General features: G+C 52.4%; 60 protein-coding genes, 3 tRNA genes, 1 other RNA gene, 1 pseudogene, 1 riboswitch and 1 other annotated feature (1 of these 67 only partly in view). Of the genes and pseudogenes, 21 read left to right on the plus strand and 44 right to left on the minus strand.

The features are described 5' to 3' along the window. Nucleotides 1-199: 199 nt before the first annotated feature. From H9X84_RS09445 to mazG, 9 genes are all read right to left on the minus strand, one after another. Nucleotides 200-272, minus strand: a tRNA-Val gene (locus H9X84_RS09445). 33 nt (nt 273-305) lie between these two features. Continuing rightward, nucleotides 306-377: transfer RNA gene (locus tag H9X84_RS09450), tRNA-Glu, on the minus strand. Nucleotides 378-388: 11 nt separating this feature from the next. After that, a tRNA-Met gene (locus H9X84_RS09455) sits at nt 389-462 on the minus strand. Between the two features lie 119 nt (nt 463-581). Then, nucleotides 582-875, minus strand: coding sequence for an FtsB family cell division protein (locus H9X84_RS09460; protein ID WP_205134110.1), 294 nt, complete (start codon nt 873-875; stop codon nt 582-584). Between the two features lie 56 nt (nt 876-931). Next, the gene (gene yabQ, locus H9X84_RS09465; RefSeq protein ID WP_205134111.1) at nt 932-1,444 is read right to left on the minus strand and encodes a spore cortex biosynthesis protein YabQ; all 513 of its coding nucleotides are present in this window, start codon (nt 1,442-1,444) and stop codon (nt 932-934) included. Between the two features lies 1 nt (nt 1,445). After that, nucleotides 1,446-1,724, minus strand: a complete 279-nt coding sequence (gene yabP, locus H9X84_RS09470) for a sporulation protein YabP (RefSeq protein WP_205134112.1) — start codon at nt 1,722-1,724, stop codon at nt 1,446-1,448. A gap of 67 nt (nt 1,725-1,791) precedes the next feature. Continuing rightward, complete coding sequence (locus H9X84_RS09475) at nt 1,792-2,034, minus strand: RNA-binding S4 domain-containing protein (protein ID WP_205134113.1); 243 nt, start codon at nt 2,032-2,034, stop codon at nt 1,792-1,794. 80 nt (nt 2,035-2,114) lie between these two features. Beyond that, nucleotides 2,115-2,390, minus strand: a complete 276-nt coding sequence (locus tag H9X84_RS09480; RefSeq protein WP_205134114.1) for an HU family DNA-binding protein — start codon at nt 2,388-2,390, stop codon at nt 2,115-2,117. Between the two features lie 28 nt (nt 2,391-2,418). Further along, nucleotides 2,419-3,210, minus strand: coding sequence for a nucleoside triphosphate pyrophosphohydrolase (gene mazG / locus H9X84_RS09485; protein WP_205134115.1), 792 nt, complete (start codon nt 3,208-3,210; stop codon nt 2,419-2,421). A gap of 204 nt (nt 3,211-3,414) precedes the next feature. On the opposite strand from mazG, the gene H9X84_RS09490 reads away from it, so the two are divergent. Both H9X84_RS09490 and gltA read left to right on the plus strand, forming a co-directional pair. Then, nucleotides 3,415-4,269 (plus strand): sulfide/dihydroorotate dehydrogenase-like FAD/NAD-binding protein, encoded by an 855-nt coding sequence (locus tag H9X84_RS09490; protein WP_205134116.1) that lies wholly within the window; start codon nt 3,415-3,417, stop codon nt 4,267-4,269. 15 nt (nt 4,270-4,284) lie between these two features. Further along, nucleotides 4,285-5,676 (plus strand): NADPH-dependent glutamate synthase, encoded by a 1,392-nt coding sequence (gene gltA / locus H9X84_RS09495; RefSeq protein WP_205134117.1) that lies wholly within the window; start codon nt 4,285-4,287, stop codon nt 5,674-5,676. Nucleotides 5,677-5,874: 198 nt separating this feature from the next. Here gltA and H9X84_RS09500 read toward each other — a convergent pair whose 3' ends face one another. Then, on the minus strand, nt 5,875-6,279 hold the full coding sequence (locus tag H9X84_RS09500; RefSeq protein ID WP_205134118.1) for a hypothetical protein: 405 nt from the start codon (nt 6,277-6,279) through the stop codon (nt 5,875-5,877). A 160-nt stretch (nt 6,280-6,439) separates the two neighbouring features. On the opposite strand from H9X84_RS09500, the gene H9X84_RS09505 reads away from it, so the two are divergent. The 6 genes from H9X84_RS09505 to H9X84_RS09530 all read left to right on the plus strand — a co-directional run bounded on the left by H9X84_RS09505 (nt 6,440) and on the right by H9X84_RS09530 (nt 12,451). Then, nucleotides 6,440-7,048, plus strand: coding sequence for an MBL fold metallo-hydrolase (locus H9X84_RS09505; protein WP_205134119.1), 609 nt, complete (start codon nt 6,440-6,442; stop codon nt 7,046-7,048). 42 nt (nt 7,049-7,090) lie between these two features. After that, nucleotides 7,091-8,566: a glycerol kinase GlpK gene (gene glpK / locus H9X84_RS09510; protein WP_205134120.1), complete on the plus strand. Its 1,476-nt coding sequence runs from the start codon at nt 7,091-7,093 to the stop codon at nt 8,564-8,566. A gap of 163 nt (nt 8,567-8,729) precedes the next feature. Next, the gene (gene nrdD / locus H9X84_RS09515) at nt 8,730-10,847 is read left to right on the plus strand and encodes an anaerobic ribonucleoside-triphosphate reductase (protein WP_205134121.1); all 2,118 of its coding nucleotides are present in this window, start codon (nt 8,730-8,732) and stop codon (nt 10,845-10,847) included. A 3-nt stretch (nt 10,848-10,850) separates the two neighbouring features. Beyond that, complete coding sequence (gene nrdG / locus H9X84_RS09520; protein WP_205134122.1) at nt 10,851-11,345, plus strand: anaerobic ribonucleoside-triphosphate reductase activating protein; 495 nt, start codon at nt 10,851-10,853, stop codon at nt 11,343-11,345. A gap of 20 nt (nt 11,346-11,365) precedes the next feature. Continuing rightward, nucleotides 11,366-11,800 carry a dUTP diphosphatase gene (locus H9X84_RS09525; RefSeq protein ID WP_205134123.1) on the plus strand — a complete coding sequence of 145 codons (435 nt, stop codon included), beginning with the start codon at nt 11,366-11,368 and terminating at the stop codon, nt 11,798-11,800. Nucleotides 11,801-11,842: 42 nt separating this feature from the next. After that, nucleotides 11,843-12,451 (plus strand): hypothetical protein, encoded by a 609-nt coding sequence (locus H9X84_RS09530; RefSeq protein ID WP_205134124.1) that lies wholly within the window; start codon nt 11,843-11,845, stop codon nt 12,449-12,451. A 195-nt stretch (nt 12,452-12,646) separates the two neighbouring features. Here H9X84_RS09530 and H9X84_RS09535 read toward each other — a convergent pair whose 3' ends face one another. The 11 genes from H9X84_RS09535 to H9X84_RS09585 all read right to left on the minus strand — a co-directional run bounded on the left by H9X84_RS09535 (nt 12,647) and on the right by H9X84_RS09585 (nt 23,499). Next, the gene (locus H9X84_RS09535) at nt 12,647-13,498 is read right to left on the minus strand and encodes a MetQ/NlpA family ABC transporter substrate-binding protein (RefSeq protein ID WP_205134125.1); all 852 of its coding nucleotides are present in this window, start codon (nt 13,496-13,498) and stop codon (nt 12,647-12,649) included. Between the two features lie 66 nt (nt 13,499-13,564). Then, on the minus strand, nt 13,565-14,224 hold the full coding sequence (locus H9X84_RS09540) for a methionine ABC transporter permease (RefSeq protein ID WP_205134126.1): 660 nt from the start codon (nt 14,222-14,224) through the stop codon (nt 13,565-13,567). After that, complete coding sequence (locus H9X84_RS09545) at nt 14,217-15,236, minus strand: methionine ABC transporter ATP-binding protein (protein WP_205134127.1); 1,020 nt, start codon at nt 15,234-15,236, stop codon at nt 14,217-14,219. The genes H9X84_RS09540 and H9X84_RS09545 overlap by 8 nt, the downstream gene beginning before the upstream one ends. 60 nt (nt 15,237-15,296) lie before the next feature. Next, nucleotides 15,297-15,550, minus strand: a binding site (T-box leader). A gap of 217 nt (nt 15,551-15,767) precedes the next feature. Continuing rightward, nucleotides 15,768-16,790, minus strand: coding sequence for an LCP family protein (locus H9X84_RS09550; protein ID WP_205134128.1), 1,023 nt, complete (start codon nt 16,788-16,790; stop codon nt 15,768-15,770). Nucleotides 16,791-16,959: 169 nt separating this feature from the next. Next, complete coding sequence (gene thiD / locus H9X84_RS09555; protein WP_205134129.1) at nt 16,960-17,775, minus strand: bifunctional hydroxymethylpyrimidine kinase/phosphomethylpyrimidine kinase; 816 nt, start codon at nt 17,773-17,775, stop codon at nt 16,960-16,962. A 22-nt stretch (nt 17,776-17,797) separates the two neighbouring features. Next, nucleotides 17,798-18,286 (minus strand): energy coupling factor transporter S component ThiW, encoded by a 489-nt coding sequence (thiW, locus tag H9X84_RS09560; RefSeq protein WP_205134130.1) that lies wholly within the window; start codon nt 18,284-18,286, stop codon nt 17,798-17,800. A gap of 94 nt (nt 18,287-18,380) precedes the next feature. Then, a riboswitch (TPP riboswitch) is annotated at nt 18,381-18,490 on the minus strand. A 33-nt stretch (nt 18,491-18,523) separates the two neighbouring features. Continuing rightward, nucleotides 18,524-19,924, minus strand: coding sequence for a phosphatidylinositol-specific phospholipase C/glycerophosphodiester phosphodiesterase family protein (locus H9X84_RS09565; protein ID WP_205134131.1), 1,401 nt, complete (start codon nt 19,922-19,924; stop codon nt 18,524-18,526). Between the two features lie 127 nt (nt 19,925-20,051). After that, nucleotides 20,052-20,363, minus strand: a complete 312-nt coding sequence (locus H9X84_RS09570; RefSeq protein WP_205134132.1) for a DUF1292 domain-containing protein — start codon at nt 20,361-20,363, stop codon at nt 20,052-20,054. A 104-nt stretch (nt 20,364-20,467) separates the two neighbouring features. Continuing rightward, nucleotides 20,468-21,724, minus strand: coding sequence for a DEAD/DEAH box helicase (locus H9X84_RS09575; RefSeq protein WP_205134133.1), 1,257 nt, complete (start codon nt 21,722-21,724; stop codon nt 20,468-20,470). Between the two features lie 41 nt (nt 21,725-21,765). Next, nucleotides 21,766-22,485: an N-acetylmuramoyl-L-alanine amidase gene (locus H9X84_RS09580; protein WP_205134134.1), complete on the minus strand. Its 720-nt coding sequence runs from the start codon at nt 22,483-22,485 to the stop codon at nt 21,766-21,768. 96 nt (nt 22,486-22,581) lie between these two features. After that, entirely contained in the window at nt 22,582-23,499 is a 918-nt protein-coding gene (locus H9X84_RS09585; protein ID WP_205134135.1) for a DMT family transporter, read from the minus strand. 129 nt (nt 23,500-23,628) lie between these two features. Here H9X84_RS09585 and H9X84_RS09590 point away from each other — a divergent pair, with 129 nt between their 5' ends. The 5 genes from H9X84_RS09590 to H9X84_RS09610 all read left to right on the plus strand — a co-directional run bounded on the left by H9X84_RS09590 (nt 23,629) and on the right by H9X84_RS09610 (nt 28,540). Beyond that, nucleotides 23,629-24,495: a LysR family transcriptional regulator gene (locus H9X84_RS09590; RefSeq protein ID WP_205134136.1), complete on the plus strand. Its 867-nt coding sequence runs from the start codon at nt 23,629-23,631 to the stop codon at nt 24,493-24,495. Nucleotides 24,496-24,772: 277 nt separating this feature from the next. Beyond that, the gene (gene serC / locus H9X84_RS09595) at nt 24,773-25,855 is read left to right on the plus strand and encodes a 3-phosphoserine/phosphohydroxythreonine transaminase (RefSeq protein WP_205134137.1); all 1,083 of its coding nucleotides are present in this window, start codon (nt 24,773-24,775) and stop codon (nt 25,853-25,855) included. A gap of 15 nt (nt 25,856-25,870) precedes the next feature. Continuing rightward, complete coding sequence (locus H9X84_RS09600; RefSeq protein WP_205134138.1) at nt 25,871-27,040, plus strand: 3-phosphoglycerate dehydrogenase family protein; 1,170 nt, start codon at nt 25,871-25,873, stop codon at nt 27,038-27,040. A gap of 14 nt (nt 27,041-27,054) precedes the next feature. Then, nucleotides 27,055-28,296, plus strand: coding sequence for a DUF1015 domain-containing protein (locus H9X84_RS09605; RefSeq protein WP_205134139.1), 1,242 nt, complete (start codon nt 27,055-27,057; stop codon nt 28,294-28,296). A 73-nt stretch (nt 28,297-28,369) separates the two neighbouring features. Next, entirely contained in the window at nt 28,370-28,540 is a 171-nt protein-coding gene (locus tag H9X84_RS09610) for a hypothetical protein (RefSeq protein ID WP_205134140.1), read from the plus strand. A 70-nt stretch (nt 28,541-28,610) separates the two neighbouring features. Here H9X84_RS09610 and H9X84_RS09615 read toward each other — a convergent pair whose 3' ends face one another. Both H9X84_RS09615 and gltX read right to left on the minus strand, forming a co-directional pair. Then, a complete protein-coding gene (locus H9X84_RS09615; protein WP_205134141.1) occupies nt 28,611-29,363 on the minus strand; it encodes a C39 family peptidase in 753 nt (250 codons plus the stop codon). 165 nt (nt 29,364-29,528) lie between these two features. Further along, nucleotides 29,529-30,983 carry a glutamate--tRNA ligase gene (gltX, locus tag H9X84_RS09620; RefSeq protein WP_334298080.1) on the minus strand — a complete coding sequence of 485 codons (1,455 nt, stop codon included), beginning with the start codon at nt 30,981-30,983 and terminating at the stop codon, nt 29,529-29,531. A gap of 226 nt (nt 30,984-31,209) precedes the next feature. Here gltX and H9X84_RS09625 point away from each other — a divergent pair, with 226 nt between their 5' ends. Continuing rightward, the gene (locus H9X84_RS09625; RefSeq protein WP_205134143.1) at nt 31,210-32,355 is read left to right on the plus strand and encodes an AI-2E family transporter; all 1,146 of its coding nucleotides are present in this window, start codon (nt 31,210-31,212) and stop codon (nt 32,353-32,355) included. A 144-nt stretch (nt 32,356-32,499) separates the two neighbouring features. After that, nucleotides 32,500-32,886, plus strand: coding sequence for a nuclear transport factor 2 family protein (locus tag H9X84_RS09630; protein ID WP_205134144.1), 387 nt, complete (start codon nt 32,500-32,502; stop codon nt 32,884-32,886). A 48-nt stretch (nt 32,887-32,934) separates the two neighbouring features. On the opposite strand, the gene H9X84_RS09635 is transcribed toward H9X84_RS09630, so the two are convergent. From H9X84_RS09635 to H9X84_RS09695, 13 genes are all read right to left on the minus strand, one after another. Then, nucleotides 32,935-33,705: an N-acetylmuramoyl-L-alanine amidase family protein gene (locus tag H9X84_RS09635; RefSeq protein ID WP_205134145.1), complete on the minus strand. Its 771-nt coding sequence runs from the start codon at nt 33,703-33,705 to the stop codon at nt 32,935-32,937. A gap of 71 nt (nt 33,706-33,776) precedes the next feature. Further along, entirely contained in the window at nt 33,777-34,463 is a 687-nt protein-coding gene (locus H9X84_RS09640; protein ID WP_205134146.1) for an MBL fold metallo-hydrolase, read from the minus strand. 20 nt (nt 34,464-34,483) lie between these two features. Next, entirely contained in the window at nt 34,484-35,032 is a 549-nt protein-coding gene (locus tag H9X84_RS09645; RefSeq protein WP_205134147.1) for a beta-class carbonic anhydrase, read from the minus strand. A gap of 13 nt (nt 35,033-35,045) precedes the next feature. After that, entirely contained in the window at nt 35,046-35,240 is a 195-nt protein-coding gene (locus tag H9X84_RS09650; protein ID WP_205134148.1) for a hypothetical protein, read from the minus strand. Between the two features lie 140 nt (nt 35,241-35,380). Continuing rightward, an RNA gene (gene rnpB / locus H9X84_RS09655) (RNase P RNA component class A) lies at nt 35,381-35,717 on the minus strand. Nucleotides 35,718-35,750: 33 nt separating this feature from the next. Then, nucleotides 35,751-37,412: a nucleoside kinase gene (locus H9X84_RS09660; protein ID WP_243423718.1), complete on the minus strand. Its 1,662-nt coding sequence runs from the start codon at nt 37,410-37,412 to the stop codon at nt 35,751-35,753. A 19-nt stretch (nt 37,413-37,431) separates the two neighbouring features. After that, entirely contained in the window at nt 37,432-38,550 is a 1,119-nt protein-coding gene (locus H9X84_RS09665; RefSeq protein ID WP_205134149.1) for a Nif3-like dinuclear metal center hexameric protein, read from the minus strand. Further along, the gene (locus tag H9X84_RS09670; RefSeq protein ID WP_205134150.1) at nt 38,538-39,227 is read right to left on the minus strand and encodes a tRNA (adenine(22)-N(1))-methyltransferase; all 690 of its coding nucleotides are present in this window, start codon (nt 39,225-39,227) and stop codon (nt 38,538-38,540) included. The genes H9X84_RS09665 and H9X84_RS09670 overlap by 13 nt, the downstream gene beginning before the upstream one ends. Before the next feature lie 125 nt (nt 39,228-39,352). After that, nucleotides 39,353-40,426 (minus strand): RNA polymerase sigma factor RpoD, encoded by a 1,074-nt coding sequence (gene rpoD, locus H9X84_RS09675; protein WP_205134151.1) that lies wholly within the window; start codon nt 40,424-40,426, stop codon nt 39,353-39,355. Between the two features lie 39 nt (nt 40,427-40,465). Then, on the minus strand, nt 40,466-42,244 hold the full coding sequence (dnaG, locus tag H9X84_RS09680; protein WP_205134152.1) for a DNA primase: 1,779 nt from the start codon (nt 42,242-42,244) through the stop codon (nt 40,466-40,468). A 203-nt stretch (nt 42,245-42,447) separates the two neighbouring features. Beyond that, a complete protein-coding gene (locus tag H9X84_RS09685; protein ID WP_205134153.1) occupies nt 42,448-43,461 on the minus strand; it encodes a deoxyguanosinetriphosphate triphosphohydrolase in 1,014 nt (337 codons plus the stop codon). 142 nt (nt 43,462-43,603) lie between these two features. After that, nucleotides 43,604-44,029: a helix-turn-helix domain-containing protein gene (locus tag H9X84_RS09690; RefSeq protein ID WP_205134154.1), complete on the minus strand. Its 426-nt coding sequence runs from the start codon at nt 44,027-44,029 to the stop codon at nt 43,604-43,606. 93 nt (nt 44,030-44,122) lie between these two features. Next, on the minus strand, nt 44,123-44,911 hold the full coding sequence (locus tag H9X84_RS09695) for a metallophosphoesterase (protein WP_205134180.1): 789 nt from the start codon (nt 44,909-44,911) through the stop codon (nt 44,123-44,125). A gap of 137 nt (nt 44,912-45,048) precedes the next feature. On the opposite strand from H9X84_RS09695, the gene H9X84_RS13210 reads away from it, so the two are divergent. After that, nucleotides 45,049-45,183 (plus strand): hypothetical protein, encoded by a 135-nt coding sequence (locus tag H9X84_RS13210; RefSeq protein WP_275552250.1) that lies wholly within the window; start codon nt 45,049-45,051, stop codon nt 45,181-45,183. 56 nt (nt 45,184-45,239) lie between these two features. Here H9X84_RS13210 and H9X84_RS09700 read toward each other — a convergent pair whose 3' ends face one another. Both H9X84_RS09700 and H9X84_RS09705 read right to left on the minus strand, forming a co-directional pair. Further along, nucleotides 45,240-45,500 carry a hypothetical protein gene (locus tag H9X84_RS09700; RefSeq protein ID WP_205134155.1) on the minus strand — a complete coding sequence of 87 codons (261 nt, stop codon included), beginning with the start codon at nt 45,498-45,500 and terminating at the stop codon, nt 45,240-45,242. Then, the gene (locus H9X84_RS09705) at nt 45,415-45,933 is read right to left on the minus strand and encodes a hypothetical protein (RefSeq protein WP_205134156.1); all 519 of its coding nucleotides are present in this window, start codon (nt 45,931-45,933) and stop codon (nt 45,415-45,417) included. Before H9X84_RS09705 ends, H9X84_RS09700 begins: the two co-directional genes overlap by 86 nt. A 123-nt stretch (nt 45,934-46,056) precedes the next feature. Between H9X84_RS09705 and H9X84_RS13215 the strand changes: the two are divergent. Beyond that, nucleotides 46,057-46,239: pseudogene (locus H9X84_RS13215) on the plus strand (hypothetical protein); the annotation flags it as partial. A gap of 206 nt (nt 46,240-46,445) precedes the next feature. On the opposite strand, the gene H9X84_RS09715 reads toward H9X84_RS13215, so the two are convergent. From H9X84_RS09715 to H9X84_RS09725, 3 genes are read right to left on the minus strand one after another with little or no spacing between them, the layout of a single operon-like run. After that, nucleotides 46,446-47,738 carry a TRAP transporter large permease gene (locus H9X84_RS09715; protein ID WP_205134158.1) on the minus strand — a complete coding sequence of 431 codons (1,293 nt, stop codon included), beginning with the start codon at nt 47,736-47,738 and terminating at the stop codon, nt 46,446-46,448. After that, nucleotides 47,735-48,223, minus strand: coding sequence for a TRAP transporter small permease (locus tag H9X84_RS09720; RefSeq protein WP_205134159.1), 489 nt, complete (start codon nt 48,221-48,223; stop codon nt 47,735-47,737). The genes H9X84_RS09715 and H9X84_RS09720 overlap by 4 nt, the downstream gene beginning before the upstream one ends. A 16-nt stretch (nt 48,224-48,239) precedes the next feature. Beyond that, the gene (locus H9X84_RS09725) at nt 48,240-49,370 is read right to left on the minus strand and encodes a TRAP transporter substrate-binding protein (RefSeq protein ID WP_205134160.1); all 1,131 of its coding nucleotides are present in this window, start codon (nt 49,368-49,370) and stop codon (nt 48,240-48,242) included. Nucleotides 49,371-49,855: 485 nt separating this feature from the next. Here H9X84_RS09725 and H9X84_RS09730 point away from each other — a divergent pair, with 485 nt between their 5' ends. Next, a complete protein-coding gene (locus H9X84_RS09730; RefSeq protein WP_205134161.1) occupies nt 49,856-50,530 on the plus strand; it encodes a GntR family transcriptional regulator in 675 nt (224 codons plus the stop codon). 171 nt (nt 50,531-50,701) lie between these two features. On the opposite strand, the gene H9X84_RS09735 is transcribed toward H9X84_RS09730, so the two are convergent. After that, nucleotides 50,702-51,649 (minus strand): recombinase family protein, encoded by a 948-nt coding sequence (locus H9X84_RS09735; protein WP_205134162.1) that lies wholly within the window; start codon nt 51,647-51,649, stop codon nt 50,702-50,704. Between the two features lie 100 nt (nt 51,650-51,749). Then, complete coding sequence (locus H9X84_RS09740; RefSeq protein ID WP_205134163.1) at nt 51,750-52,016, minus strand: hypothetical protein; 267 nt, start codon at nt 52,014-52,016, stop codon at nt 51,750-51,752. A 76-nt stretch (nt 52,017-52,092) separates the two neighbouring features. On the opposite strand from H9X84_RS09740, the gene H9X84_RS09745 reads away from it, so the two are divergent. Beyond that, the gene (locus H9X84_RS09745; protein WP_205134164.1) at nt 52,093-52,782 is read left to right on the plus strand and encodes a S8 family serine peptidase; all 690 of its coding nucleotides are present in this window, start codon (nt 52,093-52,095) and stop codon (nt 52,780-52,782) included. Between the two features lie 21 nt (nt 52,783-52,803). After that, entirely contained in the window at nt 52,804-53,232 is a 429-nt protein-coding gene (locus H9X84_RS09750) for a hypothetical protein (protein ID WP_205134165.1), read from the plus strand. Nucleotides 53,233-53,331: 99 nt separating this feature from the next. On the opposite strand, the gene H9X84_RS09755 is transcribed toward H9X84_RS09750, so the two are convergent. Then, complete coding sequence (locus tag H9X84_RS09755; protein ID WP_205134166.1) at nt 53,332-54,048, minus strand: helix-turn-helix domain-containing protein; 717 nt, start codon at nt 54,046-54,048, stop codon at nt 53,332-53,334. Between the two features lie 667 nt (nt 54,049-54,715). Between H9X84_RS09755 and brnQ the strand changes: the two genes are divergently transcribed. After that, nucleotides 54,716-55,170, plus strand: partial view of a branched-chain amino acid transport system II carrier protein gene (gene brnQ, locus H9X84_RS09760; protein ID WP_205134167.1) — the 5' portion only. The gene runs 868 nt beyond the window's last position; only the first 455 of its 1,323 coding nucleotides appear in the window; its start codon is at nt 54,716-54,718; the stop codon falls past the right edge of the window.

Genomic DNA, 55,170 nt, shown 5'->3' on the forward strand with positions numbered 1-55,170 from the left:
TATAGTGGCTCATAGTTCCTCCTAGTTTAATGGATGTCTTTGCAAACACCATTTTACCAGAAACTGTGAGTCATTTTTACTTGTTGCACTTAGATTATAAATTCAAAAACAAAAAAATGGAAGTTACAGGGCTCGAACCTGTGTCCTGTAGCCGTTCGGCGAAACTCTTCCCGGTTGAGCCTTTTTTACAACAAAAAAATGGAAGTTACAGGGCTCGAACCTGTGACCCTCTGCTTGTAAGGCAGATGCTCTCCCAGCTGAGCTAAACTTCCATATTTTTTGCAAATTCAGTTTTTTGTGGTACATGACCCGTAAGGGAGTCGAACCCTTGATTCGACCGTGAGAGGGTCGCGTCTTGACCGCTTGACCAACGGGCCAAATAAGAAAGTAGCGGAGGAGGGATTTGAACCCCCGACACTGCGGGTATGAACCGCATGCTCTAGCCAACTGAGCTACTCCGCCTCAAGTCGACCATTTGATTATATCCCCATTCTCCGGAATTGTCAATACCTTTTTTTACAAATTACGCTGATTTTTAAAACGCAAAACGCCTTTTGGCCGCAATCCTTCCAAAAGGCGTTTTACTCGCCTCTGTTGATATAGAGGATCTCGTTGCTCTTGACCAGACCCAGCTTTTCTCTGGCGATCTGTTCAATATAGCTGTCGCTGTTGTAGTACTCTTTCTGTGCCTCAAAATCCAGCGCTCTTTCCTGTTCCTGAGCGATCTGCTGCTCCAGTTCTGCCGCTTCCCTCTGCAGCGCGCGGTACTCCTGCATCTGCCAGTACATCCCCACGCCGACGGCCCCTACAAAGACCACAAGAAAAGCACGGATAAACAGGCGGTCCATTCTTCTTGTCTTACCTTTTCTTTCCATGGGTAACAAGTGCCTTTCCGTTTTTTGTCCTTTTCGAAAAAAGGCAGTTTCCCCCGTCAGGGTTTTTTGCGCAAAATAGCCAGTTCCCTGCGGAGATTTCTTAGTTTTATTTTTACATATCCTTTACATAATTGCAAGCACTTTTTTCCTTTTCTGCCGCAAAATCCGCCGATTTTTCCAGCAGGACGGCCTATGACATAAAACAGGAGACGAAAGGGCGTCATGATAATGTCAAACAACAGCCGGATCACTCTTGCCGCCAGCCGCAGTACCCCTTCGCCCACCTTCAGTACCGGCGGGCTGAGCACCAGAAAATACAGCAGCAGGCCGCCGCCCAGCCCCAGAAAAATAAAAAAACGCAGCTCTCCGCTGTTTTCCTTTAATAATACCCAGAACACCGCCGGCGCCAGAAACAGCCAGTACAGGGCATCCTCCGTCTGGACCAGTACTCTGCCGTGGGGCATCATCCGCCGGAACAGGCGCAGTCCGTCGTAGATCCATCCCATGGCCCCGCCCAGAGCGATACTCAGTAAAAACAGCTGTGCCTGGCCCGATATGGATAATATCATTTCAGCGCAGCAATCTGCTGAGGAAAGAGCCTCTTCCCTCTGCCCCGCCTTCGGCATAGGTAACGGCGTCGATCTGGCCCTCCGCCGCGAACTCTCCCTCTTCCAGATTCAGCTTCCCAATGCGCAGACCTTCGCCGTGGATGGTCAGCCTGCCGCACTCTGTTTCCAGCACAATGCTTTCCTCATCAAAATGGGGCACATCCAGTACGCCGCCTACCCGCAGCCGTTCCCGCTCCTCCACCACAACGCTGTGGCGCAGTCCTCTTTTTTCCTCACCCAAACAAAAAAACCTCCCCTGTCTGCCGATGTACTCGATACAGTATATGGGAGGCTTTGCCTGTTTATGCTTATTCCACGGCCCGGTACATCCCCGCCGCGTCCTCTTTTTTGGTGGATTCCTGCAAAGACAGCACTTCCACCTTTGTTACGTTGCTGCCGAACTGGATCTCGATGATATCCCCGATCTTTACGTCGGCGCCGGCCTTGACAACCTTGCCGTTGAGGGATACCCTGCCCGCGTCGCAGGCCTCATTGGCTATGGTTCTGCGCTTGATGATACGGGAAACCTTTAAAAATTTGTCGATGCGCATATCATTTCCTCCTTCCTCACCGGAATCAAAAAACGCTTTCCCCGCGGACAGAGAAAGCGTTTTATCACATTTGAATCAGATTATTTGTTGATGGCGTCTTTCAAAGCCTTGCCTGCTTTGAATCTGGGTGCTTTGGAAGCGGGAATGGGCATTGCTTCGCCTGTCTGAGGGTTTCTGCCTTCGCGTGCTGCTCTTTCCGCAACATCGAATGTGCCGAAGCCTACCAGCTGTACTTTGCCGTTAGCTGCCAGTTCTGCTGTAACAACATCTTCAAATGCTTTCAGCGCCTTTTCAGCGTCTTTTTTGCTCATTTCCGCCTTTTCAGCGATTGCTGCAACTAAATCAGATTTGTTCATTGTGTTAGTCCTCCTCAATATAAATCAATTAAACTTTCTCGGACAATTCTTTTTTGGCCTTGTCCCAGAGCAAATCCATTTCCTCCAGAGTCATGTTGGAAAGCTGCTTTCCCTCCGAAAGGGCTGAATTCTCAATATACTCAAATCTATTTATAAACTTTTTAGTGGCTTTTGTCAAGGCAAACTCAGGATTTATTTGCAAAAACCTGGCTACGTTCACCAATGCGAACAAAATATCACCGAATTCTTCCTCTATATTGCCGTTTTCCTGTGTCAGAGCTGTTTCCAGCTCCCCGATCTCCTCTTTCACCTTTTCCAGAGCGCCGCCGCTTTCATAAAAATCAAAGCCCACGTCCGCCGCTTTTTTCTGGACCTTTCTGGCTCTGGTCAGAGCCGGCAGGGCTTCCGGCACACTTTTGAGGACAGCGGTCTGAGAATCCATATGCTTTTCCTTCTTTTTCAGTTTCTCCCAGTTGACCAGCACCTGCTCCGCCGTATCCACAGACAGCTCCCCAAACACATGGGGATGACGGTATACCATTTTCTCACAGATCCCCCGGATGACGTCCTCCATGGAAAAACCGCCCCGTTCCTCCTCAATGGCTGTGTGGAACACCACCTGCATCAGTACGTCGCCCAGCTCTTCCTTCAGATTTTCCATATCGTTTTTGTCGATGGCGTCCACGGCCTCGTATGCCTCCTCCAGCATATCCGCCCGCAGACTCTCGTGGGTCTGCACACGATCCCAGGGACAGCCGTTTTCCCCGCGCAGTCTGGCAATGACCGCCTGCAGATCCTCCAGCGTATATTTCTTTTCCATGTCCTCGCCTCCGCATTCTCCTGGGACAAAAAACGTCCCATGTTTTATTCAAATCCCATAAACATTTGTCCATGTACGAAAAGAAAAACAGCGTTTTAGCCATATCCCGCCGTTTAGATTTATGTTATGATAATTTTATCAAAAAAGCAATTCTAAAATAAAAAACCAATCGAAAAAACAAAGATAGAAAGGAAGTTGAGCACCATGTTCCGAATCGTCAATAAAAAAGAACTGAACAGCTCGGTCACACTGCTGGAAATCGAAGCCCCCTTTGTGGCAAAGAAGGCAAAAGCCGGACAGTTCATCATTTTCCGCGTGGATGATTACAGCGAGCGCGTCCCCCTGACGATTGCCGATTACGACAGAGAAAAGGGAACCGTAACTATCATCTTCCAGAAAGTTGGTCTTTCCACCAACCTGCTGGCCTCCAAAGAGGTGGGCGATACCATCCGTGACTTTGTAGGCCCTCTGGGCATCGCCACAGAATACGAAGGCTACAAAAAAGTTGCTGTTGTCGGCGGCGGCGTAGGCTGTGCCATCGCCTATCCTCAGGCAAAGGCCCTCCACGAGCTGGGCGTTGCCGTAGACGTTATTGCCGGCTTCAGAAATAAGGACATCGTGATCCTGGAAGAGGAAATGAAGGCCGTAGCCGACAATTACTATCTGATGACCGACGACGGCACCAAAGGCGAAAAAGGCTTCGTTACCGATAAGCTGAAAGCCCTCATCGAAGGCGGGAACCAGTATGACGCCGTAATCGCCATCGGCCCCATCCCTATGATGAAGTTCGTCAGCCTGACCACAAAGCCCTTCGGCATCAAAACCATCGTCAGCCTGAACCCCATTATGATCGACGGCACCGGCATGTGCGGCGGCTGCCGTGTCACCGTAGGCGGCAAGATCAAATTCGCCTGCGTAGACGGCCCCGATTTTGACGGCCACGAGGTAGACTTTGACGAACTGATGAACCGCAATTCCATTTATAAGGAACAGGAGGCAGAAATGGCAAAGACCCACATCTGCCGTATGGATAAGCTGGCAAAGGAATTGATTCACTAAGGAGGACTGGGTAACATGGCAAATATGAGTCTGGAAAAAATCAGGATGCCGGAACAGGCGCCTGATGTAAGAAATAAAAACTTTGAGGAAGTAGCCCTGGGCTACACAAAGGAAATGGCAATGGAAGAGGCTACACGCTGTCTGAACTGCAAACACAAACCCTGTGTCAGCGGCTGTCCCGTCAACGTGCGCATCCCCGAATTTATCGCGGAAATAGCCAAAGGCGATTTTATGGCGGCCTATAAGATCCTGACCTCCACCAACGCCCTGCCCGCTGTCTGCGGCCGTGTTTGTCCGCAGGAGAGTCAGTGCGAGTCCAAATGCGTCAGAGGCATCAAGGGTGAACCCGTTGCCATCGGCCGTCTGGAACGTTTCGTGGCGGACTGGTACATGGCCAACTGCGATGAGATGCCGGAAAAACCCGTGCAGAACGGCAAAAAAGTAGCTGTCATCGGTTCCGGTCCCTCTTCCCTGACCTGCGCCAGCGATCTGGCAAAGGCAGGCTATGCCGTAACGGTATTTGAAGCCTTCCACACTGCCGGCGGCGTACTGGTTTACGGTATTCCCGAATTCCGTCTGCCCAAGGCCATCGTACAGAAGGAAATCGACAAGCTTGCTGCCATGGGCGTAGAGGTCATGACAAATATGGTCATCGGCAAGGTATTGTCCATTGACGAAATCATTGAGGATATGGGCTTTGACGCTGTGTTCATCGGCACCGGCGCAGGCCTTCCTTCCTTCATGAATATCCCCGGCGAGGCTCTGGTAGGCGTATATTCCGCCAACGAGTACCTGACCCGTATCAACCTGATGAAGGCATATCTGCCCGATTACGACACCCCTCTGCGCAAGAGCAAAGCCGTAGCCGTAGTCGGCGGCGGCAACGTAGCCATGGACGCGGCAAGATGCGCTAAAAGAATGGGCGCGGAAAAGGTATATATCGTATACCGCCGTTCCGAAAAGGAAATGCCCGCCCGTCTGGAGGAAGTACATCACGCCAAAGAAGAAGGCATCGAATTCCATCTGCTGCGCAACCCTGTAAAAATTCTGGACGACGGCAAAGGTCAGGTATGCGGCATCGAATGTCTGAAAATGGAACTGGGCGAGCCTGACGCCAGCGGCAGAAGAAGCCCTGTGCCCATCGAAGGCTCCAACTATGTCATCGACGTAGACACCGTCGTTATGTCTATCGGTACCTCCCCCAACCCCCTGATCCGCAGCACCACCCAGGGACTGGAGGCCAACCGGAAGGGCTGTCTGGTAGTCAATGAAGAGACCAACCAGACCACCAGAGAAGGCGTTTACGCCGGCGGTGATGCCGTAACAGGCGCGGCTACCGTAATTCTGGCTATGGGCGCCGGCAAAAAAGCCGCTGCGGCCATCGACGAATACCTGAAAAATAAATAAAAAATAGCGTCTTTTTCAGGCGTCTTTATCACAACGTAAAAATCGCTGGAATCCTTTGCGGCACAAAGGGTTCCAGCGATTCTATTTTGGCGGGGAGTACTTTCTGATGAGGGCAGCCGCCGCAGTTGTCTTTCCAAAATCAGGGAACCGGCATATCCATGCTTTCTTAAAGGGAAACTGCTTTCAGGCCCTCTTTTTTCATGCCTGTTTCAATTCTTCCTTCCATTCCAGCCAGACGCAGATGGGGTTCCATACAAAAATCAAGGGGATAGCCGCCGACCGCAGCGCGGCAAAGTCCTGCCCACGCAGAACAAACAGCACGACCACCAAAAGGAGGATCACCACCGCCCCCAGAAGATACCGTCTGGGACGCCGCAGCTTGTAGCCATGGCGCAGAGGATTGTCCAGATGGGCCGCCACCGCCAGCACACCGCATAATATCATCCCGCCGATCATGACCCAGCCCGGCAGAGCCTCGCCCAGCAGTTCCTCCGCGATACTGCCGCTGAATATCACCCAAAGCATCATCAAAAGCCAGGCGGCTATTTCCCGCCGGATACGCAGGCATCCCGCCGCCAAAGCCTGTTTTCTGTTCTGATCCATTTTTTCCGCTCCTTCCTGTTGTCTGCTACCATCTTACACGCTCCCGCCCCGTCTGTCCATAGCCGTCCGGGAAAACTTTTCTTCCCCCAAGACTAGGCGGCAGCCCCCTTTTTCTGGTATACTGATAGCATATGAGTAAAAACATAAGGAGGAATGTACCATGAATATAAAAACACTGGAAATCGGCGCCATCGGCACCAACTGCTATGTGATTTCCGACGACAAGGGCACCTGTGCCATCATCGACTGCGACGGCAATCCCCAGCCCCTGTTCCGTTATATCGAGGAAAACCATCTGAAACCTACCCATATCCTGCTGACCCACGGCCATTACGACCATATCGGCGCCGTGGAGGCGGTACGGGAGAAATACGGCTGTCTGGTCTGCGCGCCCCAGAAGGAGGCGCCGCTGCTGGCGGATCCCATGGCCAACTGCTCCGTTTACATGGGCGGCCCGCTGACCATTACCGCCGATATCTGGGTAAAAGAAGGCGATACCATAAACGTAGGTGATCTGACCTTTTCCGTACTGGAAACACCGGGCCATACGGCAGGCAGTGTCTGCTTCCTCATAGGCGGCAGTATTTTCTCCGGGGATACCCTTTTCCAGGGCTCCTGCGGCCGCACCGACCTGCCCACCGGCAGCTGGAGCGAGATTCTGGCTTCTTTGAAGCGTCTGCGGAACCTGCCCGGGGATTATGACGTATATCCCGGCCACGGCCCCGCTACCACACTGGAAATCGAGCGCCGCTCCAACCCTTATATGTAATCAAAAGCCCTTCGGGGCTTTTTTGCCGAAAGGAGGATATTTATGCATTATATCATGTCTTTGGATCAGGGAACCACCAGCTCCCGCTGTATCCTCTTTGATAAAAACGGAGCCATCGTCAGCGTGGCCCAGAAGGAATACCGCCAGATTTATCCCCAGCCCGGCTGGGTAGAGCATGACCCCATGGAAATCTGGCAGACCCAGCTGGAAGTGGCCCAGAAAGCCCTCCAGCAAAAGGGACTGACGGCGGCGGATATTGACGCCATCGGCATCACCAACCAGCGGGAAACCACCATCCTCTGGGACAAGCGCACCGGAAAACCCATTTATAACGCCATCGTCTGGCAGTGCCGCCGGACGGCGGAGGACTGTGAACAGCTGGCGGAATACAGGGAACTGCTCCGAGAAAAGACCGGACTTCTTCTGGACGCCTATTTCTCCTCCACCAAGATCCGCTGGATTCTGGATCATGTGGAGGGGGCCAGAGCCATGGCGAAGGAAGGCAATCTGCTCTTTGGCACTGTGGATACCTGGCTCATCTGGAACCTTACCGGCGGGCAGGTCCATGCCACGGACTACTCCAACGCCTCCCGGACCATGCTCTTTAATATCCATACCCTGGAATGGGACAAGGAGATTCTGGAACTGCTGGACATCCCCGCTTCCATCCTGCCCAAGGTCATGCCCTCCAGCGGCGTTTTCGGCCATACCCTGCCCTTCCATTTCGGCGCGCCTATCCCTATTGCCGGCGCGGCGGGAGACCAGCAGGCGGCTTTGTTCGGACAGGCCTGCTTTACCCCCGGCTCCGCCAAAAACACCTACGGCACCGGCTGCTTTTTATTGATGAATACAGGAGAAACTCCCGTCACCTCCCAAAAAGGACTGCTGACCACCATCGCCTGGGGACTGGACGGCAAGGTCTCCTACGCTCTGGAAGGCTCCGTCTTTGTGGCGGGCGCCGCCATGCAGTGGCTGCGGGATGAGCTGGGCCTCATTTCCTCCACGCCGGAATCAGAGGAGCTGGCGCTCTCCGTTTCCGATACCTGCGGCGTCTATCTGGTGCCTGCCTTTGTGGGTCTGGGCGCGCCCTACTGGGACCCCTATGCCAGAGGTACCCTTACGGGCCTGACCCGCGGCGCCAACCGCTGCCATATCGTCCGGGCCGCACTGGAATCCATGGCCTACCAGACCTATGACGTGCTCCACGCTATGGAGGAGGATGCAGGCATCCCCCTGGCGGAACTGCGGGTGGACGGCGGCGCGGCGGCCAATAATTTCCTGCTGCAGTTCCAGGCGGACATTACCGGCGTACCGGTACTGCGGCCAAAAACTTTGGAAACCACTGCCTTAGGCGCCGCTTATCTGGCGGGACTGGCCGTAGGCTATTGGAAGGACCGCTCGGAAATCCGCCGCAACTGGGGCGTTTCCAAGGCCTATTCCCCCAAAATGTCCAAGGAAGAGGCCGGCGGCAAGCTGGATGGATGGAAAAAAGCCGTCCGCCAGACCCTGCAAAAATAACGCTGAAATTCTATTCATGAATCGCGAATCTTCTCTGCGGTTTTTACAAGATATTGTGTCATCCTTCGATTTTTATTGAAATATGAAACTAGATATGGTATTTTAGGAATGGTATTTCAATGAAATCGAAATCACTCCCCCAAGGAGCAAGGAGGAACCCCATATGTATGTTATCAAAAAAGATCAGACCCACGAACCGTGGAATATACAGAAAGTCGTTGTGGCGGTAAACAAATCCGCTTATCGCGCTCTGGTGAAATTCACTGATGAGGAACTGGCCTTCCTCTGCCAGTATGTAGAGGAAAAAGCCCAGTCCCTCCAGAAAGAAGGCATCCCCATCGCGGAGATGCACAATATCGTCGAAAGCGCCCTGGAACAGGTAAAGCCGGAGGTAGCCAAGAGCTATCGGGACTACCGCAACTATAAACAGGACTTTGTAAAAATGCTGGACGAGGTCTACAAAAAAAGCCAGTCCATCATGTACATCGGCGACAAGGAAAACAGCAATACCGACAGTGCCCTTGTCTCCACCAAGCGTTCCCTGGTATTCAACCAGCTGAACAAGGAGCTGTACCAGAAATTTTTCATGACCACGGAAGAGCTGCAGGCCTGCCGGGACGGCTATATCTATATCCATGATATGTCCGCCCGCCGGGATACCATGAACTGCTGCCTTTTCGACGTAAAAGAGGTATTGACCGGCGGCTTTGAAATGGGCAACCTGTGGTACAACGAGCCAAAAACACTGGAGGTGGCCTTTGACGTTATCGGCGACATCGTCCTTTCCGCCGCCAGCCAGCAGTACGGCGGCTTCACCGTGCCCTCCGTGGACATTCTGCTGGAGCCCTTCGCCGAACGCAGCTACGAAAAATTCTACCGCCGCTATATCGACATGGGTCTGACCCCCAAGGCGGCGGACAAAGAAGCCATGGCCGATATCCTCAACGATTTCGAGCAGGGCTTCCAGGGCTGGGAATATAAATTCAATACCGTTGCTTCCAGCCGCGGGGACTATCCCTTCATCACCATGACCTTCGGCACCGGCACCGGCAAATTCGCCAAACTGGCCTCCATTACCATGCTGAATGTGCGCCGGAAGGGCCAGGGCAAGAAAAACTGCAAAAAACCCGTTTTGTTCCCGAAACTGGTATTTTTATATGACGAAAACCTCCATGGAAAGGGCAAGGAACTGGAAGATGTCTTTGAGGCCGGTATCCTCTGCTCCTCCAAGACCATGTATCCCGACTGGCTGTCTCTGACCGGCGAGGGCTATGTGGCGGAGATGTATAAAAAATATGGCGCCATCATCAGCCCCATGGGCTGCCGGGCCTTCCTGTCCCCCTGGTTTGAGCGGGGCGGCATGGAGCCTGCCGACGAACAGGACAAGCCTGTTTATGTGGGCCGTTTCAATATCGGCGCGGTGAGCCTGCACCTGCCCATGATTTACGCCAAGGCAAAGCAGGAAAGCAAGCCTTTTTATGAAGTTTTGGACTACTATCTGGAGCTGATCCGTCAGCTGCATATCCGTACCTATGCCTACCTGGGCGAGATGCGGGCCTCCACTAACCCGCTGGCTTACTGCGAGGGCGGCTTCTACGGCGGCCATCTGGGCATCCATGACAAGATCAAGCCTCTGCTGAAATCCGCCACGGCCTCCTTCGGCATCACGGCCCTCAACGAACTGCAGGAGCTGCACAACGGCAAATCTCTGGTAGAGGACGGCCAGTTCGCCATCGACACCTTGCAGCATATCAACGATAAGATCGCGGAATTCAAAAAAGCCGACGGCAATCTTTACGCCATCTACGGCACACCCGCCGAAAGTCTCTGCGGTTTGCAGGTGACCCAGTTCCGCAAGAAATACGGCGTAGTGGAAAATGTATCTGACCGCCCGTATGTAAGCAATTCCTTCCACTGCCATGTCACAGAGGATATCACACCCATCCAGAAGCAGGATCTGGAAAAACGCTTCTGGGATCTGGCAAACGGCGGGAAGATTCAGTATGTAAAATACCCCATCGACTACAATCTGGACGCCATCCGCACACTGGTGCGCCGGGCCATGAAGATGGGCTTCTATGAAGGCGTCAACCTTTCTCTGGCCTACTGCGATGACTGCGGCCATCAGGAACTGGAAATGGACGTATGCCCCAAATGCGGCAGCAGGAACCTGACAAAGATCGACCGTATGAACGGCTATCTGTCCTACTCCCGTGTCAAAGGCGATACCCGCCTGAACGAGGCAAAAATGGCGGAAATCGCGGAAAGGAAGAGTATGTAAGCCATGCGGTATCATAATATTACGAAAGACGATATGTTAAATGGCGAGGGCCTGCGGGTGGTATTATGGGTAGCGGGCTGCGCCCACGGCTGCAAAAACTGCCAGAACCCCATCACCTGGGACCCGGAGGGCGGCCTGCCCTTCGATGAGGCCGCCAAGGAAGAGCTTTTCGCCGAATTACAAAAAGATTATATCAGCGGCGTTACTTTGAGCGGCGGCGACCCCTTATATCCGGGCAATCGGAAAGATATGACAGCGCTGGCAAAAGAAATCAGGGAAACCTTCCCCGACAAAAAAACATGGCTGTATACCGGCTATCTCTGGGAGGAAGTCAGCGCCCTGCCCATTATGAAATACATCGACGTTTTGATCGACGGGCGTTTTATTGAGGACCTGAAAGACCCCCAGCTCCACTGGAAGGGCAGCTTCAACCAGCGGATCGTAGACGTACAGAAATCCCTGGAAAAAGGCACCATGTATCTCTACCCCGCCGAATAATAAAGAAAGGAATCGAAACCATGGTTTCTATCAAAATCAAATATCTCAGCGACAAAATCGAAAAGCTCCGCTATATCGACGGAAAATCCGACTGGATCGACCTGCGGGCGGCCCAGCGCGTGGAATTGAAGGCGGGAGAGTTCCGCCTGATCCCTTTGGGCGTGGCCATGGAGCTGCCCCAGGGCTATGAGGCTCATATTGTGCCCCGCAGTTCCACCTACAAAAACTTCGGCGTCATCCAGACCAATCACTGCGGCATCGTGGACGAAAGCTACTGCGGCGACAACGACCAGTGGTTCTTCCCGGCTCTGGCTATGCGGGACACGGTCATCGACGTCAACGACCGTATCTGTCAGTTCCGTATCTTCGAGCACCAGCCCGCCATTTCCTTCACGGAGGCGGAAACCCTGGGCAACGATGATCGGGGCGGCATCGGCTCCACAGGGAAAAATTAACCACCAAAATATGTTTTAGTCACGGATTAGGAGAAAACGCATATGAACGATATCTATTCCGCTGAATTGCTAAGCTTAGGGAGCACACTGGCAGATCTGGCTGTCAAAGGCACAGCGACTGCCGTTTCCAGCAAAATACGGGCAATCAAAGAAGAAAAAAATGTTGAAAAAATTCGTAATACCTATGACGAAATCATCAACGAACTGCTGAATGAACGAGAAGAAGCCGTTCGTATTGCGCAGGTTTACAAATCAGAATTGGAAAAGGTGAACATCAGTGACGAGGATATCCAGCACCTGCATAGTACGGTATCGCGTATTATAGAAATCATCAAGAAATCGCAAATCGCTGCCGCGGAACAAATCAGCGAAGAAGCCGTACAGAATGTCAAAAATCAAGTGGAGTCCTATGAACAGATTAAGGAGCTCATCAGTGTTGACACACTGAAAACCATGCAGCTTATCGGATTTAATTACAAAGCCGCTATCGGTGAACCCTTAACGCTGATGCTGAAAAACTTTATTCTGTCAAAGGTAAAAGAACCCGACTCCTTAAAGGCCTTTGAACGGCTTATTACACCAGAAATGGTAGAAATTCTAAAAGATGACACCGCCTACGAAAACTTTAAACATATCACAAAAATAAAGTAAAAGCAGCGTTTGATAAAAAAACAATCCCAGTAAAAATGATTATGGCCGGAATCTCCTGCACCGCAAGGATTCCAGCCATATTCTTTCTTTTAAGGAATATACCAATACTGTTTTTACACAGAAAAAGCGCGGAACCTTTTTACAAAGGATTCCGCGCTTTTGTTCATAGGGGATCAATCCCCAATTATAGTTTTCTTATTCTGCTACTGTGAATACAGGAGCCACAGCGCCTTCAAATGTATTGTTGATGAAATCAGCAATATCCTGAGAGTTCAGAACTTCCATCAGCGCTACCAGTTCCGGTCTTGTTTCATCGCCGTTTCTTACAGCCACGATGTTTTCGTATGTTTCTGCTGCCAGAGAGTCAGCTTCTTCTTTTGCCAGAGCGTCAGCGATGCTCAGGCCGTTGCTCATTGCGTAGTTGCCGTTGATAACAGCGATATCCAGAGAACCCAGAGACAGAGGCAGCTGCGCAGCTTCCATTTCTACGATTTCCAGGTTATGAGGGTTTTCTTCAATATCCAGCTTTGTTGCGGAAACGCCTGTGCCTTCCTTCAGTGTAATCAGGCCGTTTGCTTCCAGTAGCAGCAGTGCTCTTGCTTCGTTGGTGCCGTCGTTGGGAACGCCTACTTTCGCGCCGTCGGGCAGAGCGGCCAGATCGGAAGATGTGCCTGCGAAGATTGCCATGGGTTCATAATGAACTGCGCCCAGAGCGATCAGGTCTGTGCCGTTGTCCGCGTTGAACTGATCCAGGTAAGGCTGATGCTGGAAGTAGTTTGCGTCCAGATCGCCAGTATCCAGTGCCAGGTTAGGCTGTACATAGTCGTTAAATTCCACAACTTCCAGTGTGATGCCCTGTTCTGCCAGCAGAGGCTGTGCAGCGTACAGGATTTCTGCGTGAGGGGAAGGAGAAGCGCCTACTTTAATGGTGGTGCCTTCCGCTGTTGTTTCTGTGCCGTTTGTGTCCTCATCTGTGGTTGTGCTGCCGCAGCCTACCGCGCCAAATGCCAGTGTTGCCGCCAGCAGAATACCGAAAAACTTTTTCATAATACAATTCCTCCTTAAAATTTTTAAATGATTTTCCTTTTCTTATTTATGTAATCTCTTTCGAGTTTACAGACGTTTGTCAGAGCCTCTGGAGATGCGCATGCCCACTTCCTGCAGAACCTGCACAATCACTACCAGCAGCACAACCATTACCAGCATCACATCACGCTGACTGCGGTAATAGCCATAGTTGATGGCAACAGCGCCCAAGCCGCCGCCGCCGCAGAAGCCTGCCATTGCGGAGTAGCCCAGGATCGTTGTCATGGCAATGGCGCTGCCTACCAGCAAAGAGGGCTTTGCCTCCGGCAGAAGTACCTTTGTCATGATTTCAAAGGGGGAAGCGCCCATGGACTGCGCCGCTTCCACAACACCTCTGTCCACTTCCTTCAGAGAGGATTCCACCAGTCTGGCGATAAAAGGCGCTGCCGCTACCACCAGTACCACAACTGTGGCCTTTGCCCCGATCACGGTGCCGACGATGGCCTGTGTAAAGGGCATCATGGCAACCAGCAGGATCAGGAAGGGAATGGAACGCAGAATATTGATGATAATGCCTAAAATCTGATTGAACAAAGGCGCCGGCGCGATGCCGTCCTTGTCTGTGGCTACCAGGATCAGCCCCAGCGGCAGCCCGATCACATAGGCAAATAATGAGGAAATCACTGTCATATAAATACTCTCCCAGAAGGCCACGCCCACCAGAGAGATCATATCTGAATTAAACATAGTCTACCTCCTCTACTTCTACGCCTCTGTCTGTGAGATACTTAATCATTTTCTCACGCAGTTCTTTTTCCTCCGGGAACTGCAAAATCATCTGGCCAAACACCTGCTGGTCGATGTTTCTGGTATTGCCGGAAAGGATATTTACCACACCGTTGCAGTCGATCATCATGCGGCCCAGAACAGGCTCATTGGAAATACCGCCCTCAAATACCACACGGTAGCAGTAAGGCAGTTCGCCCACATAGGCCTCTCTTTTGGCCCCTTCGTGGAACACCAGCTCCTGGCCGATCTTTGTTCTGGGGTTACGGAAAATATTTTCCACACTGCCCATTTCGGCGATCTTGCCTTCGCTGATGATGGCAACGCGGTTACAGATTTCCTGAATGACCTTCATCTCATGGGTAATGACCACAATGGTGATGCCCAGGCGTTTATTGATGTCTTTCAAAAGCTCCAGCACCCCTGCCGTAGTATTGGGGTCCAGTGCGCTGGTGGCCTCATCGCAGAGCAGGATCTTCGGGTCTGTCGCCAGCGCTCTGGCGATCGCCACTCTCTGCTTCTGGCCGCCGGACAACTGGGAAGGGTACGACTCTGTTCTGTCTCCCAGACCTACCAGCTCCAGCAGTTCTTTGGCTCTTTTTCTGGCATCGGCTTTTTTCACACCGGCAATCTCCATAGGGAAGCATACATTTTCCAGCGCCGTTCTCTGCATCAGCAGATGGAACTGCTGGAAGATCATGCCCATGGACCGGCGGGCCTGCCGCAGATCCTTTTCCGACAGACAGGTCAGTTCCTGACCGTCCAGATATACCTGGCCTTCTGTGGGCCGTTCCAACAGGTTGATACAGCGCACCAGCGTACTTTTTCCGGCGCCGCTCAAACCGATGATCCCAAAGATCTCTCCTTTTTCGATGTCCAGATCAATGCCGTGCAGCACTTCCAGACTTCCCTTCTTCTGGGGAAAGGATTTTTTGATCCCCGTCAGGCGAATCATGATCTCCTTTTCTTCCATGATGTTCTCTCCTTCTTTCTAACTTCCATAAAAAAAGCTCTCTCCCATTGGTATTGCTACCAAAGGGACGAGAGCATAGCTTCGTGTTACCACCCTAATTCATCATTACCTCACGATAATGACCTTATCCGGTACGGGCAAAACTGCCGATATCGTAGCGCTGTCACGGGCGCCCCCGTCGCAGCCTAAAGGATTCTCCTCTCGGTGCGCGGCTCCAAGACCATCTTCCGCCTTTGCTGTATTTCCTCCTTCTCAGCTACCGGAGGTTCTCTGTAAAATCTTTCAAGACGTACTCTTCTTTTCACTGCCTTTGTCTCTTTCGATTAGTCTAAATTATACCGTGTTATTTTTCTTTGTCAACCGCTTTTTTATTTTTTCCTTCCATGTACCACCAAAAAACCACTTAAAAGAGCCACTGTCCCTCTTTCCTTTCTGGTTCCTTCCACCACAGAGATGTGACACAAAGTGTCCCACATTATCCAATTTCCATAAAATAGCGGTTTATTTCCAAAAAAAGCTGTACGTTTTTCATCATTCTGTCTGTGTATCGCCGCTTTCTGCCGCCAGTTCTTCCTCTGTTTTGCCATAATCGGAGAAGGGCACGTCCTCATATATGAACTGATGGAGCATATCCGCCGCCTGTTCGATGTCGTAGATATAGTACCAGACCGCGCTGATGGTCTCCCCATGGCTTTCGATATAGTCGTTGGGGAAGGCGTCCATGGTCAGGGAAAGACCGGGATTCGCCCCTACACTGGCCAGAGAAAGAATCTCCTGATTGGTCAGGGAAGTCTCCACCATCGGCGACAGATCCTTAATCAAAGAAGGATACTCCAGAGGAGAAATGGTCTTTGCCTTTTCAAAAAGGCACTGGAGCACTGTCCGCTGTCTCTGGGTACGCACATCATCGCTGTCGATCTTACGTATTCTGGAATAGCTTACGGCCTGAGGCCCGTTCAGATGTACCAGCCCCGTTTCCGTTACCGGTTCGCCTTCCAGCAGATAGGCGTTGATCTGCTGGCGTTCCTTTTCGGTAATCTCAATGTCCACACCGCCCATACGGTCGATGACGTCGGCCATGGTATCAAAATTTACCGCCACAAAGTCGGTAATATCCAGATGGAAATTTTCATTCAGGGTACGGATGGCCAGTTCCGGTCCGCCGTAGGAATAGGCGTGGTTCAGCTTTGTTTTCCCATGGCCGTTGACGGAAACATAGGTATCTCTGGCAATAGAAACCAACTTGATCTGCCCTGTTTTCCCATTGACGGAGACCACCATAATGGAATCCGACAATCCTACATAGCTGTCATCTCTGGAGGAAACGCCGTATAAGGCGATATTGGTGATCTTTCCATTCCCCGCCAGATCCTCATTGACCGCCAGCTGGCTTTCGTCCACATCTGTGCGCTTGATGCCGCTGAGCATATCGGCGAAAATGGCGTAAGCCCCTGCCAGCAGTGCCAGCAGAATAGCCAGTGTAATCAGCAGTGTTTTAAAATATAACCCTTTCAGGGTGCGTTTTTTCTTTTTTCCTGTTTGTTTTCTTTTCAAGGTCAGCTTCCTTTCCATGACGAATCTTGTCGAATACATTCATTATACCCTGCCCTTTTTCCAAAAAACAATAACGAAAATCTTAATTCCGTCCACTCCAGAATTTTCCGCGTAAAAAAGCCCCGGTGGTTTCTGCCGAAAACACCGGAGCTTTCCTGATTTCGTCTGTTTAATCCTTGATCTCGTCCCAGATGCCCGCTTTGGTATAAAGCTCATAAAAATGATTGGTAGGGCCGACGCCCTTGCCGATATCCAAAGCGTGGGCAATGGCCGTGGTGATGTATTCCTTGGCGGTACGCACCGCTTCCTCTACGGTCTTGCCCTTTGCCAGATTAGCGGCAATGCAGGAAGAAAGAGTACAGCCTGTGCCGTGGGTATTCTTTGTCTGGATACGGTCGGACTGGAGGGTCACGATCTTCTCCCCGTCAAAAAGCAGGTCCGTGGCGTCATTTTCCAGATGACCGCCTTTGATGAGCACATTTTTGGCGCCCATTTCATAAATCATTCTGGCCGCCTGCTCCATGGAAGCCAGATCGTTGATTTTCATGCCGGTAATGACTTCCGCCTCCGGCAGGTTCGGCGTAATGACATAGGCCAGAGGAATCAGTCTGGAGATCAGCGCCTCCTTGGCCTCGGGCTGCATCAGGTCAAATCCGCTTTTGGAAATCATAACCGGGTCCAGCACAATATTCTTCGGCTGATACTGTTCCAGCTTGTCAGCGATGGCATGGATGGTGGCGATCTGGGATACCATGCCGATCTTTACGGCGCTGACTTCAATATCCGTAAAAATGGCGTCGATCTGCCCCTGAATGATTTCCGGGTCAATATCCTGACAGCCAAAAACGCCCTGTGTATTCTGTACCGTTACGGCTGTAATGACACTCATGCCGTAAGTACCCTGTGCGGAAAATGTTTTCAAGTCGGCCTGTATGCCTGCGCCGCCGCAGGTATCCGAACCGGCAATGGTCAAAACGTGTTTCATGCTTCCATCCTCCTGTTTCTATTTATACGCTTTTTTTCACCGCGCTGACAAAATGCGCGGATTTCAGCAAGATCATGGCAATGACGCTGCCGCCGAAGGAGCTGAGCAGGAAGGAAGGCACATACAGCAACACGCTGGCCTCCTGTCCTGTGGTCAGTACCGCCAAAGGCACCGCCAGCAGTCCGCCCAGTACGCCGGTACCCAGAACCTCCGCCGCCGCTGTGGCCCAGCGGTTTTTCGTCATGCGGAAAATGATCCCCGCCAGCAAGGCGCCTACCATACTGCCGGGAAAGGCCATGATGGAGCCGGTTCCCAGCACATTTCGCAGCAGCGAAATGCAGAAGGCGTTGACAACGCCGTAAAAAGGCCCCAGAAATACTGCCGCCAGCACATTCAGCGTATGCTGAATGGGAAAGCACTTGGAAGCGCCCACAGGAATATAGATCACATTCCCCACCAGCACGCCTACCGCGATAAACATTGCCGAGACCGCCATTTTTTTCGTTTTCATCCGCTTGTTCCCCTTTCTTCTTATCTGCCGGGACTGCCGCGGATTTTCATAGAAAAAGCGCAGCCGCGAATTCCCTTCGCCTTTGCTGCGCCTGTCCGTCTGAAATACGCTTCCCTCCGCCGGTATGATCCGGATCAGGTGAAATAAGGGTATCGGAACCCATTCCGATTCTCAGCCGCCGACGCGGCACCCCCAGCAAAAATACCAGTTTCTGTTTTTTCAAGAATAACACGATTTTTATTCACTGTCAACCTGTGCCGCCGCAGGCTCCGCGTCCTCCGCCGGTACTGTGGTTTCTTCCGCCGGAGCGGAGGCTGTCGTTTCTTCCGTTTCCGCCGCCGCGTTTGCGTCCTCCGCCGGTGCCTGTGCCTCTTCCACAGCGGCTCCCGTCTGGATCACAAAGCCGGTTTCTGTCTGGGTAATATGGCGGTCCGTCATCCGCAGAAGCTCCTGCAGCGGATAGAACAGGTCTCCGTCTACGGTATAGCCCTGCATAGTCACCGCGTCGCCGTTATAGGTCAGCAGATTGTCCGCCTTCTGGGTAATGAGATGGTCGCTGTCCGTCAGAAGCAGTTCGTTGCCCAACGTGGTAAACTTACCGCTGCTCTTCAAAGCCAGCGTATCGCTGTCCGGAGAATACACGGCGCTGAAGCCGCCCCCCGCCGATGACATCATGGCGGCAAAATCACGCAGACGCACATATTCCACACCCATAATATCTATGGTGTCCAGCGTAAACTCGCTGTTTTTCAGCTTCACCTGCTTCTGGACAATACTCCTGCTGTTGGACAGCCCCACCCAATCCAGCTCATAGGGCTTGATGCTGTCGGTGTAAATGCCGCTGACGCCCATAACCAGCAGATCCTCAAACTGTAAATACCGGTTCACCGTATGGGCATAGACCTGAATGCCCTTAGCCCGGAAGGTTTCCACAATCTGCGCCGTCACCTTGCTCTTTTCAATGGTCACCACACCGATATTATGGTCGGCGCAGAACTGGGCCGTTTCGGCGTAATCCACCGTTCCCGCCTGGTACAGGGTATAGATCCACTGTGGAAAATCATAAACGCTTTTTACCCAGGTCAGCATACTCTCGTTATAAATCTGGGGAATGATCCGATCCAGCACCTCCGGATGGCCGATATTTTCCGCGATCTTTTTCAGATCCGCAAATTGCTTTTTCACCGTGGCCTCATCCGTGTCCTTTGTATCCGTCACCAGATACACATCCTGATATTCCGCCATCAGATACAGCAGATCCGCCGCCATCATAGGCGTCTGCTCATAAATGATCGGGTTCTGCTGAAAGGCCTGGGAGCTCATTTCCAGAGAACCGCTGGGCCGAATCTCCAGTCGGTAATAGGAACCGTCCTTATCAAAGTCATGGCGCACCGCCAGCGCGTTGTCAGAAGTATAGATAAAATCCGCCTCCAGCACCCGGTAGCCGTTTTCCCAGGAGGCAATAAAGGCTTCCTTGGAATTGGTCTCGATCTTTCCGTCATATTCCCCCAGCGCGTGGGCGATCAGCGGGTTTTCCGCCGTCCATCCGGCCTCCGCCGCATAAGCGGCTCTGCCCGGCGCCAGCAGCACCCCCAGCATAGCTGCCATAGCCATGGCGCTCAGTCGTTTTGTTTTCATTGGCAATCTCTCCTAAAATTTGATATTTCCCCCGAAAAAGAAAGACGGGCACTGAAACCATGTCCCCGCCCCGTCTTCACAAACCGGCGAAGGAAAAGCGCCCTTCCTTCGCCCATACTTCCGTTTTTTATTCTTCCTCGTCTTCGTACATATCGTAGAATGCGTTGGAAACCTTATCAAACTCGTCATCGTCCTCGATCACGTTCAGTTCGATCTCGTCGCCTGCCTCCTTGTATTCGTACAGCAGGACTGTCTCATCCTCCAAAGGCAGCAGGGCAATATATTCCTTGCCTTCCAGACCTTCTACCTCAAAGATCCCCAAAATGCCGCATTCCATTTCCGTATCGTCATCCAGCGTCAGGAACATGGTTTCCAGATCCATGATTTCTTCCTCATGATCGTGGTCATGTCCACAGCCGCAGCCACAATGTTCACTCATCTTATTTCCTCCTTCCCCTTTGGGACGTTATTTTATTCTTTTTTATCATACCGTATTCCTTGCATTTGCACAATCTTTTTTTGCGGTGGAACAGGGTTTTTCCATTATTTTTTTCTTTTCGCGAAAGGAGGCTTTGGGGCAGCCGCTTTTTTCTTTCCTCCCGATGCGCCCGCAGGCTGTTTCCCGCCTTTTTTCTCCAGATCCTTCTTTGTCTTGGTGCTGTCGGCCAGCTTTCCGCCCACCATGTCCTTCTGACGGAACTTCAGCCCCCATGCCTTCTCATATTTATGAATCCATCGTCTCTCATAGGGCGTCACAATGGAAATGGCGGTGCCTTTGGCCTGCTGTCTGCCGCAGCGGCCCGCCCGGTGAAGGTAATGGGTCGGGTCCTCGGGAATATCCAGATTGATAACATGGGTCACGCCGGGGATATCCAGCCCTCTGGCCCCGATGTCGGAGGCCACCAGCACCCGAACACGTCCCGCACGGAAGTCCTCCAGCGCGTTTTTCCGGTCCGTTTTCCCCGCCAGGCCATAGATCCCGGCGGCGGCAATACCATGATAGCAGAGCTTGTCCACCGTCACCTCGATATTTTCCGGGTTGTTGAGAAATACCATGGCTTTTTCCGGCTTTTCTCCCGCCAGCACCTTGCGCAGCATGACAAATTTCTCTCTGGGCGCCGTCAGGATAAAGTAGTGGTCGATGTTTTCCGGCACAGCCCCCGTCTGGGCGCCGCCCTCCACAAACATCACGTTTTCTTTCATCAATCCTCTGGCCCGTTTCTCCGCTTCCTCACTGACGGAGGCGGAAAGAAGCACCAGCTGTCTGTCCCGGAGGGTGGTCTTGATGACCGCTTCCACAGAAGCCAGATTCCCGTCATCCATAAGCCGGTCCCCCTCGTCCAGCACGATGGTCTTTACCAGATGGGCCTGTATCTTTTTCTTTCGGATCAGATCCAGTATTCTTCCCGTGGAGCCTACGACGATCTGAGGTTTTTCCTTCAGCCGCTCCATCTGCCGCCGGATGCCCGCCGTACCGATAATAAGGGCACTGCGGATGTCCAGACCGCTGTTCTGGGCCAGCAGTTCCGCCTGCCGGTGTACCTGGGCCGCCAGCTCATGGGTCGGCGTCAGGACCATGATCTGGGTTCCTCTCACCTGAGGATCAATCTTCATAAACAACGGCAGCAAATAAGCCAGAGTCTTGCCGGAGCCTGTTTCCGACCGTCCGATCACATCCTGTCCTCCGGCGATGGCCGGGATCATTTTTTCCTGTATGGGCGTGGGCACTGTGATCCGCTGGGCCGCCAGTCCTTTTTGCAGGGCCTCGGAGACCCCCAGCGCCATAAAATCCTTTTCCATGGGTATTTCGTTCCTTTCCTCGCGAAATTTCGTTTTTCCCATTATATCCGCTTTTTGTCCCCCTGTAAACCTCCGCCCCCTTCCGTCTGGGAAAAATACTCCAGGATACCGCAGTAAATGGCCCAGGCCACCCGTTCCTGGTATTCCTCCTCGTTGAGCCGCCGTTCCTCCTCCTCATTGGAAAGAAAACCGCACTCCACCAGCACCGCCGGGATTTCCGTAGTCCGCAGCACATAATAATCCCCGTTGGCCTTGGCCTGTCTGGTATTTTCCTCATCGGCACGTTCCTTCAGACTGGCCTGAATATATTCCGCCAACAGTTTTCCCGCCTCGCTGTTTTTGTGGTAAAACACCTGGGCGCCTTTGGCGGAGGAGGAGGGAAAGGCGTTCTGGTGGATGCTGATGAGCAGATCCGCCCCGCTGTCATTAGCCACCGTCTTCCGCTCCGCCATATCCTCCCTTTTTTTCTCTCCCAGCGCGTTTTCATCCACCCGGGTAAAATACACCGTGGCCCCGCCCTGCTCCAGAAAATGGGCCAGTTTTTCCGTCACCGCCAGATTCAGCTCCGCTTCATTTCGTCCCGTCCGCCCGGTCTTGCCCGGGTCCCATCCGCCATGGCCCGCGTCCAATACGATAACCTTGGCCGCCGCCGGCAGCATCACATCCTCCGCCTCCTCCATGCCCAGGACGCAGCCCGCCGCCACCAGCAGACAAAGCGCCATCCTCTTCGTGCCCTTTCCAAAGGCTCCTGTTCCTTTCATGTCCCCATCCTCCTTTCCACCATTTTATGAAGGCAAGGAGCGATACTTGCGCAGAAAAAAAGTCTCTCCGCCCTCTGCGAAAAGACTTTTTCCGTATTATCGTATTTTTCTTGTTTCCGCCGCCGCCAACGCACGGCCAGAGGCAGGCATCGGCGCATGGAGCAGCACCAGTGCCAGAAAGATCAGCACTACCCCCAGAACGGACATCAGCGTCATAGGCTCGTGGAAATAGAAGACCCCCACCACCGTTGCCGTCAGGGGCTCCGCGAAGGCCAGCACAGAGGCCTTGCCCGACTCCATAGCCGAAAGCCCTCTGGTGTAGAGCAAAAACGGCGCCAGTGTGCTGACAAGACCCAGCAGCAGAACTGTCCCGATGACAGAAGGATATTCCGCCGCCACCGCCGCCACAGTACCATACCGGGCAAAGGGCAGCAGCCCTATGCCCGCCACCAGGAACGTATAAAACGTGACCGTCATGGAATCGTATTTTTTCAGGGCAAACTTCCCGAAAATGCTGTACAGTCCATAGCAGAAGCCGGACGCCACGCCCGTCAGGATACTCAAGGGACTGAGACTGCCGCCGTTGATCAGTCCCGTCGTACAGACGCAGCCAAACAGCGCCAGAAACAGCGCCGCGATCTTCATTCCCGTCAGCCGTTCCCCAAAGAGCAGCGCCGACAGCACCATTACGAAAAAAGGCCCCGTATACAGCAGTACCGCCGCCACGGAAAGATCCGCACGCTGCATGGTCATAAAATAGAAGATATTGAACAGGGCGATGCTGCAAAGGCCCGTTCCCAGAAACATCCACAGGTCTTTCCAGACAACGCGCAGTTTCTGCCGCTGCCGCAGGAACAGGAAGAAAAACAGTCCTGCCGCCGCCACGGTAGAGCGCAGTGCCGTAATCTGTATGGCATCGATCCCCGCCGCTGAAAGACTGCGGGAAAACACACCGATGATCCCCCACAGCACACCTGCCGCCAGCACCAAAGCCCCGGCCTTTTCCTTATCCATTGGCTCCACCCTTTCTTCTTACCGTTCGTTTGAATCTGCTTTTACTATACGACAAGTCTTGTATAAAGTAAACTTACATTTTATAATGTTATCTATGAAGATTTGTATAAGATAAAAGGAGGCCTCCCCATGGATCTGAAAAAAGCGGACGCTCTGCTGGCGGCCATCGAAAGCGGCAGCATCACCAAAGCCGCCCAGCAGCTAAACTATACCCCCTCGGGCATCAGCCATATTCTGGCGGCATTGGAGGAAGAACTGGGCTTTCCCCTGCTCTACCGCTCCAAACAGGGGGTCGTTCCCACGCCCAACGCCCTGGAGCTTCTGCCGGCTCTGCGGGAACTGCGGAGCGCCTATAACCGTTTTCAGCAGATTTCCAGCCGCATCAGCGGACTCCAGAAAGGCACCCTTGTCATCGGCACCTATTCCAGCATCGCCATCCGCTGGCTGCCTGCCATCATCCGGGAATTTGAAGCCGAATACCCGGGCATCCGTCTGATTTTAAAAGAAGGCATCCATCAGGAACTGGAACAGCTGCTGGAAACCAATCAGATCGACCTGTGTCTGTACAGCCAGCCCAGCCGTTCCGCCCGACCCTGGGTCCCCCTAAAGACAGATCCCATGATTGCCGTACTGCCGAAGGATCACCCCTGTGCCGGGGAAACCGCCTATCCTCTTTGGCGCTGCGAAAAGGAAGATTTTATCATGCCGGCCTACGGCGCGGATTACGATGTGCTGGAGCTGTTCCGGACCCACGACCTCCATCCCAGAGTCAAATACGAGACCATCGGCAACTTCTCCCTGCTGGCCATGATTGCCGAGGGCCTTGGCATGAGCATCATGAACCGGCTCATTACAGAAGGCATGACGGCGGATGTGGTAAAGCTGCCCCTGACGCCCCACGCCGAAATTGTTCTGGGCGCCTCCTTTCCTTCCTGGGAAAGCCTCTCTCCGGCGGCAAAAGCCTTTCTGGACTGTGCTTCTTCCCATCTGCGCTGAGGCGCGCCAAAGTATAGCGGAAGAAAACCGCCACCTGTCCACATCACAAATACATTTGTCTGTTCAATTTGACGGTTTCCGTCCCACCTCGGCGCATTTTTTTGCACGATCCTCCAAAATGTCATACTGTATCCAAATAAAACCAGGATTATGGTTGACGGAACTTATTCCCGTGATATAATTTCTTCATAGGGAGTACAAATGTCTTTCTATGACCCACTGTCTGGGACGGTGGGTCTGTTTATTCTCAAAAATAAATTTTAGGGAGGGCTTATTTATGAAAAGAGTTTACAATTTTTCCGCTGGACCGTCTATGCTGCCCCTGGAAGTTCTGGAACAGGCGCAGAAGGAATTCGTTTGTTACGGTTCCTCAGGCATGTCAGTCATGGAAATGAGCCATCGATCTAAAATTTTTGAATCTATTCTGGAAAAAGCAAAAGCGGATCTGAAGGATCTGATGCATATTCCCGACAATTATAAGATTCTGTTTCTGCAGGGCGGCGGCTCTACCCAGTTCGCCATGATCCCGCTGAACCTGATGAACAAAAACAACTGCGCCGACTATGTTATTACCGGCCAGTGGGCCAAAAAGGCGGCGGAGGAAGCATCCCGCTACGGCAAGGTCAATATTGTGGCCTCCTCGGCGGATACCACCTTTGACCGTATCCCGGAACTGGACCCCGCGAAATTCCAGAAGGACGCAGATTATTTCTATATTACTCTGAACAATACCATTTACGGCACCCGTTGGCGGGAACTGCCCGATACCGGCGATGTGCCTCTGGTGGGGGATATGTCCTCTTCCATTCTTTCCGAGGAAATCGACATCACCCGTTTTGGCCTGCTCTATGCCGGAGCCCAGAAAAATCTGGGGCCCGCCGGTGTAACCGTCGTCATCATCCGGGAGGACCTTCTGGGCAACGCCATGGAATTTACGCCCACGATGCTGAAATATGACATCCATGCCAAAAACAATTCCCTGTATAACACCCCGCCTACCTACGGCATCTATTTCATGGGCCGGGTATTTGAATGGGTGAAAGCCCAGGGCGGCGTAGCGGCTATGCAGAAGCGCAACGAGGAAAAAGCGGCGCTGCTTTACGATTTTCTGGACCAGTCTCAGCTGTTCCGGGGCACCGTGGTAAAGAAGGACCGTTCCCTCATGAACGCGCCTTTTGTCCTGCCCACAGAAGAGCTGAACGCCAAATTCATCAAAGAGGCGGAAGCCCAGGGCTTTGTAAACCTGAAGGGCCATCGTACCGTAGGCGGTATGCGTGCCAGCATCTACAACGCCATGCCCAGAGAAGGCGTGGAAAAGCTGGTGGCCTTTATGGAGCAGTTTGAAGCAGACAACAGATAAGGAGGAATCTCTTTTATGTATACCATTCGCACATTGAACAACATTTCCCAGACGGGGCTGGGCAAGCTGCCCCCTGCGGAATTTACCATAGACCCGGAGGCGGCCAACCCGGAAGGCATTATCCTGCGCAGCTTTGACATGCATCAGATGGAACTGCCGGAAAACCTGCTGGGTGTGGCCCGCGCCGGGGCCGGTACCAACAATATCCCCATTGACAAATGCTCGGAACGGGGCATCCCCGTATTCAATACCCCCGGGGCCAACGCCAACGCCGTAAAAGAACTGGTGCTGGCAGGCCTTCTGGTATCCTCCCGCCGTATTATCGACGGCGCGGCATGGGTGCAGAGCCTGAAGGACAATGAGGATGTGGAAAAGGCCGTAGAAGCCGGCAAAAAACAGTTTACCGGCCCGGAAATCGCCGGAAAAACACTGGGCGTCATCGGTCTGGGCGCCATTGGCGTACAGGTAGCCAATGCCGCTTTGGACCTGAACATGAATGTCATCGGCTATGACCCCTTCCTGACTCTGGAATCGGCATGGCATCTGTCCGCTTCCGTAGATAAGGCGGAAACGCTGGAGGAACTGGTATCCCAGTCCGACTACATCACCATCCACATTCCTTTGAACGACAAAACAAGACATACTTTCAATCAAGAGCTGTTTGCGGCCACCAAAAAAGGCGCAAGACTGCTGAACTTCGCCCGGGGCGGGCTGGTAGATCACGAAGCTCTGAAGGACGCCATTGAAAAAGGCATTATCGCCCGCTATATCACAGACTTCCCCACAGCGGAACTGCTGGGCATTGAAAATGTGATTGTGACTCCGCACCTGGGGGCCTCCACACCGGAATCCGAGGAAAACTGCGCCGAAATGGCGGCAGTGGAACTGCGGGAATACCTGCGCTACGGCAATATCCGCAATTCCGTCAACTTCCCCGGCTGTATCGTACCCTATTCCGGGAAACCACGGATCGCCATCTCCCACTCCAATATCGTCAACATGATCGGGCAGCTGGGCGCCGTATTTACAAAGCACCATATCAACATTGACAAAATGGTTAACAACTCCAAGGGTGAGCTGGCCTACAACATCATCGTCTGCGATAATCTGCCGGAGGATGAGAACCAGCTGATCCAGGATCTTTACGCCATCCCCAGCGTACGCCGTGTACGCCTGCTGAAATAAGAAAGGAGCATCCTATGGCAACCATCAGACCTTTCGCGGGCATCCGTCCCGCACCGGCATACGCCAAAGAAGTGGCGGCCCTGCCCTATGATGTCATGAACACCCAGGAGGCCAGAGAAATGGTAAAAGGAAAACCGTATTCCTTCCTCCATATCGACCGGGCGGAAATCGACCTGCCCCCGGACACAGACCCTTACAGCCCCGCTGTTTACCAAAAAGCAAAGGAAACACTGGAAACCTTTGAAAAACAAGGCATTTTTATACAGGATGAGACCCCCTGTCTCTATCTCTACCGTCTGACCATGGACGGCAGAAGCCAGACAGGGCTGGTGGTCTGCACCTCCATTGACGAGTACCAGAACAATATCATCAAAAAACACGAGTTTACCCGGGCGGACAAAGAAGCGGACCGCATCCGCCACGTGGATACCCTGAACGCCAACACCGGCCCTATTTTCCTGGCTTACCGGGAAAATCCCCAGGCGGCGGAGATCATGGCGGCGGAAGTGAAAAAATTCCCCCTCTATGACTTTATCGCCGAGGACGGCATCGGCCATACGGTCTGGCGCATTGATGACAACGATACCATTCAGGCGCTGGTAAAGAGCTTTCAGACTGTGGACAGTCTCTATATCGCCGACGGCCACCACCGGAACGCCTCCGCCGTCAAGGTGGGGCTGAAACGCCGGGAGGAAAAGCCCGACTATACGGGCGAGGAAGAATTCAATTTCTACCTTTCCGTCCTGTTCCCCGCCCAGGAACTGCATATTCTGGACTATAACCGTCTGGTAAAAGACCTGAACGGCCATACAAAAGAAGCCTTTCTGGCAAAACTGGAGGAAAAATTCCAGATCACGCCGGCGAAAACAGCGGTGCATCCGCCCAAGGCCCATACCTTCGGCCTTTATCTGGCAGGCCAGTGGTATCTGCTGGAGGCGAAAGCAGAGATCCTCTCCGATCATCCCGTGGAAGGGCTGGACGTTTCCATCCTCCAAAGAGAGGTACTGACGCCCCTTCTGGCCATTGGCGACCCCCGCACCGACAAGCGCATCGACTTTGTGGGCGGCATCCGTGGCTTAGGCGAGCTGGAAAAACGGGTGGACAGCGGCGAAATGGCCCTGGCCTTCTCCATGTTCCCCACCTCCATGGCGGAACTGATGGCAACGGCAGACGCCGGACTAACCATGCCCCCCAAATCCACATGGTTTGAGCCAAAGCTGCGCAGCGGCCTGTTCCTCCATGATCTGGGCAAATAAAATTTAAAAAATTCCAAAGCATAAAAGACCTTCTTTTTTCCCATACTAAAAAGAAAAAAGGAGGTCTTTTCTCATGAATAAATTCGCCACAGGCATGATTATCGGCGGCGCCGCCGCCATTATGGGCATCGGGTATCTGATGCAGGACCAGAAAACCTACCGCAAAGTCGTGAAAAAAGGGAAGAAAATGGCGGCAAAAGCGGAGGAAGTCATGGATGATATGATGGACGATCTGCTGGATTGACCATCATCGCCTTTCCAGAAAAGAAAACCGGAGGTTCCTTTTCCAAAGGACGCTCCGGTCTTTTTTTCGCTCATACCGCCTGTTTTTCTATTTTCCAGAAGGCGCCGCCGGTGGTGGGGCTGGCCTTGGATTCATTGACAATGGTATTCAGGGACCAGAGCTTCGCTGTGGTCTCCCGGCTCTTGGGGTCTGCCAGCACCACGTTCCTGCCGTCGGGCAGATCGCACAGCAGCAGAAAATGACCGCCGCCGGTAAAATGGCCCTCGCCCATGAGGGCAATGACAAGGTAATGCTCCTCCAAAGCCGCTTTTACCTCTTCCTTGCTGGTCAAAATACTGCTTTCCAGCCCATAGTGGGCCAGACCGTCCTGGATCAGCGTATGGTAACTGCCGGAGCCGGGGCTCCAGTAGCCGTTTTCATAGGCCCAATCCGCTACCTCCTTGGGCGTTGCCTGCGTCTCCGTCAGAGAAGAGACCGCCATGGCTACCACCGTAGGCCCACAGCCCGTATCCTGAATCAGATCGCCTTCTCCATAGGTCTCATTGGCCCACGGCTCCTCCGTCTGGTTGTAATACACCAGCCAGTCCGGCAGTTGGGCGGGCGTTCCCTCGTCCGCGTCGGCCGTGAGGAAATCAGGAACAACGGAGGCGGGGACATAAGAAGGAATGAGAAAAACCGCCACAAACAAAGCGCCATAGACCAGCGCCCTGCGCAGTCCCGCCAGTTTGCGGCGTCTGCCGAACAGCAGAATATAGATCTGCACGGTGGTCATGAAAAACAGCGCCGCGCAGACGATAATACGCAGAATTTGCAATTTGCTCATTGTCCTCGCCCCCATTTCCTGATTCTGGAAACAGTATACCACCGGAGTATGACAACTTCTTTTCGAAACCCTGTCAAAATCATTAAGAATTTCCGTTTCTTTTCTTTCATTTTCCCCCGCGGCGAAAAACCCATCCTCTTTGAGAGGATGGGTTTGCGATTTTGTTTATTTCTCCAGCATTTCAATGCCCACACGGATTCTGCGCAGGCTTTCTTCCCTGCCCAGAATATCCGCCAGTTCCATAGCGCCGCCGGGGGAAGTGGGTTCCCCGGAAAGGGCCGTACGAACGGGCCAGAGCAGCTGACCGTTTTTGATGCCCAGCTCCCCTACCAATGCCATCAAGGCATCATGGATGGACTGGGTGTTCCAGTCCGCCAGACCCTCCAGCACAGGCAGTGCCGCCTTCAGAGAAGACAGAGCGATCTCGTCGTTTGTTTTCATTTTCTTATGGGTATACAGCTCTGTGCCGTATTCCGGCAGTTCCTTGAAGAAGCCCACCAGCCCGGGAATATCGTTGAGCGTTTCCAGTCTTTTCTGGAGCAGCTCGGCAATCTTTCTCAGATCCAGTCCGGTGCCGCCCAAAGCCTCTGTCAGCTTCGGCTCCGCCAGAGCGTAGAACTTCTCAAAGTCCATATTCTTCATATATTCCCCATTCATCCATGTCAGCTTCTTGATGTCGAAAATGGAGGGGGATTTGCTGAGGCCGGAAATATCGAAACATTCCTCCAGTTCCTTCAGAGTAAAGATTTCTCTGGTATCTCCGGGGCTCCAGCCCAAAAGGGCAATATAGTTCACAATGGCGTCTACCAGATATCCTTCGTTGATAAGATCCTCAAAGGACTTGTCCCCATGACGTTTGGACAGCTTATGATGGGCGTCCCGCATGACAGCCGGCAGATGCACATACACCGGCGGCTCCCAGCCGAAGGCTTCATACAAAAGATTATATTTGGGCGTGGAGGACAGGTATTCGCTGCCTCTGACTACATGGGTAATGCACATCAGATGGTCGTCCACTACGTTGGCAAAATTGTAGGTAGGGAAGCCGTCGGCCTTCATCAGAATCTGGTCGTCCAGCTCTGCGTTGTCCACGGTGATCTCACCGTATACCACGTCCGTAAAGGTAGTTGTGCCGCTGTCGGGCATTTTCTGACGGATAACATAAGGCACACCGGCATCCAGTTTCGCCTGTACCTCTTCCGGGGACAGATGCAGGCAGTGTCTGTCATATTTGGCAAAAGCCGCGCCTTCCGCGTTGCTTTCCTTCAGGGATTCCAGACGTTCCTTGGTACAGAAGCAGTAGTATGCCTGCCCCTTTTCCACCAATTCCTTGGCATAGTCCATGTACATCCCCATTCTCTCACTCTGGACATAAGGGCCGTAGTCCCCGCCGATATCAGGGCCTTCGTCATGATGCAGTCCTGTCATGCGCAGGGTATTGTAGATCACGTCGGTGGCTCCTTCCACCAGTCGTTCCTGGTCCGTATCCTCAATTCTCAGAATAAACTTGCCGCCCTGGGATTTGGCGATGAGATATTCATAGAGCGCCGTTCTCAGATTCCCAATGTGCATATAGCCGGTGGGACTGGGCGCGAATCTGGTTCTGACTTCCATTTTCATCTTCCTTCCTTTGATTTTTCCAAAACAATACGCCGCCCCACTTTTCCGGGGCAGAGCGCGTCCGTTATTAGTTTAAACGCAAAGCCGCCCGCTGTAAAGGGATTCGGCGGAAAAAGGCGGAAATATTTGTGTCCCGCCGTCTTCTATGATATAATACCCGATAACACAAACCCTCCGGGGCCGTTTCCCGCGAAACCGCCCCTTACTTTGGAAAGGATGATCCTTTATGCAGCTGGATGACAATACATTCAAAAAACTACGATGGCTTATTGTATTTACCCTGGTCGTTTTTATTCTGCTTTGGCGGATGGAGATGGTCGCGCTGGCCTTCGGCCTTCTGCTCAATATCTCCGCCCCCTTCCTGCTGGGCGCCGCCATCGCCTTTATCCTGAGTGTGCCTATGGCCCGGATTGAGAAGATTCTTTCCGGCATGGGCGGCAGCTCCTCCGCGAAAAAAAAGCTTCTGCGTCCCCTCAGCCTGATCCTGACCCTGCTGTTCGTCATCACCATCCTGGCCCTATCCACACTGGTGGTTCTGCCGGAACTGGGACGCACCTTCTCCAGTCTGGTCCGGACCATACAGCTCAAATTTCCGGTGTTCCTCCAGCAGGTGGAAGAACTTTTTCAGAATAACCCGGAAATTTCCCAATGGCTGCACAGCGTAGATCTGGATTGGGAGACCCTTTCCCAAAAAGCCCTGGAATTTTTCCAAAACGGCGCCAATGTGGTGGTGGGCTCCGCCTTTTCCGCCGCCCGCGGCATTTTCAGCGGCGTCGCCAACTTTGTCATCGGCTTTGTGTTTGCCTGCTACATCCTGATTCAGAAGGAAAAGCTGGGCCTGCAGTGCCGTAAGCTGCTGTACGCCTATTTGAAAGCCCCTTTGGTAGAGCGGATTTTAGAAATCTGCTCTCTGACCCACCGCACCTTTGCCAGCTTCCTGACGGGGCAGTGTCTGGAGGCGGTAATTCTGGGCACCATGTTCTTTGTGACCATGACCATTTTCCGTTTCCCTTATGCCCTGCTGGTAGGCGTCCTCATCGCCCTGACGGCGCTGATCCCTATTTTCGGCGCCTTTATCGGCTGCTTTGTGGCTACCTTCCTGATTCTGGTCATCAACCCCTGGCAGGCGCTGGCCTTCCTGATTCTCTTCCTGATTCTCCAGCAGATCGAGGGGAATTTCATTTATCCTCATGTGGTAGGCGGCTCCGTAGGCCTTCCCTCCATCTGGGTACTGGTGGCCGTTACCATTGGCGGCAACCTGATGGGGATTGCCGGGATGCTGTTGTTTATTCCCATGGTCTCTGTGCTTTACACCCTGCTTCGTCGTGATGTTTACGCAAGACTCAAGGAAAAAGACCTGAATGTTTCGTAAAATTGTTGTACGCGCCTATGGGAATAGGCGCGTTTTTTATGCAATTACGCCAGAAAATTCCCTCCTTGCCATTGCTTTTCCCGTTCCGCCGTGGTAAGATTGTATTACAAAGAATAAAGACTCTGTTCATTGGAGGTGTGGCATATGAGACAACGGGAAGAGATCATTCGGACATGGTTCGACATGTGGCTGGGTCAGGAACTTCTGCCCCTGGACGCGGTATTTACAAAAGACGTACATTACTATGAATTTTTCGGCCCTGAATACGACGGCGTAGATCAGCTCCGCCGCTGGTTCGAGGAATGGAACGAAGTCAACCGGGTAAAGAGATGGGATATCCGCCGTTTCCTCCACACGCCGGATTCTACGCTGGTAGAATTTTATTTCCAGAGCGTGAACAAAAACGGGGAGGAACGGGAATTTGAAGGAGTTTATCTGGTAGAATGGGATGGCGAGGATCGAATTCAGAAGCTGCAGGAATTCTATTGTCAGCTGCCTCACTACAAACCCTTCCAGAAAGAAACGACATAACCACGCAAAAAAACAGGCGCAGGAAGCCAAAAGGCCTCCTGCGCTTTTTTATTCCGTCTGTGCAACAGGCTCCGCGCCCAGATATTCCAGGATAGCGGCATAATACGCCTGTGCCGCCTTCCGGCAGCCTTCTTCCGTACCAAAGAGAGAAACATCGCTCTCATTGGTGACAAAGCACTGCTCCACCAGCACAGCGGCGCAGTCCACATTTTTCAAAATACCAAAAGTGTCATATTCATACACCGTCTCGTCGCTGGACTCCACCAGCATTTTCTGGGAACTGCCGTCCTCCTGGGGGACATAATAGCCAAAACGGATGCCATCCTCTCCCCGCAGTCTTACGCCGGCCGTCTCCATATGCGATGCCAGCAGTCTGGCAAAGGAAAGGCTTTCCTCATGATTCTCCATGCCCGGCACCGCAGGATAGCACTCAAAGCCATAGCCGCTGCCGTCCTCGTCGGCGTTGGCATGGATGGACAATACCAGATCCGGGCTGGAACGGACAAATTTCCGGTTCCGTTCGGTGATGCTTTTGGTCTCTCCGTTTTCCCGGGAACGCACCACACGGAACCTGCCATCCTCTTTTAACAGCGCCTCCAAAGCGTCCGCCGTTTCCTCCGTCAGCCAGACCTCGGAAATGATTCCCTGGGCGCCGCCGTCCTCACCGCCGTGGCCCGCGTCCAGCGCCACCGTATAAGGATAGGCAAAATGCTGATAAACCAGAAAACCGCCATAGCCCAGACCAAAGAGGATCATCACCAGCAGCAGCTTCCGCAGCAAACCGCCGCGACGGCGCCGCCGCTTCCTTTTGGGCGGCATTATTTCCGATTGCCTGTACAGGGGTCTGCGCTGTTTCTCCGGCGGAGCGAATTCCCGCCAGTTTTTTCCCTTCATGGCAGATCAAAGGTCACGTTCTCTCCTGTAATTTCCATGACCTTCTCTCCGTAGGGCTTTTCCGCCAGTTTCCGGCAGATGGAGAAATGCCGCCAGAAATGCATGGGGAATAAGGCATCCGCGCCTATCTGTTCCATGAAATAATCCGCCGCCCAGCAGTATTTATCCTCCAGTCTGGGGTCCACCGGCACAAAAGCCGCATCGATCTTTTCCCCTTTCAGCCGGTCAATCTCGCCGCAGTAGCTTTGGCGGATGTCCTCATTAAAGGCATCGCTTTCTCCGTTCCAGTGCCACCAGTTCAAATCTCCGGCATGATAAATGGTCTTTCCCTCCGCTTTTACCATAAAAGCCATTCCTTCGTCGTTGGACAGCAGTGTTTTGATCTGCACACCCTCTACCGTCGTTTCCTCATGGGCCGTCATATGTACCGCCTTTGCGGCTACGCCGGCGGGAACAGCGATGTCCTCCGGCAGGAGATAGACCGCCCGCTGGGCAAATTTCCAGATACTCCGGTCATAATGGTCCCCATGGGCATGGGATACGAAAACAAGGAGCTTTTTTCCCTCGTAAGCCTCGGGGGCAAAGCCGTTATATTTTCCGTCCTGTGTATAGTAATCAAACAGCAGCACCGTGTTTTCCAGTTCCACGGAAAAACCGCTGTGATGGTAATAGGTCACTTTCATAGCCTCTCTCCTTTCTTCTCTCAGACTTCCCGCATGGCGCCGGTTTCCGGGTTCATGATAAAGCCGTAGACCTCCACCCCTTTATGGATCAGGGGATGATTGCGGATGGTCTCCACCGTATTCTGTACGGAACGGTTCAAATCGCCAAAGCCCGTCAGCCATTCCTCCAGATTTTTATGGTTGGCGTCCACATGGTCAATGACATCCTGGGAAATACCTTTTTCCATCATCTTCTCAATCATTTCCTTGCCATTTAAGGCCCGTCCGCCGCAGTCGTCATGTCCGATGACCAGAATGGTATCCACGCCCAGCTCATAAACTGCCACCAGCAGACTGAAAATGACACTGCCGTAAGGATGGGTAATCTGTCCCCCGGCGTTTTTGATGAGCTTCACATCCCCGTTTTTAATGCCCAGCGCCGCCGGCAGCAGCTCCGTCATACGGGTATCCATACAGGACAGTATGGCAATCTTCCGATCGGGATATTTCGTTGTAGTATATTTTTTATACATTTCATGGTCTACAAAGACCTTGTTATATTCCAGCATTTTTCTGATGCTCTCCTGCATAACGCAGCACCTCCTATTTCTTCTTTCGCCCTTCCAGCTTCAAGACCAGAAAAATCAGCAGCACCCACAGCACCATCAGCACCAGGGCCAGGGGCAGTATGGCCGACAGCAGCGTTTCCGACGGAATCCGTTCTGCCAAAAACCACAGCAGCGCCGCCGCGAAAATAATATAGACCAGCGTCACCAGTCCCATTTTTCCTCCCCGCATCCTCTCACCTCTCGCTTCTTTCCTTGTCTATGTTAATTTTCTCGTTTGATTATAGCCCCCTTTCCGCCAAAAAGCAAAGGGGCCTTACAAAAAAATCCGACATTTCCCGGGGAAATATCGGATTTTCTGTGTTTTTCAAAAAGGAGAGCAGACCTGTAAGCCGGGTTCTGTCGTGGACAGCCATCTATCTTGGTCTGTTGTCGCCAACAGCATCATGCGATTTTTTGCGAGGCGGAACGAGCCATTCCGTACTTCCTCTTTCATCTTGCTTCAGGCGGGGTTTACAGAGCCTCCCTCGTTACCGGGGGAGCGGTGGGCTCTTACCCCACCTTTCCACCCTTACCTGCCAAAGACAGGCGGTTTATTTCTGTTGCACTTTCCTTAGAGTCGCCTCTACCGGCCGTTAGCCGGCGCCCTGCTCTATGAAGCCCGGACTTTCCTCACTTCCGAAGGAAGCGCGACTGTCCAGTCTACTCACCTCTGGTATTATACTGAAATCCGTCTTTTTTGTCAAACCTTAAAGCAGCTGCCGCCGATAAATTCCTTAATCAGGGAATTATTGGGGATCTCCAATCCCGGCGCCGCCAGGAAATAGCCCAGGAATTTGATGAGCCGTTTGGCTGTAATGTATTCCGGCTGGTCCTCCCGGATGCGGAACAGCTGCGGCTCCGCGTACTGCTTCAATACACTCAGCTCATAAATGGTAGCAGAGTTAAAGACCACATCAGCGTTTTCCTGATAAGGAAAAATATTCTCCGCCTCGCCCTCTGTCACATCATCCCACTGGGCGATGGTGGTAGCGGCATCTCTGCCCCGGAACTGATGGTCCCGGACCATACGGCGGATCAAACGGCTGTCGGAGGTAGAAATCCGGTTGTGATCGTCCACATTCAGCTGGGTCATGGCGCTGATGAAAATTTTGAATTTCTGCTCCGCCGGAATCTCCGAAGTGAGCATATCGTTCAGCCCATGGATGCCCTCCAGCACCAGAATCTCGCCCGACGCCATCTGGATACGGTTGCCGTTGTACTCCCGTTTCCCTGTAATAAAGTTATAAGTAGGCAGTTCCACACACTCCCCTGCGATCATTTTTTTCAGATCGTCATTAAGCAGCGGCAAATCCAATGCCTGAATATGTTCATAATTCTTTTTGCCGTTTTCATCCACCGGCGTTTTGTCCCGCTCCACGAAATAATCGTCCAGAGAGATCTTATGGGGCTTGACGCCCAATACCTTCAGCTGGATACACAGCCGGTTGGCAAAAGACGTCTTGCCGGAAGAGGACGGCCCGGCGATAAGCACTACCCGCACCTGATCCATCCGTTTATGGATCATATCGGCGATCTCCGCCACCTTCTTTTCGTGAAGGGCTTCATTGATGCGGATCAGGTCGCCGAATTTGTCCTGAGAAATGGCCAGATTCAATTCCGCCACATTATTGACGCCCATGAGCTGGCACCATTTCATCTGCTCCAGAAATACGGCGCTGATTTTTTTGGGATCGGAAAATTCCCGCAGTACCTCCGGATTTTTGGGGTCCGGGAACCGGATCAAAAATCCGTTCTCATAGGCCATCAGATGAAAGACTTTGGTATAACCCGTAGACGGCGGCATGTAGCCGTAAAAATAATCAAAATACCCATCCAGTTCATACAGATTTACATTGGAAGCCCGGCGGTAGCGGAACAGTTCCGCCTTATCCAGCATCCCCTGTTTTCTGGCGATGGCTCTGGCCTCCTCCTTCCGCATGGTACGCTTGTAAATGGGCAGATCCAGAGCCACATATTCCCGCATTTTCCCTTCCAGCTTCCGCAGAAGTTCCTCCGTCAGTTTCATTTCCGGCCGCCGGATCTCGCAGTAGAGATTTTTCTGGAGGGAGTGCTCCACCACCACCAGAGAATCCTCGCCAAACAAATCCCGGACCGCCTTTACCATCAAAAACAGTACGCCGCGGCGGTAGACCCGCAGGCCCTCCTCATTATCTATGCCGTAAAAAGTGATTTCTTCCTCTCCGCAGATCCGTCTGGACAATTCCCGCAGCCGGTTCTCCTGTCTGGCCAGCATTACAGGCCCCTTTACGGTACCAGCGCATTTCTTGGCCAGATCCTCGTAGGTAGTACAGGGGGTATAGGTCATTTCTTTCCCCATGACAACGATCTTCTTCTCTTCCATGAACTTCCTCCTTTTTGGGTTACAGGCTCCAAAATGTCTGTCCGTTGACCTTGGAACACAGGACCTCCAACTCCCATCCTTTTTCCGCCGCCGCCTTCTCCAGCGCTTTTTGCAGCACCGGCACAATCAGTACCTCGCTGGCGTAATGAGTCACATCCGCCACGCAGATGCCTGCCTCTACCGCTTTCTGGGCCTCGTGGAACTTGATGTCCCCCGTCAGATAAGCGTCGGCGCCTTTGGCATGGGCCGGCAGTACAAACTCCGCGCCGCTGCCGGTACACAGAGCCACTCTTTTTATCATTTTATGGGCGTCTCCCGTCAAACGGATGCTGTCCAGCCCTAATTTTTCTTTCAGCAGTTTGGCGAAGGCCGCAAACTCCATGGCCTCCGGCAGTTCTCCCATACGGCCGATGCCTTCCCGCTGTCCCTTCTGCTCCACAGCATAGATGTCAAAGGCCACTTCCTCATAGGGGTGAGCCGCCAGCATGGCCTCCACCACCCTTGCCGTCTTGGAGGCAGGCACAATGGTCTCCAGACGGATTTCTTCCGCCCGTTCCAGCTTTCCTTCCTCTCCCAGATAGGGATGTGTCCCCTCCAGCGGCAGGAAAGTGCCTTCGCCTTTGGCCCCAAAAGTGCAGCAGGCATAATTTCCGATATGGCCCGCGCCCGCCTGACACATGGCCTCTCTGACAGCATCCCCATGAGAAAGGGGCACGTAAACCACAATCTTCTTCAATTCTTCCGCCCATGTTTCTTCCAGAATTTCCACCTGTTCCAGCCCGATCAGTTCCGCCAGCACATCGTTGGTGCCGCCTTTTGCCACGTCCAGATTGGTATGGGCGGAAAAAGCGGCGATCTTATGCTCCGCCAGCGTCAGTATTTTTTCCCCCACCGGCGTTTCCGGCGTGATGCTGTCAAATTTCTGGAACAGCAGCATGGGGTGATGGGTCACAATCAGTTCCGCCTGGGCTTCTATGGCCTCTGCGATAACCTCTTTTGTCACATCCAGCGCCACCAGTATTTTTTTCACTTCCCGCTCCGGTCTGCCTACGGCCAGTCCCGGCCGATCCCAGCCTTCCGCCAGCTTTCCGGGGGCAATCCCCTCCATAACCGCCATAATATCCTTTACTCGTACCATGCTTTCGCCTCCCTGATACACGCTAAGATTCCTTCTACCTCTGTCAGACGTTCCGCCGCCTTTTCCGTGTCCGTTCGGGCCAGCCCGGCGGCAATGGTGCCGTACTGTTTTTCCTCCTGACACAGTTTCTCCCAAAGGACGGCGTCCTTCCGGCGCAGCAAACCGGCGCCGTAGCGATATTCCGCCAGTGTCCCGTACTGTTCTTCTCCCGGCACGCAGCGGAAAATATCGTAATACTTTCCATCCTCCAGCACCAATTCCTCCCGGTCTATGGCATAGCCCATTCTATGCACCAGCCGCCGCACCGCTTCCATGTCGTGCTGGGGGGAAAGGACCCATTCCTTCAGGCTTTTGGCTGCTTCCTCGCCGTCCTCCAGAATGTGGCAGATGAGCATACCGCCCATACCGGCAATGACGGCACATTCCACCTCGCCGGGAGCTACCGGCGTAAGGCCGCTGCCCAGCCGGGTTTCGATGACCTCTCCCGCACCCATTTTCTGTATATTCTCTCTGGCCTTTTCCAGCGGCCCCGGGTTCAGGTCGCAGGCCAGCGCCTTTTTGATCCTTCCCTGCTCATATAAGTATAAGGGCACATAGCCATGGTCTGTGCCAATGTCCGCCATGGTCTCGCAGCGCACCAAAGACGCCACAGTCCGCAGCCGTTTCGATATGTCCATAGTTTCTTTTCCTTTCTTTCTAAAAAAACAGCAGAGAGAAACCGTCCGGCCGGAAGTTCCTCTCTGCTTTTCTTTCCTGATAAAGACGCGTCCGACGACAGGCACTCTCCCCCGTCAGCTGCCTTTTATTCCAGATAATCCTTCAGTTTTTTGCTGCGGCTGGGATGACGCAGTTTCCGCAGGGCCTTCGCCTCGATCTGACGAATACGCTCTCTTGTTACGTTAAACTCTTTTCCCACTTCCTCCAATGTTCTGGCACGACCGTCATCCAGACCAAAGCGCAGGCGCAGTACCTTCTCTTCTCTTTCTGTCAAGGTGTCCAAAACCTCGATGAGCTGTTCCTTCAGCAGTGTAAAGGCTGCCGCTTCTGCGGGGGCGGGGATATCATCATCGGGGATAAAGTCGCCCAGATGGCTGTCCTCCTCCTCACCGATGGGGGTTTCCAAAGATACGGGCTCCTGTGCGATTTTCATGATCTCGCGAACCTTTTCTTCCGGCATCTGCATTTCCACTGCCAGTTCTTCCGCGGTCGGTTCACGGCCCAGTTCCTGCAGCAGCTGTCTGGAAATGCGGATCAGCTTGTTGATGGTCTCTACCATATGCACCGGGATACGGATGGTTCTTGCCTGATCGGCGATGGCTCTGGTAATGGCCTGCCGGATCCACCAGGTAGCGTAGGTAGAGAATTTATAGCCCTTATGGTAGTCAAATTTCTCCACGGCCTTGATAAGCCCCAGATTGCCCTCCTGGATCAGATCCAGGAACAGCATCCCACGGCCAACGTATCTCTTGGCAATGCTGACAACCAGACGCAGGTTGGCTTCCGCCAGTTTCTTCTTGGCTTCCTCATCGCCGTCCTCCATCCGCTGGGCCAGTTCTACTTCCTCTTCCGCGGAAAGCAGGGGCACCTTACCGATCTCTTTCAGATACATCCGGACAGGATCGTCGATGTTGATGCCTTCCGGCAGTGTCAGATCCAGGTCCTTCTCCACTTCTTCCTCTGCGTCCAGATTGCCCAGAATGTCGATGCCCTGGGTTTCCAGATATTCGTAGATGCGGTCGATGCGGTCAGGGTCCAGGTCCAGATCTGCCAGATGATCCATCACTTCTTTATATTCCAGTACGCCCTTCTTCTTTTTCCCCATGTTGACTAATTCTTCCAACCGGGTCAATAATGTTGTTTCTTCGACGGATTTCAACGCAATCCTTCCTTTCTATGCTCTTATAGTCTAACCATATCAAATGGTAATATGCAGCGCATCCAGCTTTCTTTTGGCCTCTACCAGCCTTTGCAGGTCCTCGGCGGACGCGGCCTGTGCCGTCATACGGTCGATTTTTGTCCGTTTCATCCATTTTACGGCTTCTGTGACGGCTTTTTGCAGGTCGGCCCCCTCATCCATGGGGACCTGGGCGGCAAAGATCTCGGTAATGAGCTTTTGTTCCTCCGGCTTCTCAAAATGACTCACCAGCTCCGCCGGGAACACATTCCCCGACTTCTGCCACAAAAGGCCCATTTCCCGGAAAGCCTCCCGGTAAACCTCCGACGTAAAATCGTCGTCCTCCAACAATTCCTGTAACACTTCATATATGTGACCATGGCCGGCGCACAGATACAATAAATTCTTTTGGGCTTCCAACAGCCCCTTTTCCTCCTGTCTGCCTGCGCCATATTGTCTTTTTGCCTGAAGGCGTTTTTGTTCCGCCTCTTTCTGGAAAGCCGCGTCTTCCTTTCGCAGCAGCTTTCTGATCTCGTTTTTGATGGCGCCCTCCTCCACCCCGGTCATCCGGCTGATCTCGGCGGTATACACATCCCGCTCGATCTCATTATCCAGCTTTGTCAGGGCCTGGGCCGCCTCTGTGGCGAAACGCACACGGTGCTCCGCCAGTTCCAGATTGTATTTCCTGCGGATACAGGCAATCTGGAAGGAAATATAATGCACGGCGTTTACCAGCAGCTTGGCAAATTCCGCCGATCCATTCTGTTTGATAAACTCATCCGGGTCCTTGCCATCGGGCACCTGAGTCACACGGACCCGAAACCCGTTGGATACCAGCACGGGAATGGCGCGCAGGGCCGCGTTGGTCCCCGCCTCATCGCTGTCGTAAAGCAGAATGATGTCCTCCGCGTACTTTTTCAAAGTGGCAGCGTGCTCCTTATTGAAGGCTGTGCCCAAAGAGGCCACCACATTATGAAACCCCGCCTGATAGACGGAGAGCATATCCATATATCCTTCCACCAGGATCAGTTCCTTTTTCCGGGCCGCCTTGGCGAAGTTCAGCCCGTAGAGATTCCGGCTCTTACTAAAGAGCACCGTTTCCGGAGAGTTCAAATACTTGGGCTCTCCCTTTCCCAGAATCCGCCCACCAAAGCCTACCACACGGCCCTGGGGGTCAAATATGGGGAACATGAGCCTGCCGCGGAAACGGTCATGGAAACCGCTTCCCTCCTTATCCGGCAGTGCCAGACCCGCCTGCTCGATCTCTCCGGCGGAAAAACCCTGTTCCTTTAAATAGTCAAATAAGGCATGTCTGCTGTCCGGGGCATAGCCCAGACCAAATTTCCGGCACATGGCCGGCTGCAGCTTCCGCCGCTGCAGATACCGTCTGGCCTCCTCCCCCTGGGAGGACTGGAGGGTGTCGTAAAAAAACCGTCCCGCCAGCTTGTGCATCTGAAACAGCCGTTCCTTCAGCTTTTCCATGGCAAGGGCCTGTCCCGTCATATTCTGCTTGGGCAGCGGGATATTGGCCCGCTCCGCCAGCTTTTTCACCGCCTCGGGGAAATCACAGTTTTCCATCTCCATCAGAAAGCCGAACACATTCCCCGCCGCACCACAGCCAAAGCAGTAATAAAACTGTTTCTCGCTGTTGACGGAAAAAGAAGGCGTTTTCTCATGATGGAAGGGACACAGCCCGAAATAGGAGCTGCCCTTCTGCTTCAGGGGGACATATTGGGAAACGATTTCCACAATATCGTTCTGCATACGGATCTCCTCGATGAGCTCTCTGGGATACCGCATTTCTCCTCCCCCTTTCCCTTTGAAAACGCAGGTGTGATTTATTCCAAAACAGTTGAAAAGGAAGCTGTTACACTTCCTTTTTCCTTTCTTACTTCATAGTTTTCGACATTATCTCAAAAATTCCTTCCTTTTCTCCCCGTTTTGTATGATTGAACAAAAACCGCGCAGAAAAAGCAATCATTTCTCAAAAATATATCAATAAATCAGAGGACGCTCCATTCCTCGGGAATGAAGATCTTTTTGAACCGTGCCACAGCAAAACGGTCCGTCATACAGGCCACATAGTCACAAACGGTCTGCTGCTTCGTTTCTCCCTCCGCCATCAGCCGCAGGAATTCCTCGTCCATCTCATCGGGATGGTCCATGTAGTAGGCAAACAGATCCCCCACGATCTTATCCGCTTTTTTATGCTCCGCCAGAGCCACCGGACTGGCATACACCCGCTGGAACATAAAAGCCCGCAGTCCCATCAGTGTCTGGCGCATCTGGGGGCTCATACAGATATCGCCCTTTCCCATGCTGTTTTGAATGGTATCCCGGATCATGGCGTTGATGCGCTTGCTGGAAGTGCCGCCGATGACGGCCACATACTCCGCCGGAATGTCCTCCGGCCGCAGCATCCCCGCCCGGATGGCGTCGTCGATATCGTGATTGGTATAGGCGATCTTATCGGAAAGCTGCACCACCTTCCCCTCCAGTGTGGCAGGGGAACCGCTGGTACGGTGGTTCAGGATGCCGTCCCGCACCTCCCAGGTCAGATTCAGCCCGGCGCCGTCCTTTTCCAATCTGTCCACCATCCGCAGGCTCTGCTCGTTGTGGGCAAAACCGCCCATGTTTTTGCAAAGCTCGTCCAGCTTCCGCTCCCCGGCGTGGCCAAAGGGCGTATGGCCCAGATCATGGCCCAGAGCGATGGCTTCCGTCAAATCCTCATTGAGCCGCAGGGTACGGGAAATGGTTCTGGCAATCTGGGATACTTCCAGCGTATGGGTCAGGCGGGTACGATAGTGGTCTCCTTCCGGGGAAATAAAGACCTGCGTCTTGTGCTTCATCCTCCGAAAGGCCTTGCAGTGGATGATACGGTCCCGGTCCCGCTGGAAATCCGTACGAATATCACACTTTTCCTCCGCCTTTGCCCTTCCTCTGGTCTGGGCGCTTTTGGCCGCGAACTGGCTCAGTGTTTTTTCCTCCAGTTCTTCCTGAAACAAACGGTATTCCATCGTATCACCCTCCTTTTTTTCTCTTCTATATTGTAAGAATACGCCGTTTTGCGGGAAAAACCTCTTTTTTCCCAGCAAAAAAACAGGGAAATCCCCCGTCTGTCAAGGTTTTTCCCTGTTTGTCCGTCAAAAGTATTCCGCCTCAGGGCTGGAACTGCTTAAAGTACGTTTTCGCGAAGATATCCTTTAAGGCCAGCATGGCATCCTCGGCCGAGTAGCCGTATTTGTCCCGCACCTCCCGGATCATGGCCGCGAACTGCGCCTCATAAGGCCCGCAGTCCATTTCCTGCTGATAGGTCACCAGAATGGGATACAGCTTCGTCCAGTCCACCACGTAGCCGTTTTCTGTCGCTCTGATCTGGGGCTGTTTTTCTTCCTCCCCCAGCAGGCTGTTGTAATCTGTCCGCAAAACCTCCGCCAGCCGTATCAGCCCCGGCACCGTGGGCACCGTTGTCCCCGCCTCCCATTTGGAAACGGTCTGTCTTGCCACATCCAGCTGTTCCGCCAGCGCCTCCTGGGTCATACCCGCCGCTTTTCTGGCTTTTGCGATATTTACTCCCAATGCCATATTCTCGCCTCCCGCAGTGTTTTTCCTGATTTTATCACAGCGCCGCGGGAAAATACACCACTTCCGGCAGCAAAAAAGCACTTCTCAGGCGCCTTATTCCGGCACCTTTCCATCGCCGGTATACTGGGCCAGCTTTCTGCCCCGCACCTGCACAAATTCCATTTCCGGATACCGCAGCGCCGTCAGATAGCCGCCGTAAACACAGCCCTGGTCGATATCCACCGTATTGCGGACGATGTCCGGCCGTTCCGCCACCGTATGTCCATAGACCACCAGCGCTTTGCCGTTGTATTCCCCGGCCCAGTTGAGCCGCTGTGGCCTGCCGTTTTCGTCTGTTTCTCCCGTAGTCTCGCCGTAGAGACAGACCGCCCGGATCTTGTTGGAGAACCGGCCCATGGATTCCTCCCGCAGTCCCCCGTGGACCACCGCCAGCCGCTTTTTATCCAGCATCAGGTAATAGCACTGGCTTTCGTAGCACTGGAGGTATCTCTGGCGGAAGGCCCGGCGCTCGTCCTTGCTGAGCCGCTCATATTCCGCCACCGTATGCTCCAAACCATGGGAGATATGTACCTTATTTCCCAGAAGATAGCGGTAGAGCTTGTTGCAGTGGTTGCCGTGAATCCAGAAGGCACCGCCGTACTGAACCTGATCCATCCAGAAATTCAGGCAGGCCAGGTTTTCGTCTCCCTTGTCCGCCACATCTCCCACAGAGATCAAGCGGCGGCCCTTGGGATGGACCCATCGATTTCCTTCCCTGCGGTAGCCCAACGCCCGGATCAGCTCCATCAGCTCCCTGTAACAGCCGTGGACATCTCCCACAATATCAAATTTATTTTCCCGAAACTCCAAAATACGGAAGTTCCGCTGCCGTTTTTCCTGCATACCGTCCACCATCATCATTTCTCATCGGATTTTCTCTCTTTAGTATCATAACATAAAAACAGCCGCCGCGGAAAAAAATATGAAAAAAACCTTTCCCGGAAACATATACCTAATATCAGAAGGGAGGAATCGGATCTATGTATGCCAATAAACCCATCCCCCAGCCCTTCGGCAAAAAAAGGACGCCCGCGCCGCGGAACCAGCCCCGTCAAAGAGGGACTGCCTGCCATCCGCTGGCGCTATGGCTGCTGTGGGAGCTGCTTCGGGGATAACAAAAAAAGGCATCCGCCTGTTTTTACAGGAGGCATGCCTTTTTCTTCGTCCGTTCCTATCTGCCCAAAAACGCCATCATCTGCTGGAGCTGCTGCCGTTCTCCGGGGGACATGCTTTCCGTCAGCGCCAGAAAGAGGGCGTTTTGCTCCTCTTTGGACAAACTGCCGCCGGCCGCCAGCTTTTCCCCGTACTCTAAAAATACGTCCAGCCGTTCCATGCCGGCTTTCCCCCTACTTTTTTCCTGCGCTTCCCGCAGCAGGCGCAGACGTTCCTCCCCCAGCGCCTGAATCTCCGGTTTTTCCCATATAGATGCCATAGCCATTCTCCTTTTTCTGTAAGATCTGTCTGACTTCCATGACCTTTAAGATCAAATCCAGATTGCGGCTCTCCTCCCCGGAAAGACAAGGGCGGATGGCCGCCAGCAGTTTTCTGCGGCGCAATGCCGGACTTTCCTCCCGGCGGCTACGGGCCTCCAGCGCGCTGCCTTCCAGTACCCGCCGCATCTGCATCAGCCGCACCACCACATAAAGATCCTTCTGGTATTCCTGATCCAGAAAGGGGATGGCGGCAAAGAGCATCCTCTCCCCTTTTGTCTCATCAAAAACCGACGTGCCTTCCGCCGGCGGCTCTGCCTGTTCCGCAGGCGGCGAACCACCCATCAGCCTGCGCAGCCGTTCTACCCGGCGCAGCATTTGCAGGCCCTCGGCCCCCTGCAGCAGCTCCGTCCACTGTACGTCCTTTTCCTCCATGGACACAGACCTCCTCTGTCCTCTCTTTTCCTATGCTTATGAGCCAAGGCGCAAAAAAATGCCCCATCCAGTCCCAAAGCGGCAGGTTTTACATACTAATAAAGGAGAAAGGAGGTTTTTCCCATGGCATACACCCAGGCCCGCTCCTCCGTCCCCACCGGCAGAGGCGTGGGCATCGCCATACTGGACACCGGCATCTCTCCCGTGGCCGACTTTACCCAGCCGGAAAACAGAATCGTCTGCTTCCGTGATCTGGTCAACCACCGGACACGGCCCTACGACGACAACGGACACGGCACTCATGTCACGTATTTTCCCCATGACAAAGATCCCCAGCGCAAAACGCCGGGGACCTTCGGTCAATGAGTGATATACAATCATTTATCAGGAGTCTTATTTCATTTTCCGGCCGTCAATGGAACATAACCAGCGCGGCCAGAATGATGACGCTGGCGCCGATGAGACGGCTGCCCAGCTCCATACGCCACTGCATCGCTCTTCCCCCTTTTCTCTTAACCCATCAGATTGGGCAGGAACATGGAAATCGCGGGAACATAAGTAATCAGCAGCAAAGTCGCGATCATCAGTACCAGGAAGGGGACAATCCCCTTGATGACCACATCCAGCGTCGTTTCCCCGACACGGGAGGCGACGAAGAGGTTAACACCCAGAGGCGGTGTAATAAAGCCGATGGCCAGGTTGGTTACCATGATGATGCCGAAATGGATGGGATCTACCCCCAGAGCGGTTACCACAGGGAACAGGATGGGCGCCAGAATCATGATGGCGCATACTGTTTCCATGAAACAGCCTACCAGCAGAAGCAGCAGGTTGATGAGCAGCAGAATGATGATCTTGCTGTCTGTCATGGAAGTCAGCAGTGTGGCAACGGTGGTAGGGATACGGCCCAGAGTCAGGACCTTGGAGAAGCCTGTTGCGCAGCCGATTACCACCAGAATGGTCGCTGTGGTCTCGCAGGCTCTTTTTGTTACGTCCAGCAGATCCTTGAAATTCAGTTCCTTATATACGAACAGACCGATAATCAGACTGTATACTACGGAAACCGCCGCCGCTTCGGTGGGGGTAAAGATACCGCCGTAGATACCGCCCAGGATGATAACGGGAGACAGCAGCGCCCATTTGCCCTTCCATACCTCTTTCAGGGCACGCTTCGCGCTGAAAGGCTCTGTATCGCCTTTGTAGCCCGCTTTCTTTGCATAGAAATAGCTGTAGAAAATCAGAACCAGACCGATCAGAATACCGGGGATGAAGCCCGCCAAAAACAGGGAGCTTACGGAGCTGTTTACCGTTACGGAGTAAACAACCATTGGGATACTGGGCGGGATGATAACGCCGATAGAGCCTGCCGCCGCAATCAATGCCAGTACAAATTTCTTATCATAGCCCTTCTGCAGCATGGTAGGCACAACCATACCGCCGACAGCGGCAACTGTCGCCGGGCCGGAGCCGGAAATGGCCGCGAAGAACATACAAACAACTACGGTCACGATAGCAAGACCGCCGCTGATCCGGCCAAAAAATACATTGGCTACATCCAGCAGCCGTTTGGAAATACCGCCGCCGCTCATCAGTTCCCCGGCGAATACAAAGAAGGGGATCGCCATGATGGGAAAGGAATCAACGCCGGTGACCATATTTCTGGCTACAAAGCCCAGCGTCAGCTGGTCTGTGAATAAAATATACGCAAGGGATGCGATCCCCAGTGAAAACCCGATGGGTATTGTCAGTACAAGACTGATAATCAAAGTAATAAATACAACCGCAGCAATAGCACCTGTTGTCATGCGTCCTGCACCTCCTCATGCTTGTGTAAACCTTTGATTCTTCTTACGATGCACTGCACCTGACGGATGGATGTCAGAGCAAACCCGATCAGGGGCGCGCAGTATACAAACTGCATGGGCACGTGCAGAGCGGGAGAGATCTGTCCGCTGGCGGAGATCTTCTGGAATACCGTCACGGAAGTCACCGCGATGAATACGGAGAATGCCAGAACGATGATCTCGCTGAGGATCTCAATATAGGGACGCAGCTTTTTGGGATACAGATTGATGGCCGCGTCGATACGGATATGGGCTTCCCGTCTTGCCGTATAGGCCACAGAGAAGTATACCAGCCATACAAAGAGATATCTTGCCAATTCCTCGGACCATGTCAGGGAATTGCCGAATACATAACGCATTACCACCTGAATGAAGATGATAATACTCATCAAAAACATCAGCGGCACAATAAAGCACGCCTCCAAATGCTCGTTCAGAAATTTCATACCTACCCTTCCTTTCTTACTGCTGTGCTTCCACGGCGTCATCAGGATATTTCAGCTTGGCCTTTTCCACTTCGCTGTACAGCAGATCCACCACTTCGGGGTGCTCTACCTTTGTATAGGCCAGATCCTTGATGCCCGCACAGGCTGCCTTCATTTCTTCCACAGTTTCGTCGCTCAGTTCGCTGTAATTCATACCGGGATAATTTTTAATGTTTTCCAAAGCCACCGCTTCGTACTCGGAACACCGTTCTCTTTCATAAGCCACTGCCTCATCAGACACCTTCAGGACGATCTCCTGCTGTTCCGGCGTCAGTTCATTAAAGCGCGCCTGGCTCATCAGAATGATGTAAGGAGAGTAGATATGTTTTGTATATACATAATATTTCTGCACCTCGCAGAATTTAGACTGCCATGTCAGTTCCGCGCCGTTGTCCTGCCCGTCTACAGTACCCTGCTGCAAAGCGGTAAACAGTTCCGTAAAGGCCATAGGGGTGGGGTTGGCGCCATATGCTTTCCACTGTGCCAGCTGCAGTTCGTTTTCCATGATTCTGATTTTCAGCCCCTCCAGGTCGCTCATAGACTCGATGGGACGGTCTGTTGTGGAAAGTGTGCGGAAAGAGTTTTCCTGCCACTGCAGCAGCTGGAAGCCTACCTCACTGAGCTGCTCGCCCAGATAATCTCCCAAAGCGCCGTCCAGCACTTCGTATACCTGCTGTTTGTTGTCAAACAACCAAGGGATGTCCAGACAGAAAATATCGTTGCAGAAAGACGCTACGGTAGCGTTCGTTGCCAGCACGATGTCGTAATCGCCGAACTGACAGCTTTCCAGCAGTTCTCTCTCGCCGCCCAGAACGTTGTCCGTATAAATATCTACGGTCATGGTACCCTGAGATTCCTGCTCAATACGCATTTTGAAGTATTTTGCCGCGTCGATGGTAGCAGGCGCGTTGCCCAGCGCGTAAATCAGATGTTTACAGTCATCTGTCAGTTCCACACCGGAATCAAAATTAACTGCTTCTACCTTCTTTTCTACGAAACCGCTGCTGGAAGCAGGCTCCGTACCTTCCTGGCTCTCCTCTTTGCCGCAGCCGACCGCTCCAAAAAGCATCCCTGCCGCCAGAAGAAAGGCCAATCCTCTTTTGATCATACAAATTCCTCCCTCATATATTATGTTTCCCCTTGCTGCGGCAAAGCAGAGTAAAGTGCATTTTTTGTCTGCATAAATCTTATTTGCCGCAAATGAATCTTCTTTCGAGATTCCTTTAAACTTTATTTAATTATAATTAAGCAGTTATTAAATTTCAATTAGCATAAATTATCAATAAATAAACCTCTTTTTTGTTTAAACAAAACATCCATGTACTTCTTTAAAGTTTTAAAATTATAAAATAAAACATTTTTCCCAAAAAAAGCATCTATTTTCCATATTTCTCCATAGGAAAAAGTGCATTTCACACAAAAACATCTGTTTATTTGTGCATTTTTAACTGATTCCATATTAAAAAAATGTATATTTTACGGAAATAGTACCCACAAAAAAGGATTCCATATTGAAATTTCGCTCCATTCGTTTTACAATAGAATTTGAAATCTGTATCACCCATTGACTATATCGAAAAGGAGGTAGGCAATATGGGGGAAAAGATGACTTTGGCGGACCAGATCTATCAGGATTTGAAACAGGAGATTTCCAATCAGGAACTGGCTTCCGGCGAAAAGATCAATATCAAGGAACTGGCAAGAAAGTACGGCGTCAGTGATACGCCTGTCAAGCAGGCGCTGCAGCGTCTGGCGGAAGAAAAACTTGTCGTCAACACGCCCAATAAGGGAATGAGCGTTCGTTCCTTCAATCCCAGGGAACTGAACGACGTATTCGATATTCGTCTGATGCTGGACACCTTCTTTATTCCGGATATTATTTCCGCACTCAATTACAACGATAAGCTGCGGCAGCAGCTTCTGGATAATCTGGCCCAACAGAAGGAATTTATCGAAAACAGTACTTCCGACCGGGAGGCGGAACGGTATTTCCAGCTGGATATGGAATTCCACACGCTGTTTTTAACGGCTTCCGGCAATAAAAAGGCCGTGGAGATCCTGACGGATCTGCATCCCTTTACATTATCCACCGGTTCCTATTACAGCCAGCCCCACTACCGGGACTGCGAATGTGTAGCGGAACACGAGGCCATTCTGAACGCGGTTATGGCGGCGGACGCTGCGGCATTAAAAACCGCGGTAGAGACTCATATCAACAATTCCAGAAGAGCCTTTCAGCTGATTTTCAAGCTGAATCAAATGATCTGACAACGGTTTTCTCATCCGGAAGGCACAAAAAAAGGAAGAAACCCGCACATACACGGGAACATCCTCATAAGAAAGCAAATATTGCCGGAATCCTCGTAAAACAAAGAGGATTCCGGCAATTCTATTTTGACGGAAATGATTATCTTATGAAGACTGCTTCGTTTCTTCCTTTTATTCCGGCTCCCGCCCTCGGCGTTCTCCTGCCGGCGGAGGGAAATATCCCTTTCTGCCCCGGGCCGCCTGCCCAAAGACCTCCGGCGTTACCAAAGGCGGATGGGTATTTCGTACCACGATCCATTCCCGGGGCGGGCAGGCCCTTGTTTTTCGACTCTTATAGCTGACTTTCTTTTCCTTTCCCTGCACCATATGTCCCAGGTAAACGGGATGGGACAGCATTTTCCGTATGGTTGTAACGGCCCAGACAGAATTCTCCCGTCGGCCCAGGTCCTGGCCTCGTTTGCGTTTCCACTGCGATGGCGTCTCCACGCCCAGCGCCGTCAATCGGACGGCAATCTTCCGGCTGGACAGGCCGCCGGCGGCATAGGCAAAGATTCTGCGCACCACCGCCGCCGTTTCCGGCTCCGGCAACAGCCGATGGCGGTCGGCCGGGTCCTTCCGATAGCCATAGGGGGCATAGTTGCCCAAAAACTGCCCCTGCTCCATTTTCCGCCGGAACACCGCCCGGATATTTTCCGACAGCTCCTCGCTGTACCATTCGTTGACCAGACTGTTGATCTGTCTGGCTTTTTTATTTTCCTTCCGGGCGGTATCCACACCGTCTACCACTGTAACGAAGCGGACCCCCCACAGCGGAAACAGCTCATGGAGATAACGCTCCGCCGTGGCCATATTTCTGGTGAATCGTGACTGGGTCTTGCAGAGGATAATGGAAAACCGGCCCTCCGCCGCGTCCCGCAGCAGCGCCTGGAAGCCGGGCCGATCCTCCCGCAGCCCCGAATAATCCTCATCGGCATATACCCCAGCAACCTCCCAGCCTCTGGTTCCGGCATAGGCCAGCAGCAGACTTTTCTGGTTGGAGATGCTCTGACTTTCCTCTCCCACCGCCATGCCCGCGTCCTCCACAGACAACCGGCAATACAGCGCCGCCCGTTCCCTCATAAATCGCCCCTCCTTTGACACTATCCTATGAAGGGGCAAAAAAAAATAAAACCGTTTCCGAATCCACGGAAAACGGTTTTATTATAATCTTCCTTATGTATTATAATCCTTTAAACAGATATTTCTGGCAGCCGGGACAGGTGGTGTCCTCCTGCAATTTTCTGCGGCAGTCCAGTTTCTTGCCGCAATGGGGACATACATAAGTCTTGGTCTCCAAAAAGAAGTCCAGCACCACAAAAGCGACCATCAAAAGCCAGTTATGCAAAAATACAAAACTGATTGCTGCCGCAAGCAATAAAACAATGCTGATTTTCTGAAATTTCTTATATTTCTGGTATAAAACCCGTCCGTTCTCTGGTAATTGCACAATTTTTGCCTCCTTTTTCTGCCGGCTTCTGTATCTATTGTATCCCATCCCCCGAAAAAAAGCAATATAAACTTCCGTGACCCATGTCACGGGTATCGCCTGCGGCAGCGGCGTCCTTTCCAGGGGCCGTTTCGCCGGGGCGGCGCCGGAAGCCCATATCATCAGTCTGAAAATCCTGGACCGGCTGGGACAGGGCAGCTCCACGGCCGCTTTGATGGCCTTTCGATGGATAATGGACAACGCATCCAAATATAATATAAAGATCATCAATCTGTCAATCGGCACCAATGACCAAAGGATTCATACGCCTCTTCGGGAAGGCGTGGAGCAGCTCTGGGAAAAGGGCTTTGTCGTAGCGGCCGCCGCCGCCAATCCCGACGGCAACAGCAATTTTCAGCCGCCGCCTCTGCTCAGTCCCCGGATCATCACCGTGGGCGCCTGGGAGGACCGGGCCTATTTCCAGAAAAAAAAGAGCCTGCGCTCCGCCCTGACCGCTACCATGCCGGATCTTTGGGCCAAAGGGGAGGAAGTGGTCTCCGTACTTTCTCCGGACTTCGACTTTTCCCTCCAGAACAGAGACCGCGGAAAAATCACAGACGCCCACTATATCCGCATGAGCGGCGCGTCTATGGCGACCCCTGCCGTCAGCGGCATGGCGGCGCTGCTTCTGGAACGCTATCCCACTCTTTCCCCGGATCAGGTAAAGGCCCGTCTTCTGGCCGATGCCCGGGGCGGCCTTTTGACGCCGGAGGTCATGTCCTTCTGACAGCGAAAGGAGTTTTTTCCTATGGAAGAGAATACCGTTGCCCGTCTTACCCGGAATTTACAGAATACGGACACCCTCAGCCGGGAATTCCAGCATCTGCAAAGCGCTCTGCGCCAAATGGTGGAGGAGGATTATCTGCAAAAAATCCGCGCCGCCGCCAGGGAAGAGCAAGCCGTTACTGTGGAGCATCCCTCCCGTGAAATCACACTGCTGCGGGCCCTGTCCGCCTTCGCCGATGACCGCGGCAGACAGCAGCTGGATCAGGCCTGCCGTGGTCTGGTGTTTTTGCAGACCATGACCCGCATCCAGCAGGGCGTACAGCGTTCCGAGGCAGGTCTGCTGGAAACCAGAAGCAGCGGCGGCACCCCTGCCTTTTCGCCTGCCCGAGCCAGCGGACTTTTTATGGGGCTGTCCCTTTTGTCAGAATTTCTTTCGGAACAGCCTCGCTGAAAAAAACCCGTTCCTTTTCTGTCTCTCGGAAAAAGAACGGGTTTCTTCTATAAAAATAATATTCTTTTTTGAGGACAGGCATCCGCAAAAGCCCTTTTCTTACAAATGCTGGCTGACCACAAACATATTCAGCTTGCGGATGGTGCGGATATCCTCCTTGGAAAATTTCAGAACCTCCCGCAGTTCGTCGTTTTCTTCCATAATATCCGGCGAAAGGACGAACTTGAAGGAAATGGGAAACATGGGCTGGGTAGACAAGCCGGAAAACATCCCTACCATACGGCCCGTATGGCTGAAGGAGTTGATGGCATACAAAAATACCCGCTCCATTTTGTTATTCTGGTTCTCAAAATTAAAATTGGTAAAGGCATCATACCGGCGCATCGTACCATGATACAGGTACTTGCACTTATAGCAGTTGGAGTAGTCCTCCAGATCCGCGTAGAAATCGGCGCTGAAAATGCCATTTTCCCCGTGTCCTCTGACATCAATAATATTCTTGACGATTCGCCCCCGCCGACCGTCATAGAAATAAAGATACATCCTCGTTTTGCCATGGCGCTTTCTGGCAATCTCCTGTTTGCCCTCGGCGTCATCATTGGCGTGCTCATAGTCGATCAGCTGTCCCACAGAAATATCCAGCGCGTCCGCGATCGTAAACAGGGTTTCGATATCAATGGCGATATCCCCGTTTTCATATTTGGAAACGGTGGCCTTGCTTTTATTGATAAGCCCCGCGAATACCTCAATGGTCATATTTTTCATTTTTCGGTAAAGCCTGATCCTTTTGCCGACATGAATACTGACTTCACGCATAATCTTTTCACCTTCTGTTCCCTTATGTTTCATAAAATATTCGTTTTTTCCCATTTTCTGGGTAATTATATGTCTATTATAATATAATTCGATACTATTTTATAGTCCCTAAATATATTTTAACAAAATCTTTCTCTTTTATATGCACAATTACGGTAACCAGATGCATATTATGTTTTTCTATGGATACATGGACACTTTTTTCGTTTTAGTGGAATTCCATTTCATTTTTCTCGTTTTTCCAAAAATCCTTCGGCATATTTTTGTCTTCCATTTTTTGTAATTTACCGTCATTTCTTACACAAAAAATCCTCTTTCCGGAGGAAATACTCTGTAATATCTAACATTTTTACTAAAATTGTCTCTAAAAAATCCAATTCCCCCTGTTTTATCTTTTGCTATTTTTGACATTTCGTATAAATATTGATTTTTTTGATTTTGTGATAGTTTTTTTCAATTCTTTTTATTTTACCTCATTTTTTATACCTTTTTTCTACTTAAAAGAAACTTATCCGTATTTTTGTTTCCCGCCAGTGATTCTTCCTGATTTGTCAAGGTTTCCTCTTTCCTGCATAATAGATCTTGTAACAGCTGATGGCGTATTCGGCTGAGAATCGTTTTACTGACAATGAAAAAAGGATTGAACAAAACAGGAGGTTACTGACACATGAACAACAAAGGGATCAAACTTGCGGATATCGCAGTCATCGGTCTGGCGCTGTTCGCAATGTTCTTCGGCGCAGGCAATCTGATCTTCCCCCCTTACCTGGGGACCAACGCAGGCAGTGAATGGCTGACCGGCTTTCTCTGTTTCTTTATCGCTGACGTAGGTCTGGCACTGGTAGCAATTCTGGCTATGATTAAAAAAGGCGACATTTCCATGAACGGCATCACCGGCCGTCTGGGAAAAGCACCTTCCATCGCCATCAACGCCCTGATCGTTCTGTGTATCGGGCCCTTCCTGGCCATCCCTCGTACCGCGGCAACCACATTTGAAATGGGTGTTGCCCCCATCTTCCCCGCGGTAAACAGCTGGATCTTCGGCGCGATCTTCTTCGGTCTGGTACTGCTTCTGACCATCCGCCCCTCCGGTGTTATCGACGTTATCGGTAAATACCTGAC

The organism is Anaerotignum lactatifermentans, from assembly GCF_016902535.1.
GTDB lineage: Bacteria > Bacillota > Clostridia > Lachnospirales > Anaerotignaceae > Anaerotignum > Anaerotignum lactatifermentans_A.

Coding starts and splice junctions, on each gene's coding strand:
- H9X84_RS09650 (WP_205134148.1), bottom strand. CDS start 35,240: ATGCGGGGAGGAAAAATGGGACTGGTGACGCTGGTCTATATTATTTTC.
- H9X84_RS09590 (WP_205134136.1), top strand. CDS start 23,629: ATGGATCTGAAAAAAGCGGACGCTCTGCTGGCGGCCATCGAAAGCGGC.
- serC (WP_205134137.1), top strand. CDS start 24,773: ATGAAAAGAGTTTACAATTTTTCCGCTGGACCGTCTATGCTGCCCCTG.
- H9X84_RS09685 (WP_205134153.1), bottom strand. CDS start 43,461: ATGGAATACCGTTTGTTTCAGGAAGAACTGGAGGAAAAAACACTGAGC.
- H9X84_RS09570 (WP_205134132.1), bottom strand. CDS start 20,363: ATGAGTGAACATTGTGGCTGCGGCTGTGGACATGACCACGATCATGAG.
- H9X84_RS09615 (WP_205134141.1), bottom strand. CDS start 29,363: ATGAGCAAATTGCAAATTCTGCGTATTATCGTCTGCGCGGCGCTGTTT.
- dnaG (WP_205134152.1), bottom strand. CDS start 42,244: ATGCGGTATCCCAGAGAGCTCATCGAGGAGATCCGTATGCAGAACGAT.
- gltX (WP_334298080.1), bottom strand. CDS start 30,983: ATGAAAATGGAAGTCAGAACCAGATTCGCGCCCAGTCCCACCGGCTAT.
- H9X84_RS09585 (WP_205134135.1), bottom strand. CDS start 23,499: ATGGATAAGGAAAAGGCCGGGGCTTTGGTGCTGGCGGCAGGTGTGCTG.
- H9X84_RS09580 (WP_205134134.1), bottom strand. CDS start 22,485: ATGAAAGGAACAGGAGCCTTTGGAAAGGGCACGAAGAGGATGGCGCTT.
- H9X84_RS09630 (WP_205134144.1), top strand. CDS start 32,500: ATGAGACAACGGGAAGAGATCATTCGGACATGGTTCGACATGTGGCTG.
- H9X84_RS13210 (WP_275552250.1), top strand. CDS start 45,049: ATGTATGCCAATAAACCCATCCCCCAGCCCTTCGGCAAAAAAAGGACG.
- yabQ (WP_205134111.1), bottom strand. CDS start 1,444: ATGATATTATCCATATCGGGCCAGGCACAGCTGTTTTTACTGAGTATC.
- H9X84_RS09700 (WP_205134155.1), bottom strand. CDS start 45,500: ATGGCATCTATATGGGAAAAACCGGAGATTCAGGCGCTGGGGGAGGAA.
- H9X84_RS09750 (WP_205134165.1), top strand. CDS start 52,804: ATGGAAGAGAATACCGTTGCCCGTCTTACCCGGAATTTACAGAATACG.
- H9X84_RS09490 (WP_205134116.1), top strand. CDS start 3,415: ATGTTCCGAATCGTCAATAAAAAAGAACTGAACAGCTCGGTCACACTG.
- H9X84_RS09645 (WP_205134147.1), bottom strand. CDS start 35,032: ATGCAGGAGAGCATCAGAAAAATGCTGGAATATAACAAGGTCTTTGTA.
- H9X84_RS09730 (WP_205134161.1), top strand. CDS start 49,856: ATGGGGGAAAAGATGACTTTGGCGGACCAGATCTATCAGGATTTGAAA.
- H9X84_RS09625 (WP_205134143.1), top strand. CDS start 31,210: ATGCAGCTGGATGACAATACATTCAAAAAACTACGATGGCTTATTGTA.
- H9X84_RS09505 (WP_205134119.1), top strand. CDS start 6,440: ATGAATATAAAAACACTGGAAATCGGCGCCATCGGCACCAACTGCTAT.
- H9X84_RS09475 (WP_205134113.1), bottom strand. CDS start 2,034: ATGCGCATCGACAAATTTTTAAAGGTTTCCCGTATCATCAAGCGCAGA.
- H9X84_RS09565 (WP_205134131.1), bottom strand. CDS start 19,924: ATGAAAACAAAACGACTGAGCGCCATGGCTATGGCAGCTATGCTGGGG.
- H9X84_RS09540 (WP_205134126.1), bottom strand. CDS start 14,224: ATGTTTAATTCAGATATGATCTCTCTGGTGGGCGTGGCCTTCTGGGAG.
- H9X84_RS09480 (WP_205134114.1), bottom strand. CDS start 2,390: ATGAACAAATCTGATTTAGTTGCAGCAATCGCTGAAAAGGCGGAAATG.
- nrdD (WP_205134121.1), top strand. CDS start 8,730: ATGTATGTTATCAAAAAAGATCAGACCCACGAACCGTGGAATATACAG.
- H9X84_RS09705 (WP_205134156.1), bottom strand. CDS start 45,933: ATGGAGGAAAAGGACGTACAGTGGACGGAGCTGCTGCAGGGGGCCGAG.
- H9X84_RS09755 (WP_205134166.1), bottom strand. CDS start 54,048: ATGCGTGAAGTCAGTATTCATGTCGGCAAAAGGATCAGGCTTTACCGA.
- thiW (WP_205134130.1), bottom strand. CDS start 18,286: ATGAAAACGAAAAAAATGGCGGTCTCGGCAATGTTTATCGCGGTAGGC.
- H9X84_RS09720 (WP_205134159.1), bottom strand. CDS start 48,223: ATGAAATTTCTGAACGAGCATTTGGAGGCGTGCTTTATTGTGCCGCTG.
- H9X84_RS09640 (WP_205134146.1), bottom strand. CDS start 34,463: ATGAAAGTGACCTATTACCATCACAGCGGTTTTTCCGTGGAACTGGAA.
- H9X84_RS09545 (WP_205134127.1), bottom strand. CDS start 15,236: ATGGAAGAAAAGGAGATCATGATTCGCCTGACGGGGATCAAAAAATCC.
- H9X84_RS09725 (WP_205134160.1), bottom strand. CDS start 49,370: ATGATCAAAAGAGGATTGGCCTTTCTTCTGGCGGCAGGGATGCTTTTT.
- H9X84_RS09660 (WP_243423718.1), bottom strand. CDS start 37,412: ATGGAAGAGAAGAAGATCGTTGTCATGGGGAAAGAAATGACCTATACC.
- H9X84_RS09575 (WP_205134133.1), bottom strand. CDS start 21,724: ATGGAAAAGGATTTTATGGCGCTGGGGGTCTCCGAGGCCCTGCAAAAA.
- H9X84_RS09665 (WP_205134149.1), bottom strand. CDS start 38,550: ATGGTACGAGTAAAGGATATTATGGCGGTTATGGAGGGGATTGCCCCC.
- glpK (WP_205134120.1), top strand. CDS start 7,091: ATGCATTATATCATGTCTTTGGATCAGGGAACCACCAGCTCCCGCTGT.
- nrdG (WP_205134122.1), top strand. CDS start 10,851: ATGCGGTATCATAATATTACGAAAGACGATATGTTAAATGGCGAGGGC.
- H9X84_RS09695 (WP_205134180.1), bottom strand. CDS start 44,911: ATGCAGGAAAAACGGCAGCGGAACTTCCGTATTTTGGAGTTTCGGGAA.
- H9X84_RS09460 (WP_205134110.1), bottom strand. CDS start 875: ATGGAAAGAAAAGGTAAGACAAGAAGAATGGACCGCCTGTTTATCCGT.
- H9X84_RS09500 (WP_205134118.1), bottom strand. CDS start 6,279: ATGGATCAGAACAGAAAACAGGCTTTGGCGGCGGGATGCCTGCGTATC.
- H9X84_RS09535 (WP_205134125.1), bottom strand. CDS start 13,498: ATGAAAAAGTTTTTCGGTATTCTGCTGGCGGCAACACTGGCATTTGGC.
- mazG (WP_205134115.1), bottom strand. CDS start 3,210: ATGGAAAAGAAATATACGCTGGAGGATCTGCAGGCGGTCATTGCCAGA.
- H9X84_RS09610 (WP_205134140.1), top strand. CDS start 28,370: ATGAATAAATTCGCCACAGGCATGATTATCGGCGGCGCCGCCGCCATT.
- H9X84_RS09690 (WP_205134154.1), bottom strand. CDS start 44,029: ATGGCATTGGGAGTAAATATCGCAAAAGCCAGAAAAGCGGCGGGTATG.
- H9X84_RS09735 (WP_205134162.1), bottom strand. CDS start 51,649: ATGAGGGAACGGGCGGCGCTGTATTGCCGGTTGTCTGTGGAGGACGCG.
- H9X84_RS09525 (WP_205134123.1), top strand. CDS start 11,366: ATGGTTTCTATCAAAATCAAATATCTCAGCGACAAAATCGAAAAGCTC.
- thiD (WP_205134129.1), bottom strand. CDS start 17,775: ATGAAACACGTTTTGACCATTGCCGGTTCGGATACCTGCGGCGGCGCA.
- H9X84_RS09670 (WP_205134150.1), bottom strand. CDS start 39,227: ATGGACATATCGAAACGGCTGCGGACTGTGGCGTCTTTGGTGCGCTGC.
- H9X84_RS09530 (WP_205134124.1), top strand. CDS start 11,843: ATGAACGATATCTATTCCGCTGAATTGCTAAGCTTAGGGAGCACACTG.
- gltA (WP_205134117.1), top strand. CDS start 4,285: ATGGCAAATATGAGTCTGGAAAAAATCAGGATGCCGGAACAGGCGCCT.
- H9X84_RS09600 (WP_205134138.1), top strand. CDS start 25,871: ATGTATACCATTCGCACATTGAACAACATTTCCCAGACGGGGCTGGGC.
- H9X84_RS09715 (WP_205134158.1), bottom strand. CDS start 47,738: ATGACAACAGGTGCTATTGCTGCGGTTGTATTTATTACTTTGATTATC.
- H9X84_RS09605 (WP_205134139.1), top strand. CDS start 27,055: ATGGCAACCATCAGACCTTTCGCGGGCATCCGTCCCGCACCGGCATAC.
- H9X84_RS09635 (WP_205134145.1), bottom strand. CDS start 33,705: ATGCCGCCCAAAAGGAAGCGGCGGCGCCGTCGCGGCGGTTTGCTGCGG.